Source organism: Kineococcus gurbantunggutensis (assembly GCF_050871925.1).
Lineage (GTDB): Bacteria > Actinomycetota > Actinomycetes > Actinomycetales > Kineococcaceae > Kineococcus.
Map to the genome: position 1 here is coordinate 1 of NZ_JBJLSG010000022.1, position 50,426 is coordinate 50,426.

50 protein-coding genes and 1 tRNA gene are annotated in these 50,426 nt (G+C 77.8%); 27 read left to right on the forward strand and 24 right to left on the reverse strand.

Annotation, left to right across the window (positions count from 1 at the left end; genetic code table 11):
* Positions 1 to 176: 176 nt before the first annotated feature.
* The 3 genes from ACRYR7_RS06180 (at position 177) to ACRYR7_RS06190 (ending at position 3,259) form a co-directional block, all read left to right on the forward strand.
* Positions 177 to 1,439: an MFS transporter gene (locus ACRYR7_RS06180; RefSeq protein ID WP_432571198.1), complete on the forward strand. Its 1,263-nt coding sequence runs from the start codon at positions 177 to 179 to the stop codon at positions 1,437 to 1,439.
* Positions 1,432 to 1,950, forward strand: a complete 519-nt coding sequence (locus ACRYR7_RS06185; RefSeq protein WP_432571199.1) for a GNAT family N-acetyltransferase — start codon at positions 1,432 to 1,434, stop codon at positions 1,948 to 1,950. Before ACRYR7_RS06180 ends, ACRYR7_RS06185 begins: the two co-directional genes overlap by 8 nt.
* A gap of 61 nt (positions 1,951 to 2,011) precedes the next feature.
* Positions 2,012 to 3,259 carry an Nramp family divalent metal transporter gene (locus ACRYR7_RS06190; protein ID WP_432571200.1) on the forward strand — a complete coding sequence of 416 codons (1,248 nt, stop codon included), beginning with the start codon at positions 2,012 to 2,014 and terminating at the stop codon, positions 3,257 to 3,259.
* A gap of 110 nt (positions 3,260 to 3,369) precedes the next feature.
* Here the strand turns inward: ACRYR7_RS06190 and ACRYR7_RS06195 are convergent, their stop codons facing one another.
* From ACRYR7_RS06195 to ACRYR7_RS06210, 4 genes are all read right to left on the reverse strand, one after another.
* Positions 3,370 to 5,166, reverse strand: coding sequence for a S9 family peptidase (locus ACRYR7_RS06195; protein ID WP_432571201.1), 1,797 nt, complete (start codon positions 5,164 to 5,166; stop codon positions 3,370 to 3,372).
* Positions 5,167 to 5,253: 87 nt separating this feature from the next.
* The gene (locus ACRYR7_RS06200) at positions 5,254 to 6,294 is read right to left on the reverse strand and encodes a hemolysin family protein (protein ID WP_432571202.1); all 1,041 of its coding nucleotides are present in this window, start codon (positions 6,292 to 6,294) and stop codon (positions 5,254 to 5,256) included.
* A complete protein-coding gene (locus ACRYR7_RS06205; RefSeq protein ID WP_432571203.1) occupies positions 6,291 to 7,730 on the reverse strand; it encodes a hemolysin family protein in 1,440 nt (479 codons plus the stop codon). Before ACRYR7_RS06205 ends, ACRYR7_RS06200 begins: the two co-directional genes overlap by 4 nt.
* Positions 7,731 to 7,866: 136 nt before the next feature.
* The gene (locus tag ACRYR7_RS06210) at positions 7,867 to 8,568 is read right to left on the reverse strand and encodes a YqjF family protein (protein WP_432571242.1); all 702 of its coding nucleotides are present in this window, start codon (positions 8,566 to 8,568) and stop codon (positions 7,867 to 7,869) included.
* A 198-nt stretch (positions 8,569 to 8,766) separates the two neighbouring features.
* Between ACRYR7_RS06210 and ACRYR7_RS06215 the strand changes: the two genes are divergently transcribed.
* The gene (locus ACRYR7_RS06215) at positions 8,767 to 9,783 is read left to right on the forward strand and encodes an ATP-binding protein (RefSeq protein WP_432571204.1); all 1,017 of its coding nucleotides are present in this window, start codon (positions 8,767 to 8,769) and stop codon (positions 9,781 to 9,783) included.
* Between the two features lie 47 nt (positions 9,784 to 9,830).
* Positions 9,831 to 10,280, forward strand: coding sequence for a hypothetical protein (locus tag ACRYR7_RS06220; protein WP_432571205.1), 450 nt, complete (start codon positions 9,831 to 9,833; stop codon positions 10,278 to 10,280).
* Here the strand turns inward: ACRYR7_RS06220 and ACRYR7_RS06225 are convergent.
* Positions 10,267 to 10,989, reverse strand: coding sequence for a Crp/Fnr family transcriptional regulator (locus tag ACRYR7_RS06225; protein ID WP_432571206.1), 723 nt, complete (start codon positions 10,987 to 10,989; stop codon positions 10,267 to 10,269). The genes ACRYR7_RS06220 and ACRYR7_RS06225 overlap by 14 nt on opposite strands.
* Before the next feature lie 75 nt (positions 10,990 to 11,064).
* Between ACRYR7_RS06225 and ACRYR7_RS06230 the strand changes: the two genes are divergently transcribed.
* From ACRYR7_RS06230 to ACRYR7_RS06260, 7 genes are all read left to right on the forward strand, one after another.
* Positions 11,065 to 11,715 carry a chemotaxis protein CheB gene (locus ACRYR7_RS06230; protein WP_432571207.1) on the forward strand — a complete coding sequence of 217 codons (651 nt, stop codon included), beginning with the start codon at positions 11,065 to 11,067 and terminating at the stop codon, positions 11,713 to 11,715.
* A gap of 63 nt (positions 11,716 to 11,778) precedes the next feature.
* On the forward strand, positions 11,779 to 13,056 hold the full coding sequence (locus ACRYR7_RS06235; protein WP_432571208.1) for a PP2C family protein-serine/threonine phosphatase: 1,278 nt from the start codon (positions 11,779 to 11,781) through the stop codon (positions 13,054 to 13,056).
* Positions 13,057 to 13,345: 289 nt separating this feature from the next.
* On the forward strand, positions 13,346 to 14,308 hold the full coding sequence (locus ACRYR7_RS06240) for a right-handed parallel beta-helix repeat-containing protein (RefSeq protein WP_432571209.1): 963 nt from the start codon (positions 13,346 to 13,348) through the stop codon (positions 14,306 to 14,308).
* Positions 14,287 to 15,258, forward strand: a complete 972-nt coding sequence (locus ACRYR7_RS06245; protein WP_432571210.1) for a right-handed parallel beta-helix repeat-containing protein — start codon at positions 14,287 to 14,289, stop codon at positions 15,256 to 15,258. Before ACRYR7_RS06240 ends, ACRYR7_RS06245 begins: the two co-directional genes overlap by 22 nt.
* A 49-nt stretch (positions 15,259 to 15,307) precedes the next feature.
* Entirely contained in the window at positions 15,308 to 16,270 is a 963-nt protein-coding gene (locus tag ACRYR7_RS06250) for a hypothetical protein (RefSeq protein ID WP_432571211.1), read from the forward strand.
* A 157-nt stretch (positions 16,271 to 16,427) separates the two neighbouring features.
* Entirely contained in the window at positions 16,428 to 17,327 is a 900-nt protein-coding gene (locus ACRYR7_RS06255; protein WP_432571212.1) for a hypothetical protein, read from the forward strand.
* Between the two features lie 56 nt (positions 17,328 to 17,383).
* The gene (locus tag ACRYR7_RS06260; protein WP_432571213.1) at positions 17,384 to 18,310 is read left to right on the forward strand and encodes a hypothetical protein; all 927 of its coding nucleotides are present in this window, start codon (positions 17,384 to 17,386) and stop codon (positions 18,308 to 18,310) included.
* A 39-nt stretch (positions 18,311 to 18,349) separates the two neighbouring features.
* On the opposite strand, the gene ACRYR7_RS06265 is transcribed toward ACRYR7_RS06260, so the two are convergent.
* The 3 genes from ACRYR7_RS06265 to ACRYR7_RS06275 form a co-directional block, all read right to left on the reverse strand.
* A complete protein-coding gene (locus ACRYR7_RS06265) occupies positions 18,350 to 20,239 on the reverse strand; it encodes a SpoIIE family protein phosphatase (RefSeq protein WP_432571214.1) in 1,890 nt (629 codons plus the stop codon).
* A 126-nt stretch (positions 20,240 to 20,365) separates the two neighbouring features.
* A tRNA-Pro gene (locus ACRYR7_RS06270) sits at positions 20,366 to 20,439 on the reverse strand.
* Positions 20,440 to 20,538: 99 nt separating this feature from the next.
* Positions 20,539 to 21,459 carry a metallophosphoesterase gene (locus ACRYR7_RS06275; protein ID WP_432571215.1) on the reverse strand — a complete coding sequence of 307 codons (921 nt, stop codon included), beginning with the start codon at positions 21,457 to 21,459 and terminating at the stop codon, positions 20,539 to 20,541.
* Positions 21,460 to 21,571: 112 nt separating this feature from the next.
* Here ACRYR7_RS06275 and ACRYR7_RS06280 point away from each other — a divergent pair, with 112 nt between their 5' ends.
* Positions 21,572 to 21,991, forward strand: coding sequence for a GatB/YqeY domain-containing protein (locus tag ACRYR7_RS06280; RefSeq protein ID WP_432571243.1), 420 nt, complete (start codon positions 21,572 to 21,574; stop codon positions 21,989 to 21,991).
* Positions 21,992 to 22,000: 9 nt separating this feature from the next.
* Here ACRYR7_RS06280 and ACRYR7_RS06285 read toward each other — a convergent pair whose 3' ends face one another.
* Both ACRYR7_RS06285 and ACRYR7_RS06290 read right to left on the reverse strand, forming a co-directional pair.
* Complete coding sequence (locus ACRYR7_RS06285) at positions 22,001 to 22,687, reverse strand: GOLPH3/VPS74 family protein (protein WP_432571216.1); 687 nt, start codon at positions 22,685 to 22,687, stop codon at positions 22,001 to 22,003.
* A gap of 2 nt (positions 22,688 to 22,689) precedes the next feature.
* Positions 22,690 to 25,221 (reverse strand): transglycosylase domain-containing protein, encoded by a 2,532-nt coding sequence (locus ACRYR7_RS06290; RefSeq protein ID WP_432571217.1) that lies wholly within the window; start codon positions 25,219 to 25,221, stop codon positions 22,690 to 22,692.
* 374 nt (positions 25,222 to 25,595) lie between these two features.
* Between ACRYR7_RS06290 and ACRYR7_RS06295 the strand changes: the two genes are divergently transcribed.
* From ACRYR7_RS06295 to ACRYR7_RS06310, 4 genes are all read left to right on the forward strand, one after another.
* Positions 25,596 to 25,961 (forward strand): WhiB family transcriptional regulator, encoded by a 366-nt coding sequence (locus tag ACRYR7_RS06295; RefSeq protein ID WP_432571218.1) that lies wholly within the window; start codon positions 25,596 to 25,598, stop codon positions 25,959 to 25,961.
* A gap of 55 nt (positions 25,962 to 26,016) precedes the next feature.
* Entirely contained in the window at positions 26,017 to 26,175 is a 159-nt protein-coding gene (locus ACRYR7_RS06300; protein ID WP_166611200.1) for a DUF4177 domain-containing protein, read from the forward strand.
* Positions 26,172 to 26,648, forward strand: a complete 477-nt coding sequence (locus ACRYR7_RS06305) for a RidA family protein (protein ID WP_432571219.1) — start codon at positions 26,172 to 26,174, stop codon at positions 26,646 to 26,648. The genes ACRYR7_RS06300 and ACRYR7_RS06305 overlap by 4 nt, the downstream gene beginning before the upstream one ends.
* 80 nt (positions 26,649 to 26,728) lie before the next feature.
* Positions 26,729 to 27,445 (forward strand): MBL fold metallo-hydrolase, encoded by a 717-nt coding sequence (locus ACRYR7_RS06310; RefSeq protein ID WP_432571220.1) that lies wholly within the window; start codon positions 26,729 to 26,731, stop codon positions 27,443 to 27,445.
* Positions 27,446 to 27,474: 29 nt separating this feature from the next.
* Here the strand turns inward: ACRYR7_RS06310 and ACRYR7_RS06315 are convergent, their stop codons facing one another.
* Together ACRYR7_RS06315 and ACRYR7_RS06320 are read right to left on the reverse strand one after the other, a co-directional pair.
* Positions 27,475 to 28,149: a Crp/Fnr family transcriptional regulator gene (locus ACRYR7_RS06315; protein ID WP_432571244.1), complete on the reverse strand. Its 675-nt coding sequence runs from the start codon at positions 28,147 to 28,149 to the stop codon at positions 27,475 to 27,477.
* A gap of 164 nt (positions 28,150 to 28,313) precedes the next feature.
* The gene (locus ACRYR7_RS06320; RefSeq protein WP_432571221.1) at positions 28,314 to 28,904 is read right to left on the reverse strand and encodes a hypothetical protein; all 591 of its coding nucleotides are present in this window, start codon (positions 28,902 to 28,904) and stop codon (positions 28,314 to 28,316) included.
* A 199-nt stretch (positions 28,905 to 29,103) separates the two neighbouring features.
* Between ACRYR7_RS06320 and nth the strand changes: the two genes are divergently transcribed.
* Genes nth through ACRYR7_RS06335 form a run of 3 tightly spaced genes read left to right on the forward strand, consistent with a single transcriptional unit; the run spans position 29,104 to position 31,800 of the window.
* Positions 29,104 to 29,895 carry an endonuclease III gene (nth, locus tag ACRYR7_RS06325; RefSeq protein ID WP_432571222.1) on the forward strand — a complete coding sequence of 264 codons (792 nt, stop codon included), beginning with the start codon at positions 29,104 to 29,106 and terminating at the stop codon, positions 29,893 to 29,895.
* The gene (locus ACRYR7_RS06330) at positions 29,892 to 30,584 is read left to right on the forward strand and encodes an NUDIX hydrolase (RefSeq protein ID WP_432571223.1); all 693 of its coding nucleotides are present in this window, start codon (positions 29,892 to 29,894) and stop codon (positions 30,582 to 30,584) included. Before nth ends, ACRYR7_RS06330 begins: the two co-directional genes overlap by 4 nt.
* 7 nt (positions 30,585 to 30,591) lie before the next feature.
* Positions 30,592 to 31,800, forward strand: coding sequence for a MarP family serine protease (locus tag ACRYR7_RS06335; RefSeq protein WP_432571224.1), 1,209 nt, complete (start codon positions 30,592 to 30,594; stop codon positions 31,798 to 31,800).
* Between the two features lie 29 nt (positions 31,801 to 31,829).
* Here the strand turns inward: ACRYR7_RS06335 and ACRYR7_RS06340 are convergent, their stop codons facing one another.
* The 5 genes from ACRYR7_RS06340 to ACRYR7_RS06360 form a co-directional block, all read right to left on the reverse strand.
* Positions 31,830 to 32,759 (reverse strand): alpha/beta fold hydrolase, encoded by a 930-nt coding sequence (locus ACRYR7_RS06340; RefSeq protein WP_432571225.1) that lies wholly within the window; start codon positions 32,757 to 32,759, stop codon positions 31,830 to 31,832.
* Between the two features lie 11 nt (positions 32,760 to 32,770).
* On the reverse strand, positions 32,771 to 33,271 hold the full coding sequence (locus ACRYR7_RS06345) for a phage holin family protein (RefSeq protein WP_432571226.1): 501 nt from the start codon (positions 33,269 to 33,271) through the stop codon (positions 32,771 to 32,773).
* Between the two features lie 336 nt (positions 33,272 to 33,607).
* On the reverse strand, positions 33,608 to 34,615 hold the full coding sequence (locus ACRYR7_RS06350) for an endonuclease/exonuclease/phosphatase family protein (protein WP_432571227.1): 1,008 nt from the start codon (positions 34,613 to 34,615) through the stop codon (positions 33,608 to 33,610).
* Positions 34,616 to 34,689: 74 nt separating this feature from the next.
* On the reverse strand, positions 34,690 to 36,636 hold the full coding sequence (gene acs, locus ACRYR7_RS06355) for an acetate--CoA ligase (protein WP_432571228.1): 1,947 nt from the start codon (positions 36,634 to 36,636) through the stop codon (positions 34,690 to 34,692).
* 56 nt (positions 36,637 to 36,692) lie between these two features.
* A complete protein-coding gene (locus ACRYR7_RS06360; RefSeq protein ID WP_432571229.1) occupies positions 36,693 to 37,619 on the reverse strand; it encodes an EamA family transporter in 927 nt (308 codons plus the stop codon).
* A gap of 188 nt (positions 37,620 to 37,807) precedes the next feature.
* Here ACRYR7_RS06360 and ACRYR7_RS06365 point away from each other — a divergent pair, with 188 nt between their 5' ends.
* The 3 genes from ACRYR7_RS06365 to ACRYR7_RS06375 all read left to right on the forward strand — a co-directional run bounded on the left by ACRYR7_RS06365 (position 37,808) and on the right by ACRYR7_RS06375 (position 40,057).
* Positions 37,808 to 38,638 carry a DUF4394 domain-containing protein gene (locus tag ACRYR7_RS06365; protein WP_432571230.1) on the forward strand — a complete coding sequence of 277 codons (831 nt, stop codon included), beginning with the start codon at positions 37,808 to 37,810 and terminating at the stop codon, positions 38,636 to 38,638.
* Positions 38,639 to 38,747: 109 nt separating this feature from the next.
* A complete protein-coding gene (locus ACRYR7_RS06370; RefSeq protein WP_432571231.1) occupies positions 38,748 to 39,344 on the forward strand; it encodes a sigma-70 family RNA polymerase sigma factor in 597 nt (198 codons plus the stop codon).
* Positions 39,341 to 40,057 carry an anti-sigma factor family protein gene (locus ACRYR7_RS06375; protein WP_432571232.1) on the forward strand — a complete coding sequence of 239 codons (717 nt, stop codon included), beginning with the start codon at positions 39,341 to 39,343 and terminating at the stop codon, positions 40,055 to 40,057. The genes ACRYR7_RS06370 and ACRYR7_RS06375 overlap by 4 nt, the downstream gene beginning before the upstream one ends.
* A 42-nt stretch (positions 40,058 to 40,099) precedes the next feature.
* Here the strand turns inward: ACRYR7_RS06375 and ACRYR7_RS06380 are convergent, their stop codons facing one another.
* A complete protein-coding gene (locus tag ACRYR7_RS06380; RefSeq protein ID WP_432571233.1) occupies positions 40,100 to 40,804 on the reverse strand; it encodes a TerD family protein in 705 nt (234 codons plus the stop codon).
* 216 nt (positions 40,805 to 41,020) lie between these two features.
* Here ACRYR7_RS06380 and ACRYR7_RS06385 point away from each other — a divergent pair, with 216 nt between their 5' ends.
* Positions 41,021 to 42,220 carry an amidohydrolase gene (locus ACRYR7_RS06385; protein WP_432571245.1) on the forward strand — a complete coding sequence of 400 codons (1,200 nt, stop codon included), beginning with the start codon at positions 41,021 to 41,023 and terminating at the stop codon, positions 42,218 to 42,220.
* Between the two features lie 33 nt (positions 42,221 to 42,253).
* On the opposite strand, the gene tsaD is transcribed toward ACRYR7_RS06385, so the two are convergent.
* The 5 genes from tsaD to ACRYR7_RS06410 all read right to left on the reverse strand — a co-directional run bounded on the left by tsaD (position 42,254) and on the right by ACRYR7_RS06410 (position 47,270).
* A complete protein-coding gene (tsaD, locus tag ACRYR7_RS06390) occupies positions 42,254 to 43,312 on the reverse strand; it encodes a tRNA (adenosine(37)-N6)-threonylcarbamoyltransferase complex transferase subunit TsaD (RefSeq protein ID WP_432571234.1) in 1,059 nt (352 codons plus the stop codon).
* Positions 43,309 to 43,848, reverse strand: a complete 540-nt coding sequence (def, locus tag ACRYR7_RS06395) for a peptide deformylase (RefSeq protein ID WP_432571246.1) — start codon at positions 43,846 to 43,848, stop codon at positions 43,309 to 43,311. The genes tsaD and def overlap by 4 nt, the downstream gene beginning before the upstream one ends.
* A 136-nt stretch (positions 43,849 to 43,984) precedes the next feature.
* On the reverse strand, positions 43,985 to 45,619 hold the full coding sequence (locus tag ACRYR7_RS06400; RefSeq protein WP_432571235.1) for a PP2C family protein-serine/threonine phosphatase: 1,635 nt from the start codon (positions 45,617 to 45,619) through the stop codon (positions 43,985 to 43,987).
* 125 nt (positions 45,620 to 45,744) lie between these two features.
* Complete coding sequence (locus ACRYR7_RS06405; RefSeq protein ID WP_432571236.1) at positions 45,745 to 46,488, reverse strand: YceI family protein; 744 nt, start codon at positions 46,486 to 46,488, stop codon at positions 45,745 to 45,747.
* Positions 46,489 to 46,559: 71 nt separating this feature from the next.
* Positions 46,560 to 47,270, reverse strand: a complete 711-nt coding sequence (locus tag ACRYR7_RS06410; protein ID WP_432571237.1) for an NUDIX domain-containing protein — start codon at positions 47,268 to 47,270, stop codon at positions 46,560 to 46,562.
* A 171-nt stretch (positions 47,271 to 47,441) separates the two neighbouring features.
* Here ACRYR7_RS06410 and ACRYR7_RS06415 point away from each other — a divergent pair, with 171 nt between their 5' ends.
* From ACRYR7_RS06415 to ACRYR7_RS06425, 3 genes are all read left to right on the forward strand, one after another.
* On the forward strand, positions 47,442 to 48,197 hold the full coding sequence (locus ACRYR7_RS06415; protein WP_432571238.1) for a DeoR/GlpR family DNA-binding transcription regulator: 756 nt from the start codon (positions 47,442 to 47,444) through the stop codon (positions 48,195 to 48,197).
* Between the two features lie 84 nt (positions 48,198 to 48,281).
* Positions 48,282 to 48,785 carry a MarR family winged helix-turn-helix transcriptional regulator gene (locus ACRYR7_RS06420; protein ID WP_432571239.1) on the forward strand — a complete coding sequence of 168 codons (504 nt, stop codon included), beginning with the start codon at positions 48,282 to 48,284 and terminating at the stop codon, positions 48,783 to 48,785.
* A gap of 46 nt (positions 48,786 to 48,831) precedes the next feature.
* A complete protein-coding gene (locus ACRYR7_RS06425; RefSeq protein WP_432571240.1) occupies positions 48,832 to 49,815 on the forward strand; it encodes an aldo/keto reductase in 984 nt (327 codons plus the stop codon).
* A 45-nt stretch (positions 49,816 to 49,860) separates the two neighbouring features.
* On the opposite strand, the gene ACRYR7_RS06430 is transcribed toward ACRYR7_RS06425, so the two are convergent.
* Entirely contained in the window at positions 49,861 to 50,205 is a 345-nt protein-coding gene (locus tag ACRYR7_RS06430) for a hypothetical protein (RefSeq protein ID WP_432571241.1), read from the reverse strand.
* Positions 50,206 to 50,426 lie beyond the last annotated feature (221 nt).

Below are 50,426 nucleotides of genomic sequence, written 5' to 3' on the forward strand. Positions count from 1 at the left end.
CGTGCGCGTCCCGGGCCGCGCGCCACGCCCGGGAGGTGCTGCCGGGCAACGTCTTCGGGGACCCGCCGCGGCGGTGCGGGAACACCCGCGCTCCCGTGCGCGATGATCGGGGTGTCGACAGGCGACGGCGCGCTGCTCGAACACCCCCACCCGCACCGGCAGGAAGAAGCTCCACCGTGCCCCTCGCCCTCCTGGCCCTGGCCGTCGGCGCCTTCGGGATCGGGACCACCGAGTTCGTCTCCATGGGGCTGCTGCCCCAGGTGGCCGAGACGTTCGGCGTGTCCATCCCGCTGGCCGGCTGGATCGTCACGGCCTACGCCGTCGGCGTCGTCGTGGGTGCGCCCACGCTCACGGCGCTGACCCACTCGCTCTCCCGCAAGCGCGTCCTGGTCGGCCTGACCGGCGTGTTCGTCGTCGGCCACGTCGCCACCGCGCTGGCCCCCACGTTCGAGGCGCTCGTCGCCGCCCGGTTCTTCACCGGCCTGGCCCACGGGGCGTTCTTCGGCACCGCGGCGGTCGTGGCGCGCGCGCTGGCGCCCGCGGGAAAGGAGGGCCGGGCCATGTCGCTGGTGTTCGCCGGCCTCACCGTCGCCAACGTCGTCGGCGTGCCGCTGGGCACGTGGGTCGGCCAGCAGTTCGGCTGGCGCGTGACGTACGGCCTGGTCGGGGTGATCGGCCTGGTCACCGCCGCGGCCATCACGGCGCTGGTGCCCTCGGTGAGCACCTCCGACGGCCCGCTGCGCGCGCAGTTCGCCGCCTTCCGCCGCGCCCAGGTGTGGCTGACGATGCTCATCACGGTCATCGGCTTCGGCGGGATGTTCGCCGTGGTCAGCTACGTCGCGCCGCTGCTGACGGAGGAGGCCGGGTTCGCCGAGTCGTCGGTGTCGTGGGTCCTGGTGCTCTTCGGCCTGGGCGCCACCGCGGGCAACCTGCTCGGCGGACGGCTGTCGGACTGGTCCGTGCAGCGCACCCTGGTGATGGGCATGTCCGCGCTGGTCGTGGTCTTCGCCGCGCTGTTCGCGGCGGCCTCCTCGCGCGCCGGCGCGGCCGCCGGGGTCTTCCTGTTCGCCTTCGCGGCCTTCTCGATGTCCTCGGCGATCCAGACGCGCGCCATCGTCGCCGCCGGCGGCGGGGCGAGCATGGCCTCGGCCGCCATGCAGGCGGCGTTCAACACCGGCAACGCGGCGGGCGCCTTCCTCGGCGGGGCGGTCATCGACGCCGGCGCCGGCTACGCCGCCACCGCCCTGGTCGCCGCGGGCCTGTCGGTGCTGGGGCTGGGCGTGCTGGCGATCGCCACCCGCGCCGACGCCACCGGCCGCGCCCCGCTGGACCCGGCCGTGGCCGCGGTGCCGGCGCAGCGCCGCCGCACCCCCGCGGTGCAGTCCCCGGCGCAGTCCCCGGTGCAGTCCCCGGTGCAGCGGGAGGACGCCGGTGCCTGAGACCGGGACGGGCACGACGGACGGGACGAGCGGGGCGCGCGGGGCGGCGGGCGCGCCGCGGGTGTCCGTGGTGCCCGCCGAGCGCGGCGACGCGCGGCTGGAGGCGCTGCTGGTCGAGGCCGTCGACGAGCTGCTGCGCCGCTACCCCTCGGGCAGCCGGGAGGAGTACCACCTCGCGCCCGGCACGAGGTTCCTGCTGGGCCTGCTGGACGGCGAGCCGGTCGGGTGCATCGCGCAGGCCGACGCCGACCCGGCGGAGTTCCCCGACGGCGTGGACATGAAGCGGGTATTCGTGCGCGCGCTCGCGCGCGGGCACGGCGTGGCCACCCGGATGGTCGCCGCCTTCGAGGAGCTGGCGCGCGAGCGCGGCGCGCGGCGGGTGCGGCTGGAGACGGGCACCGCGCAGCCGGAGGCGGTCGCGCTGTACGAGCGGCTGGGCTACGAGCGCGTCCCGGCGTTCGGGCAGTGGGCCGACAGCCCGCTGTGCCTGTGCTACGGCAAGGAGCTCTGAGCCCCCCGCCACCGGGCGCGCTCCGATTTCGGGGCGCCGAAATCCTGTGTACGGTCGGCCCGTGACCACCGACACCCGCGCCGCGCGGCGGGCGCGCACCCCCGCCCCCGGGCGGGGGCTGCTGCGCCTGCTCGGCCCCGCGTTCGTCGCCGCCGTCGCCTACGTCGACCCCGGCAACGTCGCCGCGAACCTCACCGCCGGCGCCGGCTACGGCTACCTGCTGCTGTGGGTGCTGGTGGCCGCCAACGCCATGGCGGTGCTCGTGCAGTACCTGTCCGCCAAGCTCAGCGTCGTCAGCGGCCGCACGATGCCCGAGCTGCTGCGCGAGCGCCTGGGCACCCCCGCCCGCCTGGCCTACTGGGGCCAGGCCGAGCTCGTCGCGATCGCCACCGACCTCGCCGAGGTCATCGGCGGCGCCGTCGCCCTGAACCTGCTGTTCGGCACCCCCCTGCTGGTGGGCGGGCTCATCACCGGCGCGGCCTCGCTGCTGCTGCTGGCCCTGCACAACAGGGCCGGGGTGCGCTGGTTCGAGGCGGCCGTCGTGGCGCTGCTGCTCGTGGTCGTCGCCGGGTTCGTCTCCGGGGTGCTCCTCGCACCGCCGGACCCGGGCGAGGCCGCCGCCGGCCTGGTGCCCCGCTTCGCCGGCGCCGAGACGGTCCTGCTCGCCGCGAGCATGCTCGGCGCCACCGTCATGCCGCACGCGATCTACCTGCACTCGGCGGTGGCCCGCGACCACCACGGCGCCGTCGAGGCCGCCGGCACCCGCCGGGTGCTGCGCGCCACCCGCGTCGACGTGGTCGGCGCGCTCGTCCTGGCCGGCGTGGTGAACATCTCCATGCTGCTGCTGGCCGCGTCCGCGCTGCGCGGGGTGGAGGGCACCGACACCCTCGAGGGCGCGCACGCCGCCGTCCTGGGCACCCTCGGGCCCGGCGCGGCGCTGCTGTTCGCGATCGGGCTGCTGGCCTCCGGCCTGGCCTCGACCTCGGTGGGCGCCTACGCCGGCTCGGTCATCATGGAGGGGCTGCTGCGCGTGCACGTGCCGCTGCTGGCGCGCCGCGCGATCACCCTGGTGCCGGCGCTGGTGTGCCTGGGCGCCGGGGTGGACCCCACCCGCGCCCTCGTCGTCAGCCAGGTCGTGCTCAGCTTCGGCATCCCGTTCGCGCTGGTGCCGCTGGTGCGCCTGACCGGCGACCGCGCCCTCATGGGCGAGCACGTCAACCTCCGGGGCACCCGGGTGGCCGCGAGCCTCGCGGTGACCCTCGTCGTCGCCCTCAACGTCGCCCTGCTGTACCTGACGCTCCTCGGCTGACCCCCGCCACCCCGCCCCGCTCCCTCCCCCTGGCCCCTCTCCCACCGTGATCAAGGAAGTGGCAACTTCCTTGATCACGGTGGGAGAGGGGGAGGAGGCGGAAGCGGGGGTCAGGGCAGGTGGCGGCGGACGAAGTCGAGCTCGACGCGCATCTGGCGCACCCGCTCGTCGTCCAGCAGGGAGCCGTGGCCAGCGTCGTAGCGGTACGTCTCGTGCACCGCGCCGCGCTGCTCCAGGCGGGCCAGGTAGTTCTCGATCTGCCGGATCGGGCAGCGCGGGTCGTTCTGCCCGGCCAGCACCAGCACCGGCGCGCGCACCGCGTCGACGTGCGTGATCGGCGAGGAGTCCTCGTACTTCTCCGGCACCTGCTGCGGGGAGCCGCCGAACAGGGAGCGGTCGAAGGCCTTCAGGCCCTCCATCTCGTCCTCGTACGCGGCGACGTAGTCGGCCACCGGCACCGCGGCCAGGCCCACCGCCCAGCGCTGCGGCTGGGTGCCCAGCCCCAGCAGCGTCAGGTACCCGCCCCAGGAGGCGCCGGCCAGCACCAGGCGCTGCGGGTCGGCCACGCCGGTGGCGACGAGGTGGTCGGCCACGGCGGCGACGTCGGCGAGCTCGGTGTGCCCCACGCGCTGCTCCAGCGCGTCGCGCCAGGCCGAGCCGTAGCCGGTGGAGCCGCGGTAGTTCACCTGCACGACGGCGAAGCCCTCGTCCACCCAGGTGGCCGGGTAGGCGCGGAAGGCGTCGGTGTCGTGGTGGGTGGGGCCGCCGTGGACCTCCACCACCAGCGGCAGCGGGCCGTGCGCGCCCGGCGGGCGGCGCAGCAGCGCGTGCACGCGCCCGCCCTCGCCGTCGACCCAGACGTCCTCCACCGGCACCGACTCCGGCGCCGGCTCGCCCGGGGCGCGCAGCAGCACGTCCCCGGACAGGGTGCGCACCGCCGTGGGGCGCTGCGCCGAGGACCACGCCAGCCACACCTCGCCGTCGGGGCGGGCGGTGGCCGCGCCGACGGTCCCCTCGCGCGGGCCGATCGCGCTGACGTCGCCGGTGGTCAGGTCCACCCGGTGCAGCAGGGTGCGGGCCCGGTGGTCCACCAGCACCAGCAGCCCGCGCGCGTCGCGGGTCCACTCCGCGCCGGCCACCTCCCCGGGCACGCCGAGCACGACGGGGGTCTCCTCGCCGGTGCTCACGTCGAGCACGAGCAGCTCGGCGCGGCCGGCGCGCTCGTGCTCGACGAGCAGGCGCGGGTCGCCGGGCACGGGCGCGAACGCCACCGGCGAGACCCCCCTGCCGGGGCCGTCGGACAGCTCGCGCACCGTCGAGCCGTCGTCGAGGCGCACCACCCGCAGGTCGGGGTGGCGCGAGTCGCCGTGCTCGGAGTGCGACAGCGCCACCCACCGCTCGTCCAGGGACAGGTCGCCGACGTAGGCGTCCTCGCGGTGCTCGTACAGCACCCGCGAGCGCCCGCCGGCCACGACGTGCACGCGGGTGCCGTAGTCGTCGTCGCTGCCGCCGGCCACGACGACGCCGCTGCGGCCCAGGGCCAGGCCCGCCGGGTAGGCGGCCGGCAGCCCGAGGGGGTCCTCCACGCCCTGGCCGGGGCCGGAGCCGAACGGCTGGCGCCGCCACACCCCGAACTCGTCGCCGGCGGTGTCGTCGAACCACCACACGAACTCCCCCGCCGGGTCGATGGTGGCGGTGGAGGTGCCCTCGGGGCGGTCGGTGGCGCGGTGCAGCGCACCGGTGCCGGCGTCGAAGGAGTGCACCTCCAGCACGCCGTTCACCGTGGCCTCCACCACGCAGCGGTCCGGGGCGTCCTCGGCCCACTCCGGCAGCCCGACCCGGCCGGCGCGGAAGCGCCGCTCCCACACGGGCACCTCGGGGGCTGCGGGTTCCTGCGGTTCGCTCACGGGCCGATCGTGCCACGGCGGGCGGGCCGGCTCAGCCGGGCGAGCGGGCCGCCCGCCCGGTCCGCCCGGTCCGCCCGGCCCGCCCGCTCAGCCCGCCGCGGCCGCGGCGGGCGCCTGCTCGGGCAGGAGGCGGCGCAGCACGTCGGCCAGCGTGACCAGGCCGTGCACGGCGGTGCCGTCCGGGCCGGCGCCGGTGACCAGGGCGAGGTGGTTGCGGGTCTCGCGCATCCGCGTCAGGGCGGCGTGCACGGTGGTGCCGGCGTCCAGGGTGAACACCGGCCGCACGAACGGGGCCACGCCCGCGTCGTCGGGTTCGGTGAGGGTGTCGCGCACGTGCACCACGCCGGTGACGCGCTCGCCCTCCCCGACGAGGACGCGCAGGTGCCCGGTGCGGCGGGTGACCTCGCGCACGTCCCCGGCGGTGGCGCCGGGGGGCACCGCGGCGAGCGCCGCACCGGGGCGCAGCAGCTCGCGCACCGTCATGCGCTGCAGCTCCAGGGCCCCGGAGAGCTGCGCGGAGAACCGCGCGTCCAGCGCCCCGACGTTCGCGGAGTGCTCCAGCAGGTGGCGCAGCGCGTCGGGGCTGTGCCCGGCGGCGACCTCGTCGGCCGGTTCGGCGCCGGCGCGGCGCACCAGCGCGTTGGCCGCGGAGTTCAGCAGCTTCAGCACGGGGCGGAACACCCGCATGAAGGCGCGCATCGGGATCGCCAGCAGGACCGCGGAGCGCTCCGGGTGGGCGATGGCCCAGGACTTCGGGGCCATCTCGCCGACCACGAGGTGGACGAACGTGACGACGAACAGGGCCAGGACGAACCCCAGGACGTCGGCGGCCACCGCCGGCAGGCCGACGGCCTCGAACAGCGGGGTCAGCCAGTGGTGCACCGCCGGCTTGCTGATGGCGCCCAGCGCCAGGGTGCAGGCGGTGATGCCGAGCTGCGAGCCGGCCAGCAGGACGGTCAGCTCCGAGGAGCTGCGCAGCGCGGCGCGGCCGGAGGCGGTGCCGGCGGCGTCCTCCAGGCGGTGCCGCTTGGCGGCCAGCAGCGCGAACTCCACCGCCACGAAGAACGCGCTCAGCGCGACGATGAGGACGGTCGCCGGGACGACGACCCACGGGTCGTCACTGCTCATCGGGGGCTCTCCTGGTGGGTGGTGCCGGTGGTGGTGCCGGCGTCGCCGGCGGTGGCGTCGGCGGGGGCGTCGGCGGGGGCGTCGGCGGGGGCGTCGGGCAGTTCCAGGCGGACCCGGGAGGGGACGTGGCGCTCGACGGTCAGGACCGTCACGCGCAGCACGCGGGGCGCGGCGTCCCCGCCCAGGGCCAGGTCGGCCGGGTCGGCGGGCAGCTCCACGTCCAGGACGGTGCCCGGCTCGGGAAGGCCGCCGTGGGCGGCGATCGCCAGGCCGGCGACCGTCTCGTGGTCCCCGCGCGGCAGGTCCACGCCCAGGGCGCGCTCGACCTCGTCGACGTGCACCTCGCCGGGCACCTCCCACACGCCGTCGCCCCGCACCGGCACGTACCCCGTGCCCTCGTCGTGCTCGTCGGTGATCTCCCCGACGAGCTCCTCGGCGAGGTCCTCGACGGTGACGACGCCGGCGAACCCGCCGTGCTCGTCGACGACGCAGGCGAGCTGGTTCTTCGTCCCGGCCAGCCGGCGCAGCACGTCGGGCAGGGCGGTGAGGGTGGAGACGACCAGCGGCGGGCGCGCGATGGCGGTGACGGGGGCGCTGTCGGGCTCGGCGGTGGCCAGCAGGTCGGCCAGGTGCACGACGCCGACGACGTCGCCGCTGCCGGCCTCCACCACCGGGTAGCGCGAGTGGCCCACGGCCATCAGGGCGCGCACCAGCCCCAGGTCGTCGGTGTCCGCGACGGTGTCCACGCGCGAGCGCGGGACCATCGCGTGCTCGGCGTCGCGCTGGGGGAAGTCCAGGATCCGGTCCAGCAGCACGGCCAGGTCCTCGGGCAGGTCCCCGCTCTCGCGGGACTCCTCCACGATGTGCTCCAGGTCCCGGGCGGTCGCGGCGTGCTCGACGTCGTGGACCGGCTCGATGCGCAGGGCGCGCAGCAGCGCGTTGGAGGAGCGGTCGAAGACCTGCACCAGCGGGCCGAAGACCTTCAGGTAGACCAGGGTGGAGCGCGCCAGCCACGTGGCCACCGGCGCGGGGCGGGCGATGGCGTAGTTCTTCGGGAACAGCTCGCCGAAGAGCATCTGCACGAACGTGGAGAAGACCAGCGCGAGGACCGCGCCGGTCGCCACGCTCACGGCGGTGGGGACCCCCACCCCGCCGAGCAGGGCGCCGAGGGACTCGCCGATGAGCGGCTCGGCCACGTACCCCACGAGCAGGCCGGTGACGGTGATGCCGAGCTGGGCGCCGGAGAGCATGAACGAGGTGCGGCGGGTGACCGAGAGGGCCCGGCGGGCCGCGCCGTCGCCGGCGGCGGCGCGGGCGTTGAGCTCGGAGCGGTCCACCGACATGTAGGCGAACTCCTGCGCCACGAAGTACGCGGTCGCGGCGGTGATGAGGAGCACGACGAGCACGCCGAGCAGGAGGGTGAGCACGTCCGTCACCGGTCGCGCACCCCCTCGGCGGTGCGGGGGCGCGCGGGCTGCGCGGTGACGGGGCGGGTACTCGGGGGGTCGTCGGAACGGTCGTCGCGCACGGCGGCGGCTGTCCTCTCCTGTTCGGGTGCGGGTGTCCCCCGGCTCAACGCCCCGGTGCGGGCCCGGGTTCCCCGGGCAGCGCGAAGCGGGTGGTGACGCGCCGGGCGAAGGCGACGTGGTCGGGGGCGCGGTCGGCCAGCCCGGCGAACCCGGCGGCGGCGAGCAGGCCGTCGTCCAGCTCCAGCACCTCCGCGCGGCGCAGCGGCCACGGCTCGTGCTCGTTGGCGATCCAGCGGGTGCGGCCGCGCAGCGCCACGTGCAGGCCGTAGCGGGCGCTGACGAACGTCGCCACGTCGTCGGGGGCGCTCAGCGGCCCGCCCTCGCGCACCGCGACGCGGCTGGTGGCCCCGCCGCGCGTGCGGCACGTCCACAGCAGCTCGCGGGCGCCGTCGCGCACCCGCTGGGCGTGGCGCATGCGCGACCACCGGTACGGCAGCGCGAACACCGCGCGCGCCCCGAGCACCACCGCCAGCCGGGAGGCGTCCAGGCTGGCGAACACGACGCCGCGGTGGCCGGCGTCGTCGACGGAGTAGAAGCGCACGTTCGTCTCCAGGAACGTGCCGAGGAAGGGCACCGCGGGCAGCTGCCCGGGCGCGGCGCCGCGCAGCGTGAACGGCAGCAGCCCCACGTAGGTGCGCCCGTCGAGCACGTCGGGGCGGGTGCCCGGCGGCAGGTGCGGGGCGACCAGCGCGGGGTCGACGGCCCAGTGCAGGAAGGCGATGTCGTCCCAGTGCTGGTGCATCATCACCGGGCCCGGCAGGGGCGTCGCGGTCGTGGCGGGCAGGCGGTCGATCACCGCACCAGGGTGGTGCGCGCGGCGCCCGGTGGCGCGGCGAGGTCCCTCGCGCCCTAGGGCCTTCGACCCTCGGTCACGCATCCTCTACCGTGCGTGGTGAAGTGCCGAGCGCGGCACGGACCGGGCCGCCGGGGCGAAGGGGGGACCGTGCACGACGCCGACCGCTCGCTGCCGCTGCCCGCCGAGCCGGCCAGCGCCGCCCTCGCCCGCCGGCACGTGCGTCGCGTCCTGGCCGGCGCCGTGGCCGAGGACGTCGTCACCGACGCCGAGGTGTGCGCCAGCGAACTCGTCACCAACGCCGTGCTGCACGCCGGCGGCACGGTCGTGCTCACCGTCCACGCCCCGGGGGACGCGGCGGGGGACGCGGCGGGGGACGGCCCCGGCCCGGTGCGCCTGGAGGTCGCCGACCCCTCCCCCGTCGCCCCGCAGTGGGTGCCGCGCAGCCTCACCGCCACCACCGGCCGCGGCCTGCCGCTGATCACCGCGCTCAGCGTCGCGCGCGGCACCGAGGTGCACCCCGCCGGCGGGGGCAAGACCGTCTGGTGCGAGCTGAGCACCGCGGCGGCGCGCCCCGGCGGGGCCGGCCCGACGCCGGACGCGGACTCGCTGCTGGCCGCCGAGTGGGCTTCCATCGCCGACGAGCTCGCCGGTGAGCCGACCAGCGGGTCCACCGGCCCCGGCCCCGCCGCCCCCGCGCCGGGCGCCGGCGCCGGGGCGCCCCCGGTGCGGCTGCTGCGCTTCCCGCTGCGGCGCGGGGTGCGCCTGCGCGAGCACCGCGAGGCGGTGCTGCGCGAGCTGCGGCTGCTGGGCATGGCGCACGCCTTCACCGACCCCGGCACCGAGCGGCTCGCCGGGGACGTCACCGACCTGCTGACCGCGGAGTACGGCGGGCACCTCAACCCCGCCGAGGTCCGCAAGATGGCCGCCCTGGCCGCCGGGCTGGAGTGCGTGGACCTGGAGTACGCGCGCCGGCCGGACCACCTGGCGCTGCTGGAGCGCTGGATCGAGCGCATGGCGGAGGTCGACCGCCTCGGCCGCGCCGGCGCGCTGCTCACCGCGGTCGAGCCGCCGGACGTGGCCGAGCTGGCGCGCTGGATCGTCGGGGAGTTCGGCCGGCAGCTGCGCGGCGGCGAGCCGCGTCCGTGGGAAGGCTCGCTGGACTGACCCCCGGGCCGGGGTGAGCGCTCGACCGGCGCGGTTAGCGTCGTGGCGTGGCAGCGCTGGAGGACCCCGCCGACCCGTTCACCCTGCGCGATCAGCGGATCGCCGACCGGCAGCGGGAGATCGACGAGCGCGCCCGGCGGGCGGCGGAGGCGGTCGCGCACACCCGCGACGTGGACGCCCGCGTGCGCGCGCGCGCCGAGCGCCTGCAGCGCGTGCTCGCCGCCGCCCCGGTGGCGCACGCGCCGGCGGTGGAGCGGGGCGCGGCCGGGGACGCCGCGGGGAGCGGCGAGGACGTGGCGGCCCTGCGGGCCGCGCTGCGCGCGGCGCACGAGCAGGTCGCCGTGCAGGCGGAGCAGCTCGGCGCGCTGCGCGGCGCGCTGGCCGAGGCGGAGGCGGAGCTGGCGTCCACCCTGCAGGAGCTGCGGGCGCTGAACGAGGAGCTGCAGGAGCGGCACCCGTGCGCCGGCGCGCCCGCGGCGGGGTTCACCCGGCGGTGAGCCGGTCGAACTCCTCGCGCAGCAGCAGGTAGCAGTCGCAGGAGGCGTCGAGCAGGCCCTCGCGGTCGACGATCGTGATCCGCCCCCGGGTGTAGCGGATCAGCCCGGCGCTCTGCAGCACGCCCGCGGTGAGGGAGACCGTGGGCCGGCGCACGCCGAGCATCTGCGCGAGGAACTCCTGGGTCAGGGGGAACTCCGGTGCGCCGACGCGGTCGGCGGTCATGAGCAGCCAGCGGGCGGCGCGCTCCTCGACGGTGTGCTGGGTGTTGCACGCCACGTTCTGCGCGAGCTGGATGATCATGGCCTGGGTGTAGCGGGACAGGGCGCGGTGCAGCGAGCCGTCCCCGCGCAGGACCTCCTGCAGCGCCTCCACGCTCATCCGCAGGCTGTCCCCCTCGACCTGGGAGAACGTGGCGTTGGGGCTGCGGGTGGTGCCCAGGAACGCCGGCAGGCCCACGAACCCCTCCGGCCCGATCGTGCCTACCTCCACGACGACCTGGTCGTCGACGAGCGCGACGTGCGAGAAGACCGCCGTGAGCGGGAAGTAGACGTGCTCGACGGGCTTGCCCCTGTCGTAGACGCTCTCCTTCAGCGCCGTGCGCACCCGCTCGCAGCGCGCGAGCACGCGCGCGAACTCCGTCTCGGGCAGGGAGCGCAGGATCGCGTTGCGCCGAGGGTCCACGTCCGTCGCGCTCGTCGGGTCGTCCACGTCCACCCCCTACCCCGGGGGAGGCGTCCTCACGCGCTCCGTCAGGTACCTGACGCAACGACGTACAGTGGCGCCGTGCTGAGCAGCTCGGCGCCGGGACCGGCGTTCGACGCGGTGGTCCTGGCCGCCTCCTTCGGCGGGCTGGAGGCCCTGACCGCCGTGCTGGGCGCGCTGCCCGGCGACTTCCCCGTGCCGGTGGCGGTCGTGCAGCACCGCGCCCCGGGCGGCGACCTGCTGCCGGGCCTGCTGCGCTCGCGCACCGCGCTGCCGGTGCACGTGCCCGCGCACGGCGCGGACCCCGCGGCCGCCGCGCGCTCCCTGGACCTCACCCGGCCCGGCGTGCACGTGCTGCCGCCGCGCGCGGCGGGCGCGCCCGGCACCGCGCCGGGCACCGCGCCCGTGCCCCACCAGGCCGACGACGTGCTGAGCGCGGTGGCCGCCCGGCACGGCGCCCGCACCTGCGCCGTGGTGCTCACCGGCCGGCTGGACGACGGCGCCTGCGGCGTGCGGGCCGTCAAGCGCGCCGGCGGGTGGGTGCTGGTGCAGTCCCCGGCGGAGGCGCGGGCAGCGGGGATGCCGACGGCGGCGATCGCCACCGGCTGCGCGGACCTGGTGCTGCCGCTGCGCGCGCTGGGGCCGGCGGTGCTGGCGCTGTCCCTGGCGCCGGGCGCGACGGACTTCTTCGCCCGGCCCGTGCAGCCCTGGGCTGACCTGGCCGGCGCCTGAGCCCGCGGGGCCGCGGGCGGGGAACCGGCTCGCCCGGCGGGGCCGGGCCGCGATGATGGGGCCGTGAGCGAGCAGCGGCACCTGACCGGCGAGGTCGCCGTGGCGGCCGCGCGCCTGTTCGACGGCGTCCTGCGGCGCACCCACCTGTCGGCCCCCCACGACGTCGCCGGCGTCGTCGCCGGGGAGCTGCGCGAGGCGCTGGGCGCCGGGGAGGTGCAGCTCTGGCTGGCGGGCTACGAGCAGGCCGGCCTCGTGCCCGTGCCGGGACCGGGGACGGTGCGGCGCGAGGTCCAGCCCGTGGACGGCTCCATGGCCGGGCGGGCCTTCAGCACCGCCGGCGTCGTGGGCGCCGCGGCGGAGCCCGGCCCGGACGGCGGCGCCCGCCGGCGGCTGTGGGTGCCGCTGCTGGACGGCACCGACCGCCTGGGGGTGCTGGAGCTGACGCTGCCCGTGGCCGCCGAAGGCGCCCGGGTGGAGCAGGACGTGCTGAGCGTGCTGGAGCGCTGCGCGCACCTGGTGGCGATGGTGGTGGCCAGCAAGGACATGTACGGCGACGTCTTCGCCCGCCTGCAGCGCGCCGAGCCGCTGACGGTGGGCAGCGAGATGGTGCGCGCGGTGCTGCCGCCGCAGACGTACGCCACCGACGACCTGGTCGTCTCCGGGGCGCTGGAACCGGCGTACGACAACGGCGGCGACGCCTTCGACTACGCCGACGACGAGGAGTGCCTGCACCTGGCCGTCTTCGACGGCATGGGCCACGGCCTGGCGGCCTCGGCGGTGACGACGCTGGCGGTGGCCGCGTACCGGCGCGCGCGGCGCACCGGGCTGGACCTGCCGGCCACGTACGCCGAGGTCGACGCGGCCGTGGCCGGCCAGTTCGGCGGGGACCGGCACGTCACCGCGGTGCTGGCCCGCCTGGACCGGGCCACCGGCGCGCTGTCGTGGGTCAGCGCCGGGCACCCCCCGCCGCTGCTGCTGCGCGGCACCCGGGTCGTGAAGACCCTGCGGGCCCGGCCGTCGTTCCCGCTGGGCTGGTCGTTCGGCGGTGACGTGAGCGTGGCGGAGGAGGTGCTGCAGTCCGGCGACGCGGTCCTGCTCTACACCGACGGCCTCGTCGAGGCCCGCCGCGAGGACGGCGAGCTGCTGGGCGTGGAGGGGCTCTCGGACTTCCTGGAGCAGCAGGCGGCCGCCGGGCAGCCCGCGGCGGAGACGCTGCGCCGGCTGCGCCGCACGATCCTCAGCCGGCCGGGCGTCTCGCTGCGCGACGACGCCACCGCCCTGCTGGTGGAGTGGCGCCGCGGCGGCGAGCACGCCCTGGTGCCGCAGACCGTCGAGGGCTGAGCCCCGCCCCCACCGGCCGGAACCCGCCCCGGGTCCCCGCGCAGGTCCCCGCCCGCGGGACCGCTCCGGGCGGGCGCGACGGGTCTACCCTCGGAGGGACGAGGACGTCCCGACCGCAGGGGTCGCAGGAGCCCTCAGCAGGTCACCGTGCGAGACGGCAGCGCAGCCACCGCACCCGCCGCCCCGCTCCGCACCCGCCCGGCCACCGCGCCCGGCGGGTCCCCCCCGCCGGGCGAGCGCGGCAGCGCGCCGGCGGGACCCCGAGCGCACCCACCCGAAGGAGACGACCGTGCTCCCCCGCCCGACCCCCCGCCCGACCCCCCGCCCGACCCGCCGCCCGACCCGCCGCAGGGCCCGCACCGCCGGGGTCCTGAGCGCAGCCTGCGCGGCGCTGAGCGCCGGCGCGCTCGCGCCCACCGCCGCCGCCGCGCCCCCGCGCGCGGTCGTCGTGCCGTGCGGGGCGGTGCTCACCACCAGCGTGCGCCTGGCCGCGGACGTCGTCTGCCCCGACGGGCGCGGGCTGACCCTGGCCGCCGACGGGATCGAGCTGAACCTCAACGGCCACCGCCTCACCGGCCCCGGCCGCGGCAGCGGGGCCGTGGAGAGCGGCCCGACCGGCGTGCGCGTGGCCGCCGACGGCGTCGTGGTGCGCGGCGGCACCGTGCGCGGCTGGGGCGCGGCCGTGTCCGGCCGCGCCGGGGTCACCGCCCCGCAGGACCCGCAGCAGCCCCACCCCGACGCTGTGCTGCGCGCCGCGGTGCGCGACGCGCACCTGGAGGGCAACGGACACGGCGCCGAGGCGCTGGAGGGCGTCGCGCTGACGCTGGAGCGCACGCGGCTGAGCGGCAACGTGCGCGGCGCCGGCGCCTACGGCGGCGGGCGCCTGCTCGTGCGGGGCTCCACCGTCGAGCGCAACGCCACTGGCCTGCACGCCTCCGCCGTGCCCCGCGACGGGCTCGTCCTGCGCGACGTCCTGGTGCGGCGCAACACCTCCCACGGAGTCTCGTGCAGCACCGACGGCCACCTCGACGCCACCGGCGTCACGTTCCAGCGCAACGGCACCGGGCTGGAGGTCTTCCTGTGCGCCGGACGCGTGGCGGACTCGGCGTTCGTGTGGAACGGCCGGCACCTCTCCGGCTTCCTCGCCACCGGCGACGTGTTCACGATCACCTGCACCGGCGCCACCCGCGACGGCGGCGCGCTGGACCTGGAGCGCCTGACGGTGCAGCCGTGCGCGCCGACGGCCCCGTGACGGCGGCCGCCGGCGGCCGGGGGGGAGCCGTGCCGCGCGGCGGGGGAACCACCCGCGCGCGCACCGCGCCCGCCGCGGGGCTGCTCGCCACCGCCCTGCTCGCCGCGAGCGCGCCCACCGCCACCGCCGCGCCCCCGCGCGCGGTCGTCGTCCCGTGCGGGGCGGTGCTCACCACGAGCGCGCGCCTGGCCGCCGACGTCGTCTGCCCCGGCGGCCAGGGCCTGACCCTGGCCGCCGACGGGATCGAGCTGAACCTCAACGGCCACGACCTCACCGGCCCGGGGGCCGCCTCCACCCTCACCACCGGGGTGCTGGTGGAGGCCGACGGCGTCGTCGTGCGCAACGGGCGCGTGAGCGGCTGGGCGTCGGGGGTGCGCGCCGGCGTGGACCGCGACCTGCGCCTCGCCCTGCAGACCTCCAGCGCGACCGTGCGCGGCGTGCGCCTGGAGGGCAACGGCACCGGCGCCCACGCGATCGACGGCGGCTCCCTGAGCGTGCGCGGCTCCCGGCTGGCCGGCAACGGGCTGGGCGGGTACGCGTACCACCGCGGCCGCCTGCTCGTGGAGGGTTCCACCGCCGAGGGCAACGACACCGGCCTGTTCGCCTACGGCGACGACCGCGACGGCTTGGTCGTGCGCGGCAGCACCGTGCGCGGCAACCGGAGCAGCGGGGTGGCCTGCGGGCAGAGCGGCGACGTGGTGCTGGAGCGCACCACCGTGCAGCGCAACCCCGTCGGCCTGGACCTCGACGCGTGCAGCGCGCGGATCACCGGGTCCGCGTTCGTGTGGAACACCGTGCACGCCGCGGTGCGCCTGGACCTCGGGGACGTCCTGACCGCCCGCTGCACCGGCGCCACCCGCGACGGCGGGCCGCTGCCGTTCCCCGTGGAGCCGTGCGGGCCGGGCAGCGCGCCCGCCGCGAGCACCGGGAGGGGGTGGCCCGCCGGCTGAGCACCCCACCCGTCCACCCGCCCACCCGCTCGACCCGGAGGAGACCGCCGTGCACCACCCGACCCGCCGCAGGAGCCGCACCACCGGGGCCCGCACCGCCGGGACCCGCACCGCCGGGGTCCTGAGCGCCGCCGGCGCCCTGCTCGCCACCGCCCTGCTCACCCCCGGCACCGCGACCGCCGCGCCCCCGCGCGCTGTCGTCGTCCCGTGCGGGGCGGTGCTCACCACGAGCGTGCGCCTGGCCGCCGACGTGGACTGCCCCGGCGGTGAGGGCCTGACCCTGGCCGCCGACGGGATCGAGCTGAACCTCAACGGGCACCGCCTCACCGGCCCCGGCGCCGCCGGGGGCGGCGTGGGCGTGCGGGTGCAGGCCCAGGGCGTGACGGTGCGCGGCGGCACGGTGCGCGGCTGGGGCGCCGGGCTCGACGCCGGCGCCGACTACGACGAGGGCGAGCCGGAGCGGCCCGTCAGCGCGAGCGTGCGCGCCGCGCGGTTCGAGGGCAACGGCGGCGCGGTCACCGTCGGGCTGGGCGGCGGCGTGGTCGTGCGGGACACCTGGTTCACCGGCAACCGGATCGCCGGGTCCTCGATCCGCGGCGGGCAGCTGATCGTGGAGCGCTCCACCGCCGACGGCAACGGCGAGGGCTTCTCCTCCTTCGAGGTCGAGCCCGGCGGCCTGGTGCTGCGCGAGAGCGCCGTGCGGCGCAGCCGCGGCTCGGGGGTGGGCTGCGGGCAGGGCGGGTGGGTGGACCTGCACCGCACCTCGCTGCAGCGCAACGCGGTCGGGGTGAACGCCTTCCAGTGCACCGTGCGGATCCAGGACTCCGCGTTCGCCTGGAACGGCCGGCACGTGCAGGCCTCGCTGGTGGAGTGGGACGTGGTCGCCTTCCGGTGCACGACGTTCACCGCGGACGGCGGCCCGCTGGGCGTGCCGCTGCGGCCGTGCCACCAGCCGCCCGGCGGCAGCACCGCGCCGGGCACCCGCGTCACCGGCACGTTCGACGCGCTGTAGCCGCCGGGGTCCGGCGTCCTGCCCCGACAGCACCCGCGAGGAGTAATCGAGGCATTACCCTCAGTAGGGACAGCGGTGGCACGGCCGGGCGGCGCGGGACGCGCCCCCCGCGCGACGGCGCCCCGAGCCCCGCCCGCACCCCTGGAGGAGAGCACCCGTGCCCCACCGCCCCCTGCTGACCGCCGCCTGCGCGCTGCTGGCCACCGGCCTGACCGCCCCGGCGGCCGCCGCGGCACCGCCGCGGGCCACCACCGTGCCGTGCGGGGCGGTGCTCACCACCAGCGTGCGCCTGGCCGCCGACGTCGTCTGCCCCGGAGGCGAGGGCCTGACCCTGGCCGCCGACGGGATCGAGCTGAACCTCAACGGGCACCGCCTCACCGGCCCGGGCACCGACCACGGCACCGTCGGGGTGCGGGTGCGCGCGCGCGACGTGGTGGTGCGCAACGGCACCGTGGGCGGCTGGGGCAGCGGCGTCGTGGCCGGCACCGACGCCTACGAGGAGGAGCGGCGGGGCCCCGTCGGCGCGAGCGTGCGCGCCGCGCGCCTGGAGGGCAACGGCACCGGCGTCGACGTGCGCGAGGACGGCGCCGTCGAGGTGCGCGGCACCTGGTTCAGCGGCAACGACCTCGCCGGCGGCTCCGTCACCGGCGGGCGCCTGCTCGTCGAGGGCTCCACCGCCGACGGCAACCGGCGCGGGTTCTCCTCCTTCGACGTCGGCTGGGACGGGCTGGTGCTGCGCGGCACCACGGTGCGCGGCGGCGCCTACGGCGTCGGCTGCGAGCAGGACGGCCACCTCGTCCTGCGGGGCAGCACCGTGCAGCGCACCGGCACGGCGCTGCGGGCCTCGCAGTGCAGCGCGCACGTGGAGGACTCCGCGTTCGCCTGGAACGACCGGCACGTGGGGCGCTTCCTCGTCGACACCGACAGCGTCGAGTTCCGCTGCACCACCTTCTCCCGCGACGGCGGCCCGCTGGACGTGCCGCTCACCGCGTGCGACCCCTCGGCGCCGGCCACCGCGCCCGGCACGCGCGTGTCGGGCACGTTCGCGCCGCTCTGAACCTCGCCCCGCCGACCACCGCCGACCCGCCGACCACCGCCGTCGAGGAGACCCCCGTGCGCCACCGCCCCGCCCCCCGCGCCCTCCTCCGCGCCGCCGGCGCGCTCGCCGGCGCCCTGCTCACCACCGCCCCGCTCGCCCCCGCGGCCGCCGCACCCCCGCGCGCCGTCGTCGTGCCCTGCGGGGCGGTGCTCACCACGAGCGTGCGCCTGGCCGCGGACGTCGTCTGCCCCGGCGGCGAGGGCCTGACGCTGGCCGCCGACGGGATCGAGCTGAACCTCAACGGCCACAGCGTCACCGGCCCGGGGGCCGACCCCACCGCCGGGACCGTCGGGGTGCGGGTGCGCGCGCGCGACGTCGTGGTGCGCGGGGGCACCGTGCGCGGCTGGACGACGGGGGTGCTCAGCGGCACCCACTACGTGGAGGAGGCGCCCGAGGGGGACGTCGGCGGGCTCGTGCGCGAGGTGCGCCTGCAGGCCAACACCACCGGTGTCGTCTCCCGCGCCGAGTCGTCCCTGACGGTGCGCGCCAGCAGGCTCACCGGCAACCGCCTCGGCGGCCACGCCTGGGGCTGGGGCCGCCTGCTCGTCGAGGGGTCCACCGCCGACGCCAACGGCACCGGCTTCAGCGCCTTCGAGGTCGAGGACGGCGGTTTCGTCCTGCGCGGCAGCACGGTGCGCGACAGCCGCGGCACCGCGGTCTCCTGCGACCAGGACGCCGTCGTCGTGGTGCAGCGCAGCACCCTGCAGCGCAACGGCGCCGGGCTGGACGCCTTCCTGTGCAGCGCGCGCATCGAGGACTCGCAGCTGCGGTGGAACGGGCGGCACTTCGCCTCCCTGTACCTCGTCGACCACGACCGCGTGCAGGTGACGTGCACGAGCTTCTCGCGCGACGGCGGGCCGCTGCCCTTCGAGGCCGAGCCGTGCGCGGTGGGCGGGCGGGTCTCCGGCACGGTGCAACCGCTGACGGGGCTGCCCGGCTGACCCGCCCGGCGCCCCGGACCCCGGACCCCGGACCCCGGGCTACGGCTGCCGCAGCGGCGGGGCGGTCCCCGGCGCGGCGGGCGGCAGGACCTGCGGCCCGGCCTCGCCGGGGCGCGGGCCGTCCTCGGGGTGGGCGCGCAGCACCAGCAGCGCGACGTCGTCCTCCGGCGGGCCGTCGAGGCGGGCGAGCAGGGCGTCGCACAGCTCCTCGACGGGCAGGTGGTGCAGCTGCTCCAGGGTGGTGCGCAGCCACTCCAGGCCGTCCTGCAGCGGGGCGTCGCGGCGCTCGACGAGGCCGTCGGTGTAGAGGACGACGGTGGCGCCGGGGTCGAGGGTCACCGCGTGGTCGGTGCGCTCGACGTCGGGCAGCAGGCCCAGCAGCAGGTCCGGCGGCGCCTGGAGCAGCCGCGCGGTGCCGTCGGGGGCGAGCAGGACCGGCGGCGGGTGCCCGGCGCTGGACCAGCGCAGCGTCCGCAGCCCGGCGGCCCGCTCGGCGGGGGTCTGCTCCACCTGCGCGACCACGGCGGTGGCGAGCACGCCCACGCCGAGCTGGTGCATGGCGTGGTCCAGCCCGGACAGCACCGCGGCCGGCGGCTCGCACAGGGTGATGGACACCCCGCGCAGCAGGTTGCGGACCTGCCCCATGGCGGCCGCGGCGTCGCGGTCGTGCCCGGCCACGTCCCCCACGACGAGCGTGGTGGTGCCGGTCGGCACGAGGAAGCAGTCGTACCAGTCGCCGCCGATCTGCGCCTCGGCCGCGGCGGGCAGGTAGCGCACCGCGATCTGCAGGTGGTCCGGCTCGAACGGGGCGGTGAGCAGGCTGCGCTGCAGCGCCTCGGACAGCCGCCGCTGCTCGCCGGCCACGCGGCGCTCCTGCTCGCGGGCCTGCAGCGCGGCCAGGCTGTGGGCGCACTGCGCGGCGAAGGCGCTCATCAGCTCGAAGTCGCGGTCGGTGAAGGCCTGCGGGTCGCGCCAGCCGATCGTCAGCCCGCCCACCGAGCGGCCCGCGGCCTGCAGCGGCAGGGACACCCACGTGCCCAGACCGGTGCTGGTCACCGCCTCCTCCATCTGCGGGGTGAACGCCAGGCACTCCTCGCGGTCGCGCAGCACGACGGTGCGGCCGGTGCCGGCGGCCACGGCCACCGGCAGCGGGCTGTCCAGCGGCAGGTGCGCGAAGGTGCGGCGCGCCCGCTCCCCCAGCGAGTCGGTCAGCGTCAGCTCCAGCGCCTCCTGCCCGCCGGTGCCCGCGCGCACCGCGACGGCGCCGCCGCCGGCGCCCAGCACGCCCAGGCCGCTGCCGATGACGATGTCCGTCAGCTCCGCGACGCTCTGCGCGGCGCTGAGCCGCAGCGCCACCCGCACCATCCCGGCCAGCCGGTGCGCCTCCGCGGTCTCCACGGTCAGCGCCTCGCGCAGCTCCTGCCCGCGCACGTACAGGTCCGCCTCGGCCGGGGAGCGCACCCCGGGGGCCTCGTACGGGTCGACGCCGGAGGCGGGGAGGTGCCGCTGGCGCTCGGCGACGTAGCCGGTGACCTCCTCCACGCGGTGCAGCAGGAGCACCACCCGCCCGGCGTCGTCCAGCACGGGAGCGTTCACCGGGCTCCACCAGCGGGGGCGGAAGACCCCGTCGGGACCGGCGACGTCGTACCTCTGCACCGGCATCGTGTCCTGCCGGCCGGTGCTCAGCACCCGGTGCAGCGAGGCCTCGAGGTTCTCCGTCGCGCGGGTGCCCGGGTGGGCCGGGTTGTCGGGGAAGGCGTCGCGCACCAGCCGGCCGACGAGCTCGTGGCGCGCGCGCCCGGAACCCTCCAGGAAGGCGCGGTTGACCGTCACGAACCGCAGGTCCGTGTCCAGCACCGCGTAGGACGTGGGCATGGCGTCGAAGATGGCGGCCAGGTCCACCCGAGCGGCGTCCGTCAACTGCTGCATCCCGTCCTCCGGGGGCGAGCGCGCGCCGGCCGGCACGTGGCGGGCCGGGGCGGTCGCGCGGTGCGCGACCGCACAAAGCTAGAGGCCCAGGACCGCTCTCGCGGTCCTGGGCCTCTGATCTGCCGGTCGGGGTGACAGGATTTGAACCTGCGGCCTCTTCGTCCCGAACGAAGCGCGCTACCAAGCTGCGCCACACCCCGTGAAGCAACCTCGTAGAGTCTAGCGGACGCCCGGGGGTGCTCCGTACCGGGTCGCCCCGCCCGGCGCGGCGGGCCGCACGGGCCCTGGCGAACCACCGGTCAGCGGCGCGGCACCAGCTCCAGCAGTGTCGCCTCCGGCCGGCACGCGAAGCGGAAGGGCGAGTACGGCGAGGTGCCCAGGCCCGCGGAGACGTGCAGCCAGGCGTCGTGCCCGCCGGCCGACCAGCGCGAGAGGCCCTTGGCCTGCTCGCGCGGCAGGTCGCAGTTCGTCACCAGCGCCCCGTAGCCGGGCACGCAGAGCTGCCCGCCGTGGGTGTGCCCGGCGATGAGCAGGCCGGCGCCGTCGGCGGTCATGGCGTCCAGGGTGCGCCGGTACGGGGCGTGGGTGACGCCGATCGTCAGGTCCGCGTCGGCCGCGGCGGCGCCGGCGACGTCCTCGTAGCGGTCGTAGCGCAGGTGCGGGTCGTCCACGCCGACGAGCTCGAGGTCGAGGTCGCGCACCGCCAGGCGGGTGCGGGCGTTGTCCAGGTCCACCCAGCCGGCGTCGGTGAAGCCGCGCACCAGCTCGTCCGTGGGCAGGCGGGGCCCGTCGACCTCCGTCGGCCCGGAGCGCTTCCACAGGTACGCCGCCCAGTTGCGCGGCTGCGGGGCCCAGTAGTCGTTGGAGCCCAGCACGAACGCCCCGGGGCGCTCCAGCAGCCCCGCGTAGGCGTCCAGGACGGCGGGCACGGCGTCGACGTGGGCGAGGTTGTCGCCGGTGGTGACCACCAGGTCCGGCCGCAGGTCCGCCAGGTGCCGCACCCACTCGCGCTTGGCGCGCTGGGTGGGCACCAGGTGCAGGTCGGACAGGTGCAGCACCCGCAGCGGCGCCCTCCCCACGGGGAGCACCGGCACCACCGCGTGCCGCAGCGTGAAGGCGCGCACCTCGTACCCGGACGCGTACGCCAGCCCCGCCGCCCCGGCGAGCGCGAGCGCTCCGGCGGCGGCGGACGCGGACCTCAGGGCGCTGTGCTGCGGCATCGCACCATCCTGGCAGCCGCTCGCGGCGGGAACCCGCTGGACAGGGGGTGGGAGGATCGCCCCCGTGAGCGAGACCCTCAAGGACACCCTGCAGACCGACCTGACCACCGCGATGAAGGCCCGCGACGAGCTGCGCGCGGCGACGCTGCGCATGGTCCTGACCGCGGTGCGCGGCGAGGAGGTCGCCGGCAAGTCCGCGCGCACCCTCTCCGACGAGGAGGTCGTCACGGTCCTGCAGCGCGAGGCGAAGAAGCGCCGCGAGGCCGCCGAGGCGTACGACGGCGCCGGGCGCGCGGAGCAGGCCGAGCGCGAGCGCGCCGAGCTGGGCGTGGTGGAGACCTACCTGCCCACGCCGCTGACCGACGAGGAGCTCACCGAGCTGGTCGACGAGGCCGTGCTCATCGCCTCCGGCGAGGGCCTGACCGGCATGGGCGCCATGGGCGCGGTCATGTCGCGGCTGAAGCCGCAGGTCGCCGGCCGCGCCGACGGCAAGCGCCTCTCCAGCGCCGTGCGGGCCCGCCTGGGCGCCTGAGGCGCCCGCTCAGCTCGCGGCGGCGACGGCGGCACCGCTCGCCGCCGCCGCGGCGGCCGCCGCGCCGGACTGCGCGGCGCGCACCGCGGCCAGCACGGCCGCCCCGGCCCACTCCCCCTCGGACAGGGCCTTGGCCCGGCGCTTGAGGTCCTTGCGGCCGGCGCCCTCGGCGGGCACGACCTTCGTGACGGCGCCGACGGCGTGCAGCAGCGAGACCAGCGCCGCAGGACGCTGCTGCGCGGCGGAGGCGTCGGGCGCCTCCAGCGCGGCCACCACGGACGCCAGCAGCTCCTTGCGGGTGGCGACGTCGGGGTGGGTGCGGCCCAGCTTCAGGAACGCGCCCGGGGTGCGCCGGGCCAGGCCGGCGGCGGCCAGGCGCTCGTGCACCCGGCCCGCCAGGCGGCGGTCGGCGATCTTCTGCACGGCCCCGCGGGCGCCGGTGCTGCGCTCCGCCGGCAGCTTGCCCAGCGCCTCGTCGAGCAGGTCGTCGCCCGTGGCCGGGCCGGGCACCGCGCGCAGCTTGTCCCCGCCCCAGCGCCCGCCGTCCTCGACCTGCACGCGCTCGCGCAGCGCCAGCTCCAGCAGCAGGGCCCCGGCCAGGGCCGGCGCGAGCTCCTGGGAGCCGACCACCGGCCGACCCGTCTCGGGGGACTGCAGCAGCAGGGCGAGGTCCTCGGCGATCAGGCGCGCGCCCACGGTCAGCCCTCCCCGCCCGGCGTGGGCAGCAGCGAGCGCAGCTCCTCGGGGTCGGGCAGCCGCGAGCGCAGCTCGTCGGCGTTGGGCAGCTGCACCGTGGGCTCCTCGCCCGCCGGCGGCTCGGGCGCCTGGGTGGGCTCGGGCGCCTGGGTGGGCTCCGGCTCCTGCGTCGGCTGCGCGGTCCGGGTGGGCTGCGGGGAGGGCGCCGGGGCGCCGGCGCTGCGGGTCAGGGTGATCGTCGCGCCCGGGGAGGCGGAGCGGGCGCTCTGCTGCGCCACGAGCCCGGCGTCCACCGAGCGGGAGGTCACCCGCCGCGAGGAGACGCTCACGTCGAAGCCGGCGGCCTCCAGGGCCGAGGTCGCCGAGGAGACGCTGCGGCCCACGACGTTGGGCACGCGCACCCGGCCGTCGGTGGTGGTGGTGCGCAGGCCCGCGTCGCTGCCCGGGGTGAAGTCCTGCACCGGCAGGTTCAGCGCCGAGGAGGCCGGGCCGACGATGTTGGACCAGATCGGCCCGGCGATGGTGGCGCCGTAGACCTTGCCGTAGCGGCGGCCGTTGATGCGCTGGTTGTTCAGCGACTTGGTGCCGCTGGCGTGCCCGACCCACACCGCCGAGGCGAGCTGCGGGGTGTAGGCGGCGAACCAGGTGTCGGCGCTGTCGTTGGTGGTGCCCGTCTTGCTGGCGACGGGGCGCCCGATCTTCTTGACGCCCTTGGCGGTGCCGCTGGTCCAGCCGCCCTCGAGGGCCTCGGTGACGTTGCGGGCCACATTGGGGTCCAGGGCCTGCTTGCAGTCCGCCGAGGGCACCGGCAGCGGCTTGCCCTCGCCGTCGAGCACCTCGGTGATCGCGGTCGGCCTGCAGAAGGTGCCCTCGGCGGCGAAGGCGGCGTAGGCGCCGGCCACCGACAGCGGGGTCACCAGGTTCGTGCCCAGCGTCATCGAGGGGTTCTGGTCCAGGTCGCGGCTGACCTCGCCGGTGAGGAAGTTCTTCGTGGGGGCGGCCTTGTAGACGCCCAGCGACTGCGCGGTGGCGGCGATGTCGCAGATGTCGAGCTGCTTCTCCATCGCCACGAACGCGGTGTTCACGGACTGGGCGGTGGCCTGGCGCACGGTCATCGAGCCGGAGCTGCGGGACTCGGAGTTGTAGTACTTGTACGTCTCGCCGCTGCGGATCTTGGAGCCGCAGGCGGTGAAGGAGTTGACCCGGTCCGAACCCGAGCTGGGGGAGGCGACCACCGAGTTCAGCGACTTGCCGGCCTTGAGCCAGGCGGCGAGCGTGAACGGCTTGAAGGTCGAGCCCTGCTGGAAGCCGCCGCCGCCGCCCATGTCCTTGCTGACGTTGTAGTTCAGCGTGGTCTGCCCGACGACGTCCTCGTCGGGCGAGTAGGTGGTGTCCTGCGCCATGGCCAGGATGTGGCCGGTGCCCGGCTGCACGACGGAGGAGGCCGCGCGGGGCGACTGGCCGGGGTTGACGCCGGCGTTCACCGCGTCCTGGGTGATCTGCTGGACGTTGCGGTCCAGCGTCGTCCTGATCGTCAGGCCGCCGCGCTTGAGGAGGTTCTGGCGGTCCTCCACGGTGGCGCCGAACGCGGGGTCCTGCGCGATGACGTGGGTGACGTAGTCGCAGAAGTAGGCGGCCGACCCCGCCGCCAGGCAGCCCTGGCGCGAGGGCTGCGGGTCCAGCCCGAGCGGGGCGGCCACGGCCGCGTCGTGGGTGGCCTGGTCGATCTTGCCGAGCTTGAGCATCTGCCCGAGCACCACGTCGCGCCGGGCGGTGGCCGCCTCGGGCTTCTTGATCGGGTTGTAGCCGGCGGGGTTCTGCACCAGGCCGGCCAGCATCGCCGCCTGCTGCAGGTCCAGCTGCGCGGCCGGGCGGTTGAAGTAGTACTGCGCCGCGGCCTCGATGCCGTAGACGTTGTTGTAGAAGTACGCGACGTTCAGGTAGGCGGCGAGGATCTCGTCCTTGCTCATCTCCTTCTCGACGTTGACCGCGAGCTTCATCTCCTTGAGCTTGCGGGCGTAGCCGTCGATGCCGTCGGCGTCGACCGCGGCAGCGGCCGCCTGCGAGTCGCCCTGCTCCACGGCCTGCTCGACGAGGACGTTCTTCACGTACTGCTGCGTCAGGGTCGAGGCGCCCTGGGTGCCGCCGCCGCCGGCGTTGGAGACCAGCGCGCGGGCGATGCCCTTGACGTCCACGGCGCCGTGGTCGTAGAAGCGCTCGTCCTCGATGGAGATGATCGCGTCGCGCATGACGGGGGCGATCTGGTCGAGGGCGACGACCGAGCGGTTCTGGTCGTACACGCGCGCCATGACCGTGTTGTCGGACCACAGGATCGTGGTGGCCTCGGAGAGCTGCTGGTCGCCCAGCTCCCCGGGCAGGTCGTTGAAGAGGTCCACGCCCATCCGGGCGGTGGCGCCGGTGGCCGCGACCGCGGGCACGACGAGCCCGGCGGCCAGGACGCCCGCGGCGGCGCTGACCGCCGTGAAGGCACCGAGCAGCCGGAGCAGGGGACGGTGCGTGGAACCTGACGCCATACCAGCAGGGTAGGCGACGACGGCGACAGGTCCCCCCCGCCGCGCGACCTCCACGAGCGCTCCGCAGGATCGTGACCGGCCCGCCACCCGCCGGGGAGCGCGCCGCGGACCCGGCCCCGGCCCGCGCCGTAGACCACGCTGCGTGCCCTCCGCGACCCCCCGCGGGGGGCCACCGGACACGCTCGGTGAGCGCGAATAGCTCCAACGGACTAGCCGATTTGCTCCCGAATGGCCCTGACGCCGCTGCGCTCGGCGACCATACGCTTCCAGCACGCCCCTCCGCGGGGCGTCAGGGGGATTCACAGGGTCGTCCCCTCCGGGGGGAACCACCGCGCGCGGTGGTCCGCGAGGGGACGTGACGGGAAGGACCGTCGATGGTGTGGACGTTGGAGTGGGCCAGCCGCGGGGCGTGCAAGTCCGCCACGGCCGACGACCTGTTCGTGCAGGGGTCGGCGCAGAACCGCGCGAAGACGATCTGCGGGGGCTGCCCCGTGCGCACGGAGTGCCTGGCCGACGCGCTGGACAGCCGCGTCGAGTTCGGCGTCTGGGGCGGCATGACCGAGCGCGAGCGCCGTGCCCTGCTCAAGCGCCGACCCAACGTGGGCTCCTGGCGCCGGCTGCTGGAGGCCGCGCGCGACGCGCACCTGGCCACCGCCGCCGGCAGCCTGACCGGCTCGGGCACCTCCGCCCCGGGCGGCACCGGCGCGGGCGTCGACGAGGACGTCCTGCACGCCGTCTGAGCGCGCTGCGTCCGCGCGGACCGGTGGGCGGGGCGGGCGCACTACGGTGGCCGCCATGACGACCTGGGAGTACGCGACCGTCCCGCTCATCGTGCACGCGACGAAGCAGATCCTCGACCAGTGGGGCTCCGACGGCTGGGAGCTCGTGCAGGTGGTGACCGGGCCCGACGGCAACGGCCTGGTGGCCTACCTCAAGCGCCCCACCGGCGCGTGAGCACCACGCACGGCGAGCGCCTCGCCGCGCTCGGCCTGCGGCTGCCGCAGGTGCCGGCCCCCGTGGCCGCGTACGTGCCGGCGGTGCGCTCGGGCGACCTCGTGCACACCTCCGGCCAGCTGCCCTTCACGGACGGCGCCCTGCCCCTGACCGGCAAGGTCGGCCAGGGCGACGGGCTCGTCGACCCGGGCACCGCCCAGCAGCTCGCCGCGACGTGCGCGCTCAACGCGGTGGCCGCCGCCGCCGAGGCCGCCGGGGGCCTGGACGCGATCGAGGCCGTCGTCAAGGTCGTGGTGTTCGTGGCCAGCGACCCGGCGTTCACCGGCCAGCCCGCCGTCGCCAACGGCGCCAGCGAGCTGCTCGGGCGGGTGTTCGGCGACGCCGGCCGGCACGCCCGCAGCGCCGTCGGCGTGTCCGTGCTGCCCCTCGACTCCCCCGTGGAGGTCGAGGTCACCGTGCGGGTGCGCCCCTGAGCGCGGCGCGCCGCGCCGCGTGGACGGGCGGCCCGGTCACCGACCGGGCCGCCTGCGTCCTGGCGCCCAACCGCGGGCCGATGACGCTGGAGGGCACCGACACGTGGGTGCTCGCCTCCCCCGGCGCGCGCTGGGCCGTGGTCGTCGACCCCGGCCCCGACGACGCCGCGCACGGCGCGGCGGTCCTTCAGCACCTGGAGCAGCGGGGCCTGCGCTGCGCCCTGGTGCTCACCACCCACCACCACCACGACCACGCCGACGGCGTGCCCGGCCTCGTCGCCGCGACCGGCTCCCCGCGGGTGCTGCTCGCGCAGGACGCCCGCGACGGGGAGGTGCTCGAGGTCGACGGGCTGCGCCTGCTGCTGCTGCGCACCCCCGGGCACACCGCGGACTCCGTGTGCGCGCTGGTGGAGGGCGAGCGCTCCCTGCTGACCGGCGACACCGTCCTGGGGCGCGGCAGCACCGTGCTGGCCCCCGGCGGCGACCTGGCCTCGTACCTGGCGTCCCTGCGGCGGCTGCTGGCGCTGGACGACGCGGAGCCGCTGGGGGCGCTGCTGCCCGGTCACGGGCCGGCGCGCACCGACGCCCGCGCCGCCCTGGAGGTGCAGCTGGAGCACCGCCTGCAGCGGCTGGAGCAGGTGCGCGCCGCGGTGGGCGCCGGCGCGGTGGACGTGGACGCCGTCGTCAGCGCCGTGCACGGGCTGCCGCGCGAGGCGCTGCGCGGCACGCTCGCCGACGCGGCGCGGCTGTCGGTGCGCGCCCAGCTGGCGCACCTGGGCGTCGAGCTGCCCGGCTGAGCCGCCGGGCGCCCGTGCCCCCGCGCGGCTCAGCGGGCCCGGCGGGCCAGCCGCTCGACGTCGTGCAGCACCACGGCGCGCGCCTCCAGGCGCAGCCAGCCGCGGGAGGCGAAGTCCGCCAGCGCCTTGTTGACGGTCTCGCGCGAGGCGCCCACGAGCTGGGCGAGCTCCTCCTGCGTGAGGTCGTGCGCGACGAGCAGGCCGTCGGCGATGGGCCGCCCGAAGCGGCGCGAGAGGTCCAGCAGGGCCTTGGCGACCCGGCCGGGCACGTCGGTGAAGACCAGGTCGGCCAGGGCGACGTTGGTGCGGCGCAGGCGCTGCGCCAGGGCCTGCAGCAGGTGCTTGGCGACCTCGGGGCGGCGCGTGAGCCAGGCCATCATGTCGTCGTGCTGCAGGGCGATGAGGTCCGCCTCGGAGACCGCGCGCGCGGAGCTGGTGCGCGGGCCGGGGTCGAACAGGGACAGCTCGCCGAACATCTCCCCCGGGCCCATGACGGCCAGCAGGTTCTCCCGGCCGTCCGGCCAGCGGCGCACCAGCTTGATCTTGCCGGTGCGCACCACGTAGACGCGGTCGCCGGGGTCGCCCTCGGCGAAGACCTCCTCGCCGCGCTCGACGTGCACGGCCTCCATGGACTGCAGCAGCTCCGCGGAGGCGTCGTCGTCCAGGGCGGCGAACAGGGGCGCTCGGCGGACCACGTCCCCCAGGCTCTCGGCGTCCGCGACGCCGTCGCTCTGCGCGTGCTCCACCGAGGAACCTCCCTGTGCGGCCGTGCGCCCCGGCTGGACGCACCGCTCCACAGTCTGCCGCACGCGGCCCCCGGCGGCCCGTGCGGCCGGTGGGCGCGGCGCGCCGGGCCCGGCCGGGCGGCTCAGCCGACCGGCTGCACCGCCGGGGCGACGACCTCGCGGTAGCGCTGCAGCAGCACCTCGGTGACCAGCTCCAGCTCGGCCTCCAGCGCGTCGGCGTAGGCGCCCAGGCGGCGCGCGGCCGTCCCCAGGGCGCGCAGCTGCTCGACGTCGCCGGCGGAGGCGCCGGGCCCGGCGGTCAGCACCAGCCCGCGCAGCACGTCGTTGGGGTCCGCGACCGCCGGCAGCGCGGCGCCCGGGGCGGGCACCGGCACGTGGGCGGCCAGGTGGGCCTCCAGCGGGCCGCCGTGCGCGCCGGCCTCCACCGGCACCTCCAGGGCGTCGGCGCCGACGGTGGCGGCCACGAGCAGGTCGCGGCGGGCGCGCACCAGCCGCGCCCAGTGACCGGCGCGGCGCAGCTCGCCCAGCAGCAGCTCGCGGCGGCGGCGCAGCGCCAGCAGCGGCAGCTCCTGCAGCTCGCGGTCCGCCTCGGCCGCGTCCCAGGCGTCGCCGGCGCGGTCCAGGACCGCGGCCAGCGCGGTGGGCAGGGGGCCGGGCAGGGGGCCGGCGGTGGCGGGGGGCGGCTCGGCGGGGCCGCCGTCTCGTCCGTGCATGGGCCTCGTGTCGTCGCCGCGACCGCCCTCCTTGACGCCCCCGGGGCGCACGTCACCCGCCCGCGCGCGGGCGTCACCCGCTCGCACGACCGCCCACCCGCCCGCTCGCACGCCCGGCTCGTCGGCCCGGTCGTGCGCCCGGTCGTGCGCCCGCCCGTGGGCGGGGACGCCGTCGGGCCCGGCACGTAACCTCGTCGCCGTGAGCACCACCCCCCGGCCCGCCCTCGACGCCGACGGCGAGACCCCGCTGGCGCGCACCCGCCGCGCCCGCCGCGTGCACCGCCTGCTCGCCGAGCGCTACCCCGACGCGCACTGCGAGCTGGACTTCACCACGCCCTTCCAGCTGCTGGTGGCCACGGTGCTGTCGGCGCAGTGCACCGACGCGCGGGTGAACACGGTGACGCCGGAGCTGTTCGCGCGCTGGCCCGAGCCGGTGGACCTGGCCGGCGCCGAGCGCGCCGAGCTGGAGGCCGTGGTGCAGCCCACCGGCTTCTTCCGCGCCAAGGCCGACGCGCTGCTGCGGCTGTCGGCGACCCTGGTGGCCGAGCACGGCGGGCGGGTGCCGCCGCGCCTGGAGGACCTCGTGCGGCTGCCCGGGGTGGGCCGCAAGACCGCCAACGTGGTGCTCGGCGACGCGTTCGGCGTGCCGGGGCTGACGGTGGACACGCACGTGGGCCGCCTGTCGCGCCGGCTGGGCTTCACCCGCCACGAGGACCCGGTGAAGGTGGAGGCCGACCTCGCCCAGCTCATCGAGCGCCGCGGCTGGACGATGTTCAACCACCGGATGATCTTCCACGGCCGGCGCACCTGCCACAGCCGCAAGCCGGCCTGCGGGGCGTGCGCGGTGGCGCGCCTGTGCCCCTCGTACGGCACGGGCGAGACCGACCCGGTGCGCGCGGCGAAGCTCGTGCGCGGCCCGGTGCCGCCCGCCGGGCCCGCCGCACCGGCCGGGCCCGCGGGAGCCGCGCCGGCCTCCCCGGTCGCGCCGTGACGACCGGGGAGGCCGGCACCGGCACCGGGGCGGTGCTGCCCGGCTGGCTGCGCCCGCTGGCCGGGCGCCTGCCCACCGTCACCGCCGCCGACCTGGACTGGCGCGAGGACCGCCGCGGCGCCGGCACCGCGCGCCCGGCCGCGGTGCTGGTGCTCTTCGCCGACGGGCCCGCCGGTCCCGAGGTGCTGCTCACCGAGCGCGCCGGCACGCTGCGCCAGCACTCCGGGCAGGTCGCCTTCCCCGGCGGGCGCAGCGAGCCCGCCGACCCCTCCCCGGCCGCCACCGCGCTGCGCGAGGCCGCCGAGGAGACCGGGCTGGACCCGGCGGGCGTGCGGGTGCTCGGGGAGCTGCCGCAGCTGCTGCTGGCGCACTCGCGGCACGCGGTGACGCCCGTGGTGGCGCACTGGCGCGAGCCCGGCCCGGTGGGGGTGCACGACGCCGCCGAGGTCGCCCGGGTGGAGCGGGTGCCGCTGGCCGAGCTGCTGGCCCCCGCCGCGGTGCGGCGCCTGCGCGGGCCCGGCGGCTACCGCGGCCCGGCGTTCGCGGTGCGCGGGCTGCTGGTGTGGGGCTTCACCGCGGAGGTGCTGGTGCGGGTGCTGGCCCTGGGCGGGCTGCTGCCCGAGGCGGTCGAGCGCGGCGCGGCGGCCGAGCTGACGCTGGAGGAGGCGCTGGCGTGGGCGGGGGCGTGAGGCGCCGGTGAGCGCCCCGCTCGTCCTGGACGTGCTGCTGGCGGTGCTGCTGCTGGTGCAGCTCGCCGCCGGGTACCGCGAGGGGCTGCTCGTCGGGCTGGCCGGGCTGGCCGGGCTGGTCGGCGGGGCCGCCGCCGGCGTCGTCGCCCTGCCGCGGCTGGTGGCGGGCTGGGCGCCGGGCGTGCCGCCGGCCGTGGCCGTCGTCGCGGGCACCCTGCTGATGGCGGTGGTGGGCCGGCTGGCGCTGGCCGCGCTGGCGGCGCGGCTGCGCGGGCGGGTGCGCTGGCGCCCGGCGCGGCTGCTGGACTCGCTGCTGGGGGCGCTGGCCGCGGGCGTGGCCACGCTGCTGGTGGTGTGGGTCGTCGCCGGCGCCGCGCGCACCGCCCCGCTGCCGGTGGTCGCCGGCGCGGTGGACGGCTCGCGGGTGGTGGGCGCGGTGGACGCCGCGGTGCCCACCGGCTCCGGCGCGCTGCTGGGCCGGTTCTGGTCCGCGGCCCGGGCCAGCGGCTTCCCCCGCGTCTTCGCCGGGCTGGAGGTCGAGCCCATCGCGCCGGTGGACCCGCCCGCACCCGCCGTGCCGGACACCCCGGGGCTGCGCGCGGCGCAGGGCGCGGTCGTGAAGGTCACCGGCGTGGCCGGCGCCTGCGCGCGCGGCCTGGAGGGCAGCGGGTTCGTCGCCGCGCGCCTGGGCGGCTCGGCGCGCGTGGTGACCAACGCGCACGTCGTGGCGGGCGTGGACGAGCCGCTGGTGCAGCCGCAGGGCGCCGGGCGCCGCTACCCGGCCCGGGTGGTGGCCTACGACCCCGCGCGCGACCTGGCGGTGCTGGACGTGCCCGGCCTGGACGTGGCGGCGGTGCCGCGCTCGCCGCTGCTGCAGCGCGGGGACGCGGCCGTCGTGGCGGGCTTCCCGCTGGACGGGCCGTACACGCTGGCCACGGCGCGGGTGCGGGAGGTGCTGCGCGCCGAGGGCCGCGACGTGTACGACACCGCGCCCGTGGTGCGCGAGGTGTACTCGGTGTACTCGCAGGTGCAGCCGGGCAACTCCGGCGGCCCGCTGCTCACCGAGGACGGCCGGGTGGCCGGGGTGGTGTTCGCCAAGAGCCTGGACGACGAGCTGACCGGGTACGTGCTCACGCCCGTGGAGCTGGACGCGGTGCTGGCCCAGGCGGGCTCCTCGACGCAGCCGGTGGGCACCGGCGGGTGCACGCCCGGCTGAAGCGCAGCGGCACGGGGTGCCGAGGTGCCTCAGAACCGGGCGAGCCAGCTCGTCAGCACGGCGCTGAGGCGCTCGGGGGCCTCCTCGGGCACGTAGTGCCCGGCGCCGGGGACCTCCACCACGCGGTGCGGGCCGTGCGCCCAGCGCCCGGCGGCCTCCAGCGCGGCCCGGCTCACCGTGGGGTCCAGCGCGCCGCGCACCTGCAGCACCGGCACGCCGGTGCCCCCGCGCAGCGCCGCCGCGAAGCGCCGGCCGTCCGCGCGCACCGCGGAGCGCGCGGCCCAGCGGTGGTACTCCAGCGCGGAGTGCGCCACGAACGGCACGCGCACCGCCTGCGCGTAGCGCTCGACGTCGCGCTCGGAGGGCCAGGCCGGGCCGGAGCGGGCGCGCAGCACCTGCTCCACGCCGTCGCCGTGCACCAGCCGGTGCTCGGGCAGCACCGGCAGCTGGCGGGCCAGCGCCGCGGCCGTGGTGCGCAGGCCCTCCCCGGCCGGGCGCTCCCCGCGCACCCGCTCCAGCAGCACGCGCCGCGACAGCAGCGGGTGCGCGGCGCCGACGACGGCGATGCCGCGCACCTGCTGCGGGTGCAGCGACGGCAGCGCCCACGCGGTGCGGCCGGAGACGCCGTGGCCCACCACGTGCGCGTCGCGCTCGCCCAGGGCCCGCACCAGCGCGGCCGCGTCGGCCGCCGAGGTGGGGGTGTCGTAGCCGCGCGGCGGCTTGTCGCTGGCGCCGTAGCCGCGCAGGTCCATCGCGACCGCGCGGTAGCCCGCCGCGGCGAGCGCGACGAGCTGGGCCCGCCACGCCCACCAGAACTGCGGGAAGTCGTGCAGCAGCAGCACCAGCGGGCCCTCGCCGAGCTCGGCGACGTGGAAGCGGGCGCCGTGGGCCGCGACGAGGCGGTGCCGCCAGGGCCCCTCGACGAGGACCGCCGAGACGTCGGTGGCGGGTGCGGCCACGGCGGGCCGCGTCAGGAACCGATGCTGGCGCGCCCGGCGGAGGAGCCGGGGATGGTCTTGGCGACCGGCTTGCCGGAGGCGGCCGACTTCACGGCGGCGATGGTCTCCTTGGTGGAGCGGATGGTGCGGCGCGGCGGGCCGACCTTCTTCACGCGGCCGAAGCCGACCGCGGCGAGCCCGCCGGCGACGAGGAGCAGCAGCACGGCCACCACCAGGAAGGACAGCCACATGGGCCAGCCGGCGCCCTCGTGCAGGGCGTAGGCCAGGGTGATGCCGAGGAAGACGAAGGCGACGAGGCCGAACACGCCCGCCACGGCGAACAGGCCGCCGCCCAGGGCGCCGTTCTTGACGTCGGCGGTGATCTCGGCCTTGGCCAGCGCCACCTCGTAGCGCACCAGCTCCGAGACGTCCTTGGTGGCGTCGGCCACGAGCTGGCCGATGGTGCGCTCGGGCGCCGTCGGCGCCTTGGTCGCCGAGGCCGCCGTCGCTCCGCGACCGTCCAGGGTGGTCATGGGTCCTCCTCACTGCCACCGCGCGCGGTGCCGGTGTGCCGGGAGAACCCTACGGGGCGGCAGTGGCGGGCGCGCGGGTGCGCTCGCGCGGGGCGCGTCGCCGCCGGCGGGGGGACCGGCGGCGACGCTGGGGTCGTCCTCGCTCGGGGGGGACGAGCGTCGACCGCGGCACGACAGTAGGGGCACCGGCCCCCTTCCGGGGGGCGTTCGGCGCAAGACGCCCGCGCGGTCCTCCCGGCGGAGCACCGCGGTGACGGGCCGGCCCGCGGGCGGCACCGACGGTGAGGTCCACCGCGGGGCGCGCCCCGGGCGCGGGGCCGAGCGCGCCCCGGGCGCTCAGGCGCCGGCGGGGCGCCAGCGCGTGGCCAGGGCCCGGTGGTCGGAGCCGGGCAGCTCGTGCACGCTCGTGCCCGCCACCGACCACGCCGAGCCGTCGCCCAGGGCGTGGTCGATGGTCGCGCCCAGCAGGGCCGGCACGTTCGCCGGCCAGGTGCCGCGCGCCCCGGTGCCGCTGGCGGCGCCGGCGTCCACGCAGGTGCCGGGCAGGTCCGCCAGGCCCGGGTGGTCCACGGTGGCGTTGAAGTCCCCGGCGGCCAGGGCGCCGGGGTTCTCGGCGCACCAGCGCGCCACGGCGGGCACCTCGCGCGCCCAGTCCCCGACCCCGGCGGGCACGGGGGCGGTGGTGTGCACGGCCGCCAGCGGCGGGCCCTCGCCCGAGACCGGCACGGCCACGGCCACGCCCTTGCCGCCGGTCAGCTCCTCGACCTGCCGGTACTCCCCCAGCTCCTCGGAGACCAGCAGCGAGGTGCCCTCGCGCGGGTCGTCGTCGTCGGCGGCGAAGAAGACCTGCACGCCGGTGCCGGTGGCGGCGGTCAGGCGCCGGGCCACGTCGCGGGCGTACTCGGGCGTGGACTCCGGCAGGGAGACGGCCTGCGCGCCGGTGCGGGCGGCCAGCGCGGCCACCGCCTCGCGGTCGGCGCCGGCGTGCAGCACGTTGGCGGCCAGGAACGTCAGGTCGCCCGGGCGCGCGGGCGGCAGCTCGCCGGCGCCCAGGCCCCGCTGGGCGGTGGCCGTCAGCGAGGCGGCGGCCACCACGGCCAGGGCGGCGGCGGCCGGCAGCGCGCGCCGCCAGCGCTGGCCCGCCAGGCCCGCCGCGCCGGCGGCGACGCCCAGGCCCAGGCCCAGCGGCACCCGGAACGGCACCGCCCACACGAAGGGGCGGTGCCCGGCCAGGTCCAGGGCGTGCGGTGCGGCGACGACGACGGCACCGGCGGCCACGCCCAGGGTGACGACGGCGGTGGCCGCGTCGGCGGCGCGGGAGCGGGGGCTGCGGGCGCGGTGCACGGCACGAGCCTGCCGCACGCGCGCCCGCCCCGGGCGGGGAGCCCGGGGCGGGTGCGGTGGAGGTGCTGTGCGGGTCAGTCCCCGGCGGCGGGGCTCATGCCGGAGCGGATGGACTCCATGACCGTGGAGTCGGTCAGGGTGGTCACGTCCCCGGTGGGGCGGTGCTCGGCGACGTCGCGCAGCAGGCGGCGCATGATCTTGCCCGAGCGGGTCTTGGGCAGCTCGGCCACGACCATGATCGACTTCGGCTTGGCGATCGGGCCGATCTCCCGCCCGACGTGGTCGCGCAGGTCCGCCACCGTGCCCGGGCCCTGCTCGTGCCCGCCGCGCAGGATGACGAACGCCACGACCGCCTGCCCGGTGGTCTCGTCGGTGGCGCCGACCACGGCGGCCTCGGCGACGTCCGGGTGCGAGACCAGCGCGGACTCGATCTCCGCGGTGGACAGCCGGTGCCCGGAGACGTTCATGACGTCGTCGACGCGGCCGAGCAGCCAGATGTCGCCGTCCTCGTCGCGCTTGGCGCCGTCGCCGGCGAAGTACCGGCCCGGGAAGCGCGCCCAGTAGGTGTCCTTGAAGCGCTGCTCATCGCCCCAGATGCCGCGCAGCATCGACGGCCACGGCTCGGTGAGCACCAGGTAGCCGGCCTGGCCGTGCCCGAGGGGCTGACCGGCGTCGTCGACGACCTCGGCCGCGATCCCCGGCAGCGGCACCTGCGCGGAACCGGCCTTGAGGGCGGTGACGCCGGGCAGCGGGGCGATCATCTGCGCGCCCGTCTCGGTCTGCCACCAGGTGTCCACGATGGGGGTGCGCCCGCCGCCGATGACGCGGCGGTACCAGTTCCACGCCTCGGGGTTGATGTTCTCCCCCACGCTGCCCAGCACCCGCAGGCTGGACAGGTCGTGGCGGGCGGGGAACTCCTCGCCCCACTTCATGCAGGTGCGGATCGCGGTGGGCGCGGTGTACAGGACCGTCACGCCGTGCTTCTCGACCACGGACCACCAGCGGTCCTTGTCGGGGGTGTCCGGGGTGCCCTCGTAGACCACCTGGGTCATGCCGTTGGCGAGCGGGCCGTAGACGACGTAGCTGTGCCCGGTGACCCAGCCGATGTCGGCGGTGCACCAGTACACGTCGCGCTCGGGGCGCACGTCGAAGACGTTGCGGGTGGTGTACGCCGTCTGCACGAGGTACCCGCCGGAGGTGTGCAGGATTCCCTTGGGCTTCCCGGTGGTGCCGGAGGTGTAGAGGATGAACAGCGGCTGCTCGGCGTCGAACGCCTGCGCCTCGTGCTCGGGGGAGGCCGCCTCCAGCGCCTCGTGCCACCACACGTCGCGGCCCTCGGTGAAGTCCACGTCCTCGCCGTTGCGCTTGACGACGAGCACGCCGGTCACGCTGGGGGCGCCCTTGGCCAGCGCCGCGTCCACGGCGGGCTTGAGGGTGGTGGGCTTGCCGCGGCGGTAGGAGCCGTCGCAGGTGATGACGACCTTCGCCTCGGCGTCGACGATGCGCGAGTTCAGCGCGTCGGCGGAGAAGCCGCCGAAGACCACCGAGTGCGGCGCGCCCAGGCGGGCGCAGGCCAGCATCGCCACGACGGACTCCACGAGCATCGGCAGGTAGATCGCCACGCGGTCGCCGGGGCCCACGCCCAGGGCGCTCAGCGCGTTGGCGGCGCGGCAGACCTGCTCCTGCAGCTGGGCGTAGGTGAGGCTGGTGGTGTCGCCGGGCTCGCCCTCGAAGTGGATCGCGACGCGCTCGCCGTTGCCGGCGGCCACGTGGCGGTCCACGCAGTTGACGGCCACGTTGAGCCTGCCGCCGACGAACCACTTCGCGAACGGGGCGTTCGACCAGTCCAGGACGTCGGTGAAGTCGGTGTCCCAGGTGACGTGCTCGCGGGCCTGCTCGGCCCAGAACCCCAGGCGGTCGGCGGCGGCGCGCTCGTAGAGGTCGGCCTGCGCGACGGCCTGGGCGGCGAACTCCGGGTCGGGGGCGACCGTCTGCACGGCGGGACCCTCGGTCGTGGTCATCGTCGTCCTCCTCGACTGACGTGCGGTGCGGCCGCCGGCGCGACCGCGGTGCGAGGTTAGCCGTCCAGGGGTCGGGCGTGCGTGGCGAGCCCGGGATCGGCGGGGACCTGACCGCGCGAGGCCGCGGCGGTGGCCCCGGCGCTGGCCACGACCACCACCGCGATCGCCAGCACCGACGTCAGCGGCAGCCCCTGCGAGAGCAGCAGCCAGCCCACCAGCGCGGCGATCGCCGGCTCCAGGCTCAGCAGCACCCCGAAGGTGCGCTCGGGCAGGCGGCGCAGCGCCACCAGCTCCAGGGAGTACGGCAGCACCGAGGACATCACGGCGGCGGCCAGGCCCAGCAGCAGCACGTGCGCGTGCAGCAGGTCCGCGCCGGCGGTGGCCGCCCCCAGCGGCAGCACCAGCGCGCCGGCCACGACGCTGGCCACCGCCAGGCCGCCCTGCCCGGGCACCGCGGCGCCCACGCGGGCGCTGAGCAGCACGTACCCGGCCCAGCAGGCGCCCGCCACCAGCGCCAGCAGCACCCCGACCGGTTCCAGGGCGCCGCCCTCGCCGTCCCCGCCCAGGCCGAGGACGACCACGCCCGCCAGCGCCAGCACCACCCACACCAGGTCCCGGCGGCGGCGGGTCAGCAGGGCCGACAGGGTCAGCGGGCCGAGGAACTCGCACGTGACGGCGACGCCGAGGGGGATGTGGGTCAGGGCCGCGTAGAAGGAGGTGTTCATCGCGGCGAGCACGGCGCCGAAGGCCGCCGACAGCAGCAGCTGCCGGCGCGTCCAGCGCAGCACCCGGGGCCGCACGGCCACGGCCATGACGAGCGCAGCCAGCAGCAGGCGCAGGGCCGCGGCCCCGACGGCGCCGACGGAGGGGAACAGGGCGCTGGCGGCGGTGGCGCCGACCTGCACGCTCACCGCGGCGCCCAGGACCATCGCGACCGCCGCCCCGGGGGAGGTGGTGCGGGGGGCCGGTGCCGCGGTCGTCACGGGCGCCCACGCTACCCACCGCCCGTCCCGGCCCCGCCCCTCCCCGCGACCGGCGCCGCGCCCTCCTCCCCGCCCCCTCCCGCGGTGGCCGAGGAATTCCCGGGCGGCGGTGAACGCGGGCGCGGCGGGGCGCGTAAGCACCGTCGAGCCCGGCACGGACGCCGGGCACCGACCACCTGGAGGAACCCGTGCGAACCCGTACCGCGCTCACCGCCCTCGCCGCCGCCGCCGTCGTCCTGGCCCCCACCGCCGCCTCCGCCGACGGCCCGCGCGGCGGCCACGAGCGCTCCGGCTCCCCGCGCGCCGTGGGCCTGGTCGACGGCACGAAGCTCGTGACGTTCTCCACCGCCGACCACGGCAGGGCGCGCACGACCGGCACGCTCACCGGCCTGGTGGAGGACACCAGGCTCGTCGGCATCGACGCGCGCGTGCAGGACCGCCAGGTCTACGGCGTCGGCGACAAGGGCGGGGTGTACGTCCTGGACGTGCACGCCGCGAAGGCGCGCCTGGACCGCCGCCTGACGGTCCCGCTGGAGGGCACCGCGTTCGGCGTGGACTTCAACCCCGCCGCCAACGCCCTGCGCGTCGTCAGCGACACCGGCCAGAACCTGCGCCAGCCGTTCGCCACCCCGGGCGCCGCGACCGTCGCCGACACCCCGCTGAGCACCCCGCCCGCGGCCGGCACCACCACCGGCGTCACCGCCGCGGCCTACACGAACAACGACCTCGACGAGGCCACCGGCACCACCCTGTTCGTGCTGAACACCGCCACCGACCAGGTGGCCGTGCAGTCGCCCGCCAACTCGGGCACCCTCGCGGCCACCGGCAAGCTCGGCGTGGACCTCAGCGGCGACGTCGGCTTCGACGTCGCGGGCACCACCGGCTACGCGGTCGTGCCCGGCACCGGGAAGGACGCCGGCCGCTCGACGGTCCACCGGGTGTCGCTGCTGACGGGGCAGGCCACGGCGACGGGGCACGTGGACGCGGTCGTCACCGACCTGGCGCTGCGCCTGCCCTGACCCCGGACGCGGCCCGGCGGCGCGAGGGGGGCCGCCGGGCCGCCCGGGCGGGAGCGGCACGAGCAGCACGACGAGCGGGACGAGCGGGACGAGCGGGACGAGGAGCGCGATGGGACTGCGGCAGGGACGGCGCGGGCGGCACGCCGCCGCGGGCGACCCCGGCGCGCACGACGGCGGCCTGCGCGGGGAGGCGGACGTGGCCCGCGCGTACGCCGCCCACGGCGCGGAGCTGCACCGGTTCGCGCTGCGCTGCCTGGGCGACGCCGCCGCCGCGCAGGACGTGGTGCAGGAGACGTTCCTGCGCGCGTGGCGCGCCGCGGACCGCTACGACCCGGCGCTGGCGAGCCTGCGCACCTGGCTGTTCGCCATCGCCCGCAACGCCGTGCTGGACCACGTGCGCGCCGCGGGCTCGCGGCCCTGGCAGGGTGCCCTCGTGGCGGACGTGGCCGACGCGGCCGGTGACGGCGCCGGGCAGCCGGTGGAGGACCCCGGCGAGGGCCTGCTGCGCGGCTGGGTGGTGGAGGAGGCGCTGCGCCGGCTGTCCGCCGAGCACCGCACGGCGATCGTGGAGACGTACCTGAAGGACCGCCCGCCGGGCGAAGTGGCCGCCGAGCTGGGCGTGCCGGTGGGCACGGTGCGCAGCCGGGTGTTCTACGGGCTCAAGGCCCTGCGGGTGGCGATGGACGAGATGGGGGTGGAGCCGTGAGCGGGGCGGGCACCCACCGGGAGCTGCGCGAGCAGCTCGGCTTCTACGCGCTGGGGCTGCTGCCGGAGGAGGAGGTGCCGCGCCTGCGCGCGCACCTGGACGGCTGCGCGGACTGCCGCGCGGAGCTGGCCGAGCTGGCGCCGCTGGCCCCCGACCTGCGCCGGGTGGACCCCGAGCGGCTGCCCGGCCCGCCGGCGCCGCCGCGCGAGCTGGGCGAGCGGGTGCTGGCCGCAGTGCGCGAGGAGTCGGTGCTGCGCGAGCACCGCGAGCGCCGCGAGGCCCGCCGCGGGCGCCGGCGCGCGGTGCTGGTGCCGGTCGCGGCGGCGCTGCTGGCGGCGGGCACCGCCACCGGCGTCACGTACGGGCTGACGCGCCCGGCGCCGGAGCCCGCGCCGTCGGTGGCGGTGGAGCGGCTGCCGCTGACGGTGGTGGCCGCGCAGGTGCGCGCGGACTCCCCGGCGGTCGTCGTGCCGCACACCTGGGGGGTGGAGGTGACGTTCGTGGCCACCGGGTTCGAGCAGGGCCGCACCTACCGGGCGCTGGTGCGCACGGTGGACGGCTCGGTGCGCCCGGCCGGGGAGTTCCTCGGCGTGGGGGCGAAGGAGCTGACGTGCGACATGCAGGCGTCGGTGCTGCGCGCGGACGCGGTGGCCTTCGAGGTCGTCGACGACGCCGGCGGCACCGTGCTGGCGCTGCCCCTGCCGCGGGCGTGAGCGGGCCGGCCGGGCGCGGGCCCGGCCGGCGCGCTCAGCGGCTCACTTGCGGCCGGTCTGCCAGCGCATGCCCCAGCCGTACGCCTCGTCCAGGGCCTTCTGCCCGCCCTGCACGTAGCGCACCTCGCGCTGCACGGAGACCTCGCGCCCGTCGGAGACGATCTGGGCGATCGCGCACATGGGCGAGCGGTCGTCGTGCTCGTCCAGGCGCACCTCGACCTCGGGGCCGCCGACCGGGTGCAGGGTCACCACGCCGTCGGCGGCGGCCCAGTTCGGCACGCCCTCGTAGATGAACGCGAAGACGAGGACGCGCTTGAGCCGGGAGGGGTCGCGCAGGTCGACGTAGAGGTTCTCCCCGCCGCCGCCGCGGCGGTCGTCGCCGTCCAGCCAGACCAGCGGCTCGCCGGTGCCGAGGTCGCGGAAGGCGTTGCCCAGGGCCTGCACGACGCCCTTGGAGCCGTCGCTGAACTCGTACAGGGCGCCCAGGTCGAGGTCGATGCCGCCGGAGCCGCCGGAGGCGGCCTGCTTCAGCTTGGACAGGAAGCCGCCGCCGGAGGGCGCCTGCGCGGGGCGCGCGTTCCACGCCAGGTGCACCTTCAGGGTGCCGCCGGCACCGCCGGACTTGGTGAGCGAGACCCTCGGCGCCGCCTTCGTCAGCGTCACCTTGCTCAGCGACACGCCGCCGCCGCCGGACGGCGCCTGCTGCGGCTGCGGTTCGTCGCGCTTCTTGGAGTAGTCGATGGCCACCGGTCGTCTCGCTCCTCGTGTGGGGGTGCTGCGTGCCCCGCGTGAACGGACGGGGCGCGCCGGAGGTGCCCGGCGGTGCCGGCCGCGCCGCGCCGGGCGTGGGAGGTTGCCCCCCACCGCACCGAGGAGGCACCGCCCGTGACCGACGCCCCGACCGCCACCACCACCCCCGCCGACGCGCCCGACCCGCTCGTCGACGCGCTCGTCGGCGAGGAGCTGCGCGAGGACCTGCACGCCCTGTACCGGCGGCTGCACGCCGCGCCGGAGCTGTCGATGCAAGAGCACGCCACGGCCGCGCTGGTCGCCGAGCGGATGAGCGCGCTGGGGTTCGAGGCGTGGCGGTGCGGGGGCACCGGCGTGGTGGCGGTGCTGCGCAACGGCGAGGGGCCGGTGGTGGCGTTCCGCGCCGACACCGACGGGCTGCCGGTGGCCGAGGACACCGGCCTGCCGCACGCCAGCACCGCGCGCGGCACCCTGCCGGACGGCACGGACGTGCCGGTGATGCACGCCTGCGGCCACGACACCCACGTCACGGCCGCGATCGGGGCGGCGACCCTGCTGGCCGGGGCGCGCGGGGCGTGGGCGGGCACGGTGGTGTTCGTCTTCCAGCCGGGCGAGGAGACCGGCGAGGGCGCGGCGGCGATGGTCGCCGACGGGCTGTGGGAGCGGGCCCCGCGCCCGGAGGTCGTCTTCGGGCAGCACGTGTGGCCCGGGCGCGCCGGGCAGGTGGAGCTCACGCCCGGCCCGGCGATGGCGCGCGCCGACAGCTGGCGGGTCACGGTGCGCGGGCGCGGCGGGCACGGCTCGCAGCCGCACCTGGCGGTGGACCCGGTGCTGATCGCCGCGCACGCGGTGGTGCGCCTGCAGTCGGTGGTCTCCCGCGAGGTCGGCGCGCAGGAGTCCGCGGTGGTGACGGTGGGCACGTTCCACGCCGGGCTGAAGGAGAACGTCATCCCCTCCGAGGCGGTGTTCACGGTGAACGTGCGCACCCTGGACCCGGCCGTGCGCGAGCGACTGCTGCCCGCGCTGCGCCGCGTGGTGGCGGCCGAGGCGGCCGCCGGCGGGGCGCCCGAGCCGCTGGTGGAGGAGCTGTACACGTTCCCGCTGCTGGTCAACGACCCGGCGGCCACCGAGGCGCTGCGCGCGCCGCTGGCCGCCGCCCTGGGCGCGGGCAACGTCCTGCACGCCGCGCCGCGCATGGGCAGCGAGGACTTCGGGCACCTGCCCGACGCGCTGGGCGTGCCCGGCGTCTACTGGTTCTTCGGCGGGGTGCCCGGGGAGGTGCTGGACTCCGGCGCACCGGTGCCCACGAACCACTCCCCCGCGTTCGCGCCCGTGCTGGAGCCGACGCTGACGACCGCGGTGACCGCGGCGTACGCGGCCGTGCTCTCGCGCCTGGGCACGGCGGCGCGCTGACCCCGGCGCGCCGGCCCCCCGGCGGGCGGGTGCTCAGCCCCAGGGGCCGGCGAGCAGCGCCCCCGTCAGCGGCGCGGAGGGGTCGGCGGCCAGGTCCAGCCCGGAGGCCGGCGCCCCGGCGCGCACGAGCAGGTCGCCCACCGCGGCGATCATCGCGCCGTTGTCGGTGCACAGCCGGATCGGCGGCACCCGCAGCTGCAGGCCCGCCGCGGCGCAGCGCTCCTCGGCCAGCGCCCGCACGCGGGTGTTGGCCGCCACGCCGCCGACGAGCAGCAGCGTGTCCACGCCGTGCTCGCGGCAGGCGGCCACGGCCTTGCGGGTGAGGACGTCGGCCACGGCCTCCTGGAAGGAGGCGGCCACGTCCGCGACGGGCACCTCGCCGCCGGCGTCGGTGCGCGCCTCCACCCAGCGCGCCACGGCGGTCTTCAGCCCGGAGAAGGAGAAGCCGTAGGCGGGGTCGGAGGGGCGCGAGAGCGCCCGGGGGAAGGCGATGGCGCGCGGGTCGCCCTCGCGGGCGGCGCGGTCGATCGCCGGGCCGCCGGGGTAGCCCAGGCCCAGGACGCGGGCGACCTTGTCGAACGCCTCCCCGGCGGCGTCGTCGGTGGTGTCGCCCAGGTGCACGATGCGGTCGCGGCCCAGGTCGCCCAGCAGCAGCAGGGAGGTGTGCCCGCCGGAGACGACCAGCGCCACGCACCGCGGCGGCAGCGGGCCGTGCTCCAGGACGTCGACGGCGGCGTGCCCGGCCAGGTGGTGCACCCCGTACAGCGGCTTGCCGATCGCGAAGGCCAGCGCCTTGGCCGAGGCCAGGCCGACCTGCACGGCGGTGGACAGCCCCGGCCCGGCGGTGACGGCCACGGCGTCGACGTCGGCGAGGTCCAGGTGCGCGGCCTCCAGGGCCCGGCGCACCACGGGGACCATCGCCTCCAGGTGGGCGCGGGCGGCGACCTCGGGCACGACGCCGCCGAAGCGGGCGTGCGCGTCCATGCTGGAGGCCAGGGCGTCGCCGAGCAGGACGCCGTCGCTGACCAGGCCGGCGCCGGTCTCGTCGCAGCTGGACTCGATGCCCAGGACGACGGGGCTGGTGCGGCTCACCGGCGCACCTCCGTGGGCAGACCGGCGGCGGCGAGGACCTCCACCCGCTGCCCGGCGGGCAGGCGGTCCACGTAGACGACGCCCTCGAGGTGGTCGACCTCGTGCTGCAGGCAGCGCGCCAGCAGGCCGGTGCCCACCACGCGCACCGGCCGGCCGTGCACGTCCACGCCGGTGACCTCGCTGCGGTCCGGGCGGGCCAGGTCGGCGTACTGGCCGGGCACCGACAGGCAGCCCTCCCCGTCTAGGTCCAGGCGGCGCCTGCGGCCGGTGGGCAGGTGCAGGACGGGGTTCACCACGTGGGCCACGACGTGCTCGCCGTCCTCGTCGGGGCAGTCCACGACGAACACCCGGGCGTCCACGCCGATCTGGTTGGCGGCCAGGCCCACGCCGTCGGCGGCGGTCATGGAGGCGAACATGTCGGCCACGAGCTGGACGAGGTCGTCGTCGAAGGCGGTCACCGGGGTGCAGCGGCGGTGCAGCACGGGCGTGCCGTAGGTGGTGATGGGGCGGGCGGTGCCGGTGCGGCCCTCGAACACCACCGGCCCGGGCTCCCGCCGCTCGCCCGGCGCCCCGTCGGGCGTCCCGTCCGGCGTGCCGCCCGGCACCTCGCGCTGCTCGTCCCGCTGCTCGCTCACGAACCACGATCGTAGGCGGCGCCCGGCGGGGCGGCGCTCAGCGCGGCGGCGCGAAGCGGGCGGCGAGCACGGCGACGTCGTCGCCGCCGGCGGGCTCGACGGCGCGCAGCAGCGCGTCGAGCGCGGGGCCGAGGTCGTCGTCGCCGGCGCGGGCCAGGGCGGTCCCGGCGGCGCGCAGCCGCTCCAGGCCGTCGTCGAGGTCGGCGTCGCGGTGCTCGACGAGGCCGTCGGTGCACAGCAGCAGCGTGCAGCCGGCGGGCAGCTCGGTGCGGTGGTCGGTGCGCGCCGCGCCGCCCGGCACGACGCCCAGCAGGACGTCCGGCGCGGTGCGCAGCAGCTCCGCGCGCCCGTCGGGGTGCACCAGCAGCGGCGGGGGGTGCCCGGCGCTGGCCCAGCGCAGCGCCCGGCGCCCGGCGCCGGGGCCGGTGCCGGGCGGTTCCACGCGGGCGACGAGGCAGGTGGCCAGGACCGGCTCCCCGCCCAGGGAGGGCACGACGGACTCCAGCCGGGCCAGCAGCGCGGAGGGGTCCTGCGCCCGGTCCACGGCCAGGGCGCGCAGCGCCACGCGCAGCTGGCCCATGGCGGCGGCGGCGGTGACGTCGTGGCCGGTGACGTCGCCGATGACGAGCAGCGTGGCGCCGTCGGGCAGGACGACGGCGTCGTACCAGTCGCCGCCGACGTGGGCGTCGAGGCGGGCGGGCACGTAGCGGGCGGCCAGGCGCAGGTCCTCGGAGCGGGGCAGGTGGTCGGTGAGCATGGCCAGCTGCAGGGTGCGGGCGGTGTCGCGCTGCTCGGCCAGGGCCAGGGCGCGCTGCAGGGCCTGGGTGGCGTAGGAGACGGAGGCCTCCAGCAGCGCCCGCTGCCCGGCCGAGGGGCGCCGGTCGCCGGACCACACCAGGGTGACCAGCCCGACCCCGCGCCCGGCGGCGACCAGGGGCACGGCGGCGCAGTAGCCGACGTCGGCGGCGTCCCAGCGCGCGGTCAGCTCCGGGTAGCGGGCGCGCAGCTGCTCGCCGTCCTCGTAGCGGGGGCGCTGCTCGCGCAGCGCCGCGGTGCCGGGACCGGGGCCGTCCAGCGGCAGGTCGTGCCACTGCTCCACCCCGCCGGGGGCCAGCTCCTCCAGGAAGGGGGTGCGCAGGACGCGGCGCTCCTCGTCCACGACGGACAGGGCCGCGTGGGTGGCGCCGAACACCGAGCGGGCGGTGTCCACCACGACGCGGGCCACGCCGCGCACGTCGTCGGCGGCGGTCAGGGCCGCGGACAGCGCCAGCAGGCGGGTGGTGCGCTCCACGGTGCGGGCCAGGGCGCGGGTGAGCTCGTCGCGCTCGACCCGCAGGGCGTGCTCGACGCTGACGTCGCGGTAGGCGCACAGGACGTGCCCGTCCAGGCGCTGGGCGCGCACGTGCAGGTGCAGGCCGGTGCCGGGCAGGGGGCCGGTCCAGTCGACCAGGCCGCTCTCGGTGCGGGTGCGGCGCAGCTGCAGGTGGAACTCCGAGCCGGCGACCTGCGGGAACAGCTCCGCGAGCCGGCGCCCGCGCAGCTCCTCGGGCCGCAGGCCGAGCAGGGCGGCCCCGGCGTCGTTGACGTGCTCGACGCGCCAGTGCTCGGCGTCGAGCAGCACGATCCCCTCGGCGACCTCCTGCAGCGCGCGGAGCAGGAGCGGTTGCCCCACCTCCGCAGGTTCCACGGGGCGAACCTACGTCCCGCGCCGCCGCGCGCGCAGCGGTTCGGGCGCGCGCGGCGCGTTCCCGGCGGGCGCGGCGGCGTGGGCGGGCCGGTGCGCCGGCGCGGCGCGGGTCAGGCGGGGGCGGCGGTGACGGCGAACTCCACGGTGCCGGTGTCCTCCACGGAGACGAAGCCCAGGTCGGGGGCCTGCACGCCGAAGTCGGCCCAGGTGACGGGCACGGCGCCGGTGACGGTGACGGTGCCCTCGGCGGTGCGCTGCGCGGTGGCGGGCACCTGCACGTCGCGGTCCCGCCCGTTGAGCGTCAGGGTGCCGGGCAGGGTCAGCGCCAGGGCGGTGCCCTCGTCCAGGCCGCCGAGCGGGACGGGGCCGGTGAGGGTGAACGTGGCGTCCGGGTTCGCCTCCACCCCGAGCAGCCGGCGGAACTGCCCGTCGCGGGCGCCGGAGTCGGTGGTCACGCTGGCCAGGTCCACGGTGACGGTGCCGGCGGTGAGCGCGCCGCCGGCGACGGTCAGCTCGCCGCCGACCCGCTCGGTGCGGCCGGTGACGGTGACGTCCTGCCCGTTGAGGACCTCGTCGACGCGGTAGCCGGCGGTGCCGCCGGTGACCGTCCAGGCGCCCTCCAGGGCGGGGTCGTCGGCGGCCGCGGTCGGGGCGGCGGCGGTCGGTGCGGCGGCGCCGGCCGCGGGGCTGCTCAGCGGCGCGGCGGCCCGCCCCTCCTGCGAGCGCGCGTACAGGCGCGGGCCCAGCACCGCGGCGAGCGCCCCCAGGACGAGGACGAGCACCACCAGCACCCAGGGCCAGCGGCGGCGCGCGGCGGGGCGGTCGGTGCGGGTGCGGGTGCTGGTGCTGCTCACGGCGGTCCCCTGTCCCTCGGCGGTCTCCCCGGGTGCTCTCGCCTCTCCAACGCGGCAGCCGCCGGCGGGGTTCACCGGGCCCGGGCGCTCTCCCCCGCCCGGGCGCCCGGGGCGAACGGGCCGTGCAGGACCGACCACTGCAGCAGCAGCACGGTCTTGGCGTCGGCGATGCGCCCGTCGCGCACGGCGGCCAGCGCCTCGTCCACGTCGAGCTCGAGCACCTCGATGTCCTCGCCCTCCTCGGCCAGGCCGCCGCCGGCGCCGGTGCGCCGCTGCGGCGTGTAGGGCGCGGCGTAGCAGTGCACGCGCTCGGTGACCGAGCCGGGGCTGGTCCACAGCGAGAAGACGTGCTCCAGCTCGCCCACCTCGACGCCGAGCTCCTCGGCGGTCTCCCGGCGCGCGGCCGCGGCGGGGTCCTCGCCCTCCACGAGCCCGGCGGCGGTCTCCACGAGCAGCCCGTCGGGGTGGCCGTTGACGTAGGCGGGGTAGCGGAACTGCCGGGTGAGCAGCACGGTGCGGCGGGCGGTGTCGTGCAGCAGGACGGTGGCGCCGTCGCCGCGGTCGTAGGTCTCGCGCTGCTGCACCTCCCAGCGGCCGTCGCGGTGGCGGTAGTCCAGCGTGGTGCGGCGCAGCACGTGCCAGGCGGAGGCCAGGACCTCCACCTCGCGCACGACGACGCCGGGGTTGCCGCTCAGCTCGCGCCCGGCGCGCTCCAGGCCGGTGCGCCCGCGCGCGTCGGGCACGTCCACGCCGGGCAGGCCGGGGCCGGCGGGCGCGCTCACCGGGCGGCCCCGGCGGGCACGGCGGCGAACAGGGGCCCGGCGGCCACCTCCGCGGGGCCGTCACCGGCGCCCGAGCGGCGGGGGCCGGCGATGAGGGTGCACAGGGATCGGCTCACGTGCGGCACACTACGCAACAACGCGCAAGAACGTGGACAATTGTGGAGGTGCCGGGTGCTGGCGGCGCAACGGCGGGACGAACTGCTCGAGCGGCTGCGCACGCGCGGGCGCGTGGTGGCCAAGGAGGTCGCCGCCGAGCTGGGCACCACCGAGGACACGGTCCGCCGCGACCTGCGCGAGCTGGCCGCCGCCGGGCTGTGCCAGCGCGTGTACGGCGGGGCGCTGCCCGCCTCCCCCGCCACCGCCGACCTCGCCGCGCGCGCGGGCCTGGCCACCGCCGGCAAGGCGGCCGTGGCGGCGGCCGCCGTCCGCCTGGTGCCCGCCGGCGGCACCGTCCTGCTCGACGGCGGCAGCACGGCGCTGGCCGTGGCCCGCGCGCTGCCGCCCTGGCTGGAGGTCACGGTCGTCACCCACAGCCCCGTCGTGGCCGCCGCCCTCGTGGAGCACCCGCGCGCGGAGGTCCTCGTCCTGGGCGGGCGGCTGTTCAAGCACTCCGGCGTCACGTGCGGCGCGGCCACCGTCGAGGCCGCAGCCCGCGTCAACGCCGACGTCCTCCTCCTCGGGGTCACCGGCGTGCACCCGGCGGCGGGCCTGACCACCGGCGACGCCGAGGAGGCCGCGGTCAAGCGCGCCCTGGCCGCCCGGGCCGCCGAGACCCACGTGCTGGCCAGCTCCGAGAAGCTCGGCACCGCCTCCGCGCACGTCGTGCTGCCGCTGTCCGAGGTCGCCGGCATCGTCACCGACGCCCCGCCGGAGCACCCCGTCGCGGCGGCCCTGAGCGCCGCCGGGCACCGCGTGCTGCACGCCTGAGCGCGGGCGGGTGAGCGCGGGCGGGTCCGGGGGCGGCGTCGCGGGGCAACGTCGCCGGGGCAACCACGTCCCTACGATGGGGCGGTGAGCGCAGACCCGGGACCGGCACCGCAGCCGCGCTGGCTCGACCCCGACGAGCGCCGCGCCTGGCTCAAGCTCGCCGCGGTGATCACCCTGCTGCCCGCGGCGCTGGACTCCCAGCTCCAGCGCGACGCGGACCTCACCCACACCGGGTACATGGTGCTGGCGATGCTCTCGGAGTCGCCCGGGCGGCGGCTGCGGATGAGCGAGGTGGCCTCGCGCACGAACTCCTCCGCCCCGCGCGTCTCGCACGTCGTGCGCAAGCTCGAGGACCGCGGCTGGGTGCGCCGCGAGGCCGACCCCGCCGACGGCCGCGGGCAGTTCGCCGTCCTCACCGACGCCGGCTGGGAGCACATCGTCGCCACCGCCCCCGGGCACGTGGAGGCGGTGCGCCGCATGGTCTTCGACGTCCTGGAGCGCGAGGACGTCGCCGCGCTGGAGGAGCTGGGCGCCAAGCTGCTCACCCGCCTGGACCCGCACTCGCGCTTCAGCGCCACCGCCGGCTGAACCGCCCGCGCTGCGCCCGCCGCGGCGCCTGCGTAGGGTGCGGCGCGTGCAGACGAGGACGCTGGGCAGGACCGGCCGCGAGGTCGGCGTCGTGGGGCTGGGCTGCTGGCAGCTCGGCGGTGACTGGGGATCGGTCGGCGAGGACGACGCGCTGGCCACGCTGGCCGCCGCCGTGGACGCGGGCGTGACGTTCCTGGACACCGCCGACGTGTACGGCGACGGGCGCAGCGAGCGCCTGGTGGGGCGCTTCCTGCGCGAGAGCGGCGCGAGCGGGGTCACCGTCGCCACGAAGATGGGCCGCCGGGCGGACCCGCACGTGGCGGGCGCGTACTCGCTGGAGAACTTCCGCGCCTGGAACGACCGCAGCCGCGAGAACCTCGGCGTGCAGACCCTGGACCTGGTGCAGCTGCACTGCCCGCCCTCGGAGGTGTACGCCACCGACGCGGTCTTCGACGCCCTGGACACCCTCGTGCAGGAGGGGCGCACCGCCGCCTACGGCGTGTCGGTGGAGACCGTCGCCGAGGGCCTGGCCGCGGTGGCCCGCCCGCACGTGGCCAGCGTGCAGATCATCCTGAACCCGCTGCGCCTGAAGCCGGTCACCGAGTTCCTGCCCGCCGCGGCCGAGGCCGGCGTCGGCGTGGTGGTGCGCGTGCCGCTGGCCTCGGGGCTGCTGTCGGGCAAGTACGACGAGAGCACCACGTTCGCCGCCGACGACCACCGCACCTACAACCGCGAGGGCGCCGCCTTCGACATCGGCGAGACGTTCGCGGGCGTGCCCTTCGAGGTGGGCGTGCAGGCCGCCCGCCGCCTGGCCGGCGTCTTCGGCGACGTCCCGCTGGCCGGCGCCACGCTGCGCTGGATCGTCGAGCAGCCCGGCGTGAGCGTCGTCATCCCCGGCGCCCGCAACGGCGAGCAGGCCCGCCGCAACGCCGCCGCCGCGGACCTGCCCGCCCCCACCGACGAGCAGCAGCGCGCGGTGCGCGAGGTGTACGACGAGCTCGTGCGCGAGCACGTGCACGGCCGCTGGTGAGCGCGCGCCGCTGAACCGGCGGCGGGCCCGGTGCGCGGGCGGGGCTCAGCGCACCGGGCGCCGCTGCTCGCCGCGCGCCACGAGCGCGGCCAGCAGCACCCGCGAGGGGTGTCGCGGCACCCGGCCGCGGGCCAGCGTCAGCACCGCGACCGCGCCCGCGGTGGCCAGGGCGGCGCCGAGCAGCGCGCCCAGCGGGGTCGCCACGAGCACGGGCAGCAGCGCCGGCACGACGTGCGGGGCGCGCCCGGCCGCGGCGGCGTCCAGCGCGGCGCCCCAGCCCAGCGCGGCGACGGCCACGGCGCTCAGGCCGCCGCCGAGCCACAGCCCGCGCAGCAGCGCCCGGGCCAGGAACGGGGAGCGGCCCAGCGGGGCCGCGCGCAGGGCGAGCACCTCTCCTGGGTAGCACCGCGGCCGCGCTGATCGCACCCCTGCGCGCGCCGCCCCACCCGCCCGGCGCCACCGCGTCCCCCGCCCGGCCCACGCGCCACCCGCTTCGCGCCCTCCCGCACCCCGGTCCCGCGCCCCCCCCCCCCCCCCGGGGGGGGGGGGGGGGGGGGGGGGGGGGGGGGGGGGGGGGGGGGGGGGGGGGGGGGGGGGGGGGGGGGGGGGGG

Bases quoted from the DNA above. Each gene is read 5' to 3' on its own strand.
- ACRYR7_RS06310 (WP_432571220.1), top strand. From the start codon at position 26,729: ATGACGCTGGAGGGCACCGACACGTGGGTGCTCGCCTCCCCCGGCGCG.
- ACRYR7_RS06370 (WP_432571231.1), top strand. From the start codon at position 38,748: ATGGGACTGCGGCAGGGACGGCGCGGGCGGCACGCCGCCGCGGGCGAC.
- ACRYR7_RS06345 (WP_432571226.1), bottom strand. From the start codon at position 33,271: ATGACCACCCTGGACGGTCGCGGAGCGACGGCGGCCTCGGCGACCAAG.
- ACRYR7_RS06265 (WP_432571214.1), bottom strand. From the start codon at position 20,239: ATGCAGCAGTTGACGGACGCCGCTCGGGTGGACCTGGCCGCCATCTTC.
- ACRYR7_RS06295 (WP_432571218.1), top strand. From the start codon at position 25,596: ATGGTGTGGACGTTGGAGTGGGCCAGCCGCGGGGCGTGCAAGTCCGCC.
- ACRYR7_RS06290 (WP_432571217.1), bottom strand. From the start codon at position 25,221: ATGGCGTCAGGTTCCACGCACCGTCCCCTGCTCCGGCTGCTCGGTGCC.
- ACRYR7_RS06200 (WP_432571202.1), bottom strand. From the start codon at position 6,294: ATGAGCAGTGACGACCCGTGGGTCGTCGTCCCGGCGACCGTCCTCATC.
- ACRYR7_RS06275 (WP_432571215.1), bottom strand. From the start codon at position 21,459: ATGCCGCAGCACAGCGCCCTGAGGTCCGCGTCCGCCGCCGCCGGAGCG.
- ACRYR7_RS06300 (WP_166611200.1), top strand. From the start codon at position 26,017: ATGACGACCTGGGAGTACGCGACCGTCCCGCTCATCGTGCACGCGACG.
- ACRYR7_RS06320 (WP_432571221.1), bottom strand. From the start codon at position 28,904: ATGCACGGACGAGACGGCGGCCCCGCCGAGCCGCCCCCCGCCACCGCC.
- acs (WP_432571228.1), bottom strand. From the start codon at position 36,636: ATGACCACGACCGAGGGTCCCGCCGTGCAGACGGTCGCCCCCGACCCG.
- ACRYR7_RS06280 (WP_432571243.1), top strand. From the start codon at position 21,572: ATGAAGGCCCGCGACGAGCTGCGCGCGGCGACGCTGCGCATGGTCCTG.
- ACRYR7_RS06210 (WP_432571242.1), bottom strand. From the start codon at position 8,568: ATGATGCACCAGCACTGGGACGACATCGCCTTCCTGCACTGGGCCGTC.